Annotated in this window: 49 protein-coding genes and 1 pseudogene (1 of these 50 only partly in view); 28 read left to right on the top strand and 22 right to left on the bottom strand. The window is 56.6% G+C overall.

The window, feature by feature from the left end:
- From ttdB to CKW19_RS12645, 3 genes are all read left to right on the top strand, one after another.
- A protein-coding gene (gene ttdB, locus CKW19_RS12655; protein ID WP_048392943.1) for a L(+)-tartrate dehydratase subunit beta crosses the window boundary here: on the top strand, positions 1 to 263 show its end. It extends 346 nt beyond the left edge of the window; only the last 263 of its 609 coding nucleotides appear in the window; its start codon lies beyond the left edge, outside the window; the stop codon is at positions 261 to 263.
- Positions 264 to 332: 69 nt separating this feature from the next.
- The gene (locus CKW19_RS12650; protein ID WP_095058162.1) at positions 333 to 1244 is read left to right on the top strand and encodes a LysR family transcriptional regulator; all 912 of its coding nucleotides are present in this window, start codon (positions 333 to 335) and stop codon (positions 1242 to 1244) included.
- Between the two features lie 116 nt (positions 1245 to 1360).
- Positions 1361 to 2266: a LysR family transcriptional regulator gene (locus tag CKW19_RS12645; RefSeq protein ID WP_095058161.1), complete on the top strand. Its 906-nt coding sequence runs from the start codon at positions 1361 to 1363 to the stop codon at positions 2264 to 2266.
- 169 nt (positions 2267 to 2435) lie between these two features.
- On the opposite strand, the gene CKW19_RS12640 is transcribed toward CKW19_RS12645, so the two are convergent.
- The 8 genes from CKW19_RS12640 to CKW19_RS12605 form a co-directional block, all read right to left on the bottom strand.
- On the bottom strand, positions 2436 to 3464 hold the full coding sequence (locus CKW19_RS12640) for an alpha/beta hydrolase (protein ID WP_095058160.1): 1029 nt from the start codon (positions 3462 to 3464) through the stop codon (positions 2436 to 2438).
- Between the two features lie 498 nt (positions 3465 to 3962).
- Complete coding sequence (locus CKW19_RS12635; RefSeq protein WP_177408807.1) at positions 3963 to 4451, bottom strand: cupin domain-containing protein; 489 nt, start codon at positions 4449 to 4451, stop codon at positions 3963 to 3965.
- Positions 4452 to 4506: 55 nt separating this feature from the next.
- The gene (locus tag CKW19_RS12630) at positions 4507 to 4791 is read right to left on the bottom strand and encodes a LysR family transcriptional regulator (RefSeq protein WP_048392933.1); all 285 of its coding nucleotides are present in this window, start codon (positions 4789 to 4791) and stop codon (positions 4507 to 4509) included.
- The gene (locus tag CKW19_RS12625; protein WP_095058159.1) at positions 4781 to 5098 is read right to left on the bottom strand and encodes an antibiotic biosynthesis monooxygenase family protein; all 318 of its coding nucleotides are present in this window, start codon (positions 5096 to 5098) and stop codon (positions 4781 to 4783) included. The genes CKW19_RS12630 and CKW19_RS12625 overlap by 11 nt, the downstream gene beginning before the upstream one ends.
- A 461-nt stretch (positions 5099 to 5559) precedes the next feature.
- Entirely contained in the window at positions 5560 to 6720 is a 1161-nt protein-coding gene (locus CKW19_RS12620) for an MFS transporter (RefSeq protein WP_095058158.1), read from the bottom strand.
- A 206-nt stretch (positions 6721 to 6926) separates the two neighbouring features.
- Positions 6927 to 8399, bottom strand: a complete 1473-nt coding sequence (locus CKW19_RS12615) for an NAD-dependent succinate-semialdehyde dehydrogenase (protein ID WP_095058157.1) — start codon at positions 8397 to 8399, stop codon at positions 6927 to 6929.
- A gap of 88 nt (positions 8400 to 8487) precedes the next feature.
- Positions 8488 to 8667, bottom strand: a complete 180-nt coding sequence (locus CKW19_RS12610; protein ID WP_343226763.1) for a rubredoxin — start codon at positions 8665 to 8667, stop codon at positions 8488 to 8490.
- Between the two features lie 175 nt (positions 8668 to 8842).
- Positions 8843 to 10954, bottom strand: coding sequence for a 3-hydroxyacyl-CoA dehydrogenase NAD-binding domain-containing protein (locus CKW19_RS12605; RefSeq protein WP_095058156.1), 2112 nt, complete (start codon positions 10952 to 10954; stop codon positions 8843 to 8845).
- Positions 10955 to 11236: 282 nt separating this feature from the next.
- Here CKW19_RS12605 and CKW19_RS12600 point away from each other — a divergent pair, with 282 nt between their 5' ends.
- From CKW19_RS12600 to CKW19_RS12590, 3 genes are read left to right on the top strand one after another with little or no spacing between them, the layout of a single operon-like run.
- Positions 11237 to 12406: a thiolase domain-containing protein gene (locus CKW19_RS12600; RefSeq protein ID WP_013692824.1), complete on the top strand. Its 1170-nt coding sequence runs from the start codon at positions 11237 to 11239 to the stop codon at positions 12404 to 12406.
- Positions 12407 to 12410: 4 nt separating this feature from the next.
- Positions 12411 to 12824, top strand: coding sequence for a Zn-ribbon domain-containing OB-fold protein (locus CKW19_RS12595; RefSeq protein WP_013692823.1), 414 nt, complete (start codon positions 12411 to 12413; stop codon positions 12822 to 12824).
- On the top strand, positions 12825 to 13997 hold the full coding sequence (locus CKW19_RS12590; RefSeq protein WP_095058155.1) for a beta-propeller fold lactonase family protein: 1173 nt from the start codon (positions 12825 to 12827) through the stop codon (positions 13995 to 13997). It begins immediately after the preceding gene.
- A gap of 52 nt (positions 13998 to 14049) precedes the next feature.
- On the opposite strand, the gene CKW19_RS12585 is transcribed toward CKW19_RS12590, so the two are convergent.
- Positions 14050 to 14889 carry an SDR family NAD(P)-dependent oxidoreductase gene (locus CKW19_RS12585; RefSeq protein WP_095058154.1) on the bottom strand — a complete coding sequence of 280 codons (840 nt, stop codon included), beginning with the start codon at positions 14887 to 14889 and terminating at the stop codon, positions 14050 to 14052.
- 361 nt (positions 14890 to 15250) lie between these two features.
- Here CKW19_RS12585 and CKW19_RS12580 point away from each other — a divergent pair, with 361 nt between their 5' ends.
- The 6 genes and pseudogenes from CKW19_RS12580 to CKW19_RS29515 all read left to right on the top strand — a co-directional run bounded on the left by CKW19_RS12580 (position 15251) and on the right by CKW19_RS29515 (position 22510).
- Positions 15251 to 16366, top strand: a complete 1116-nt coding sequence (locus CKW19_RS12580; RefSeq protein ID WP_095058153.1) for a CapA family protein — start codon at positions 15251 to 15253, stop codon at positions 16364 to 16366.
- A 3-nt stretch (positions 16367 to 16369) separates the two neighbouring features.
- Positions 16370 to 17146, top strand: coding sequence for an SDR family oxidoreductase (locus CKW19_RS12575; RefSeq protein WP_095058152.1), 777 nt, complete (start codon positions 16370 to 16372; stop codon positions 17144 to 17146).
- Positions 17147 to 17256: 110 nt separating this feature from the next.
- Complete coding sequence (locus CKW19_RS12570; RefSeq protein ID WP_095058151.1) at positions 17257 to 18591, top strand: NAD(P)-dependent oxidoreductase; 1335 nt, start codon at positions 17257 to 17259, stop codon at positions 18589 to 18591.
- A gap of 423 nt (positions 18592 to 19014) precedes the next feature.
- Positions 19015 to 20385, top strand: coding sequence for an MFS transporter (locus tag CKW19_RS12565; protein ID WP_095058150.1), 1371 nt, complete (start codon positions 19015 to 19017; stop codon positions 20383 to 20385).
- 160 nt (positions 20386 to 20545) lie between these two features.
- Positions 20546 to 21655 (top strand): annotated as a pseudogene (locus CKW19_RS29520) (cache domain-containing protein); the annotation flags it as partial.
- An 87-nt stretch (positions 21656 to 21742) separates the two neighbouring features.
- Positions 21743 to 22510, top strand: a complete 768-nt coding sequence (locus CKW19_RS29515; protein ID WP_371856347.1) for a methyl-accepting chemotaxis protein — start codon at positions 21743 to 21745, stop codon at positions 22508 to 22510.
- Positions 22511 to 22631: 121 nt separating this feature from the next.
- Here CKW19_RS29515 and CKW19_RS12555 read toward each other — a convergent pair whose 3' ends face one another.
- The 6 genes from CKW19_RS12555 to CKW19_RS12530 all read right to left on the bottom strand — a co-directional run bounded on the left by CKW19_RS12555 (position 22632) and on the right by CKW19_RS12530 (position 29436).
- Positions 22632 to 23384, bottom strand: a complete 753-nt coding sequence (locus CKW19_RS12555; RefSeq protein ID WP_013692815.1) for an IclR family transcriptional regulator — start codon at positions 23382 to 23384, stop codon at positions 22632 to 22634.
- Positions 23385 to 23577: 193 nt separating this feature from the next.
- Positions 23578 to 24510 (bottom strand): LysR family transcriptional regulator, encoded by a 933-nt coding sequence (locus CKW19_RS12550; protein WP_013692814.1) that lies wholly within the window; start codon positions 24508 to 24510, stop codon positions 23578 to 23580.
- 55 nt (positions 24511 to 24565) lie between these two features.
- Complete coding sequence (locus CKW19_RS12545) at positions 24566 to 25360, bottom strand: enoyl-CoA hydratase/isomerase family protein (protein WP_013692813.1); 795 nt, start codon at positions 25358 to 25360, stop codon at positions 24566 to 24568.
- A 63-nt stretch (positions 25361 to 25423) separates the two neighbouring features.
- Entirely contained in the window at positions 25424 to 26161 is a 738-nt protein-coding gene (locus tag CKW19_RS12540; RefSeq protein WP_256580331.1) for an enoyl-CoA hydratase/isomerase family protein, read from the bottom strand.
- A 51-nt stretch (positions 26162 to 26212) separates the two neighbouring features.
- Positions 26213 to 27253, bottom strand: coding sequence for a CDP-6-deoxy-delta-3,4-glucoseen reductase (locus tag CKW19_RS12535; protein WP_095058149.1), 1041 nt, complete (start codon positions 27251 to 27253; stop codon positions 26213 to 26215).
- Between the two features lie 68 nt (positions 27254 to 27321).
- A complete protein-coding gene (locus tag CKW19_RS12530) occupies positions 27322 to 29436 on the bottom strand; it encodes an acetate--CoA ligase family protein (RefSeq protein ID WP_095058148.1) in 2115 nt (704 codons plus the stop codon).
- Between the two features lie 555 nt (positions 29437 to 29991).
- Here CKW19_RS12530 and CKW19_RS12525 point away from each other — a divergent pair.
- From CKW19_RS12525 to CKW19_RS12470, 12 genes are all read left to right on the top strand, one after another.
- Positions 29992 to 30549: a hypothetical protein gene (locus CKW19_RS12525; protein WP_095058147.1), complete on the top strand. Its 558-nt coding sequence runs from the start codon at positions 29992 to 29994 to the stop codon at positions 30547 to 30549.
- Between the two features lie 144 nt (positions 30550 to 30693).
- A complete protein-coding gene (locus CKW19_RS12520; RefSeq protein ID WP_218232076.1) occupies positions 30694 to 31938 on the top strand; it encodes an SMP-30/gluconolactonase/LRE family protein in 1245 nt (414 codons plus the stop codon).
- Positions 31939 to 31996: 58 nt separating this feature from the next.
- On the top strand, positions 31997 to 34432 hold the full coding sequence (locus CKW19_RS12515; protein ID WP_053078263.1) for a pyrroloquinoline quinone-dependent dehydrogenase: 2436 nt from the start codon (positions 31997 to 31999) through the stop codon (positions 34430 to 34432).
- A gap of 323 nt (positions 34433 to 34755) precedes the next feature.
- A complete protein-coding gene (tcuA, locus tag CKW19_RS12510; protein WP_095058146.1) occupies positions 34756 to 36210 on the top strand; it encodes an FAD-dependent tricarballylate dehydrogenase TcuA in 1455 nt (484 codons plus the stop codon).
- Positions 36197 to 37354, top strand: a complete 1158-nt coding sequence (tcuB, locus tag CKW19_RS12505; RefSeq protein WP_013692805.1) for a tricarballylate utilization 4Fe-4S protein TcuB — start codon at positions 36197 to 36199, stop codon at positions 37352 to 37354. Before tcuA ends, tcuB begins: the two co-directional genes overlap by 14 nt.
- 326 nt (positions 37355 to 37680) lie before the next feature.
- The gene (locus CKW19_RS12500; RefSeq protein WP_095058145.1) at positions 37681 to 39009 is read left to right on the top strand and encodes a carbohydrate porin; all 1329 of its coding nucleotides are present in this window, start codon (positions 37681 to 37683) and stop codon (positions 39007 to 39009) included.
- 324 nt (positions 39010 to 39333) lie between these two features.
- On the top strand, positions 39334 to 39408 hold the full coding sequence (gene pqqA, locus CKW19_RS12495) for a pyrroloquinoline quinone precursor peptide PqqA (protein ID WP_020295432.1): 75 nt from the start codon (positions 39334 to 39336) through the stop codon (positions 39406 to 39408).
- Positions 39409 to 39480: 72 nt separating this feature from the next.
- The gene (pqqB, locus tag CKW19_RS12490; protein ID WP_095058144.1) at positions 39481 to 40392 is read left to right on the top strand and encodes a pyrroloquinoline quinone biosynthesis protein PqqB; all 912 of its coding nucleotides are present in this window, start codon (positions 39481 to 39483) and stop codon (positions 40390 to 40392) included.
- Between the two features lie 11 nt (positions 40393 to 40403).
- Positions 40404 to 41156 carry a pyrroloquinoline-quinone synthase PqqC gene (gene pqqC / locus CKW19_RS12485; protein WP_095058143.1) on the top strand — a complete coding sequence of 251 codons (753 nt, stop codon included), beginning with the start codon at positions 40404 to 40406 and terminating at the stop codon, positions 41154 to 41156.
- On the top strand, positions 41153 to 41428 hold the full coding sequence (gene pqqD, locus CKW19_RS12480) for a pyrroloquinoline quinone biosynthesis peptide chaperone PqqD (protein WP_018607357.1): 276 nt from the start codon (positions 41153 to 41155) through the stop codon (positions 41426 to 41428). Before pqqC ends, pqqD begins: the two co-directional genes overlap by 4 nt.
- The gene (gene pqqE / locus CKW19_RS12475; RefSeq protein WP_095058142.1) at positions 41400 to 42569 is read left to right on the top strand and encodes a pyrroloquinoline quinone biosynthesis protein PqqE; all 1170 of its coding nucleotides are present in this window, start codon (positions 41400 to 41402) and stop codon (positions 42567 to 42569) included. Before pqqD ends, pqqE begins: the two co-directional genes overlap by 29 nt.
- A gap of 412 nt (positions 42570 to 42981) precedes the next feature.
- Positions 42982 to 43377 carry a hypothetical protein gene (locus tag CKW19_RS12470; protein WP_095058141.1) on the top strand — a complete coding sequence of 132 codons (396 nt, stop codon included), beginning with the start codon at positions 42982 to 42984 and terminating at the stop codon, positions 43375 to 43377.
- Positions 43378 to 43500: 123 nt separating this feature from the next.
- Here the strand turns inward: CKW19_RS12470 and adeC are convergent, their stop codons facing one another.
- The 7 genes from adeC to CKW19_RS12435 all read right to left on the bottom strand — a co-directional run bounded on the left by adeC (position 43501) and on the right by CKW19_RS12435 (position 53299).
- Complete coding sequence (gene adeC / locus CKW19_RS12465) at positions 43501 to 44925, bottom strand: AdeC/AdeK/OprM family multidrug efflux complex outer membrane factor (RefSeq protein WP_095058140.1); 1425 nt, start codon at positions 44923 to 44925, stop codon at positions 43501 to 43503.
- A complete protein-coding gene (locus tag CKW19_RS12460; RefSeq protein WP_095058139.1) occupies positions 44922 to 48077 on the bottom strand; it encodes an efflux RND transporter permease subunit in 3156 nt (1051 codons plus the stop codon). Before CKW19_RS12460 ends, adeC begins: the two co-directional genes overlap by 4 nt.
- A 3-nt stretch (positions 48078 to 48080) precedes the next feature.
- A complete protein-coding gene (locus CKW19_RS12455; protein WP_095058182.1) occupies positions 48081 to 49229 on the bottom strand; it encodes an efflux RND transporter periplasmic adaptor subunit in 1149 nt (382 codons plus the stop codon).
- A 430-nt stretch (positions 49230 to 49659) separates the two neighbouring features.
- Complete coding sequence (locus CKW19_RS12450) at positions 49660 to 50838, bottom strand: XdhC family protein (RefSeq protein ID WP_095058138.1); 1179 nt, start codon at positions 50836 to 50838, stop codon at positions 49660 to 49662.
- 51 nt (positions 50839 to 50889) lie between these two features.
- The gene (locus CKW19_RS12445) at positions 50890 to 51795 is read right to left on the bottom strand and encodes a LysR family transcriptional regulator (RefSeq protein ID WP_095058137.1); all 906 of its coding nucleotides are present in this window, start codon (positions 51793 to 51795) and stop codon (positions 50890 to 50892) included.
- A gap of 102 nt (positions 51796 to 51897) precedes the next feature.
- Positions 51898 to 52251 (bottom strand): cyclophilin-like fold protein, encoded by a 354-nt coding sequence (locus tag CKW19_RS12440; protein ID WP_095058136.1) that lies wholly within the window; start codon positions 52249 to 52251, stop codon positions 51898 to 51900.
- A gap of 160 nt (positions 52252 to 52411) precedes the next feature.
- The gene (locus CKW19_RS12435) at positions 52412 to 53299 is read right to left on the bottom strand and encodes a LysR family transcriptional regulator (protein WP_048392883.1); all 888 of its coding nucleotides are present in this window, start codon (positions 53297 to 53299) and stop codon (positions 52412 to 52414) included.
- 188 nt (positions 53300 to 53487) lie between these two features.
- On the opposite strand from CKW19_RS12435, the gene CKW19_RS12430 reads away from it, so the two are divergent.
- The 4 genes from CKW19_RS12430 to CKW19_RS12415 are packed head-to-tail and all read left to right on the top strand — an operon-like array spanning position 53488 to position 57597.
- Entirely contained in the window at positions 53488 to 54378 is an 891-nt protein-coding gene (locus CKW19_RS12430) for an SDR family NAD(P)-dependent oxidoreductase (protein ID WP_095058135.1), read from the top strand.
- Positions 54379 to 54400: 22 nt separating this feature from the next.
- A complete protein-coding gene (locus CKW19_RS12425; protein ID WP_177408806.1) occupies positions 54401 to 55564 on the top strand; it encodes an MBL fold metallo-hydrolase in 1164 nt (387 codons plus the stop codon).
- A 3-nt stretch (positions 55565 to 55567) separates the two neighbouring features.
- Positions 55568 to 56884 carry an NTP/NDP exchange transporter gene (locus tag CKW19_RS12420; RefSeq protein WP_095058133.1) on the top strand — a complete coding sequence of 439 codons (1317 nt, stop codon included), beginning with the start codon at positions 55568 to 55570 and terminating at the stop codon, positions 56882 to 56884.
- Complete coding sequence (locus CKW19_RS12415; RefSeq protein WP_095058132.1) at positions 56881 to 57597, top strand: NADPH-dependent F420 reductase; 717 nt, start codon at positions 56881 to 56883, stop codon at positions 57595 to 57597. The genes CKW19_RS12420 and CKW19_RS12415 overlap by 4 nt, the downstream gene beginning before the upstream one ends.
- Positions 57598 to 57671 lie beyond the last annotated feature (74 nt).

Raw genomic sequence — 57671 nt, 5'->3', positions numbered from 1 at the left:
AGAACAAGGCCGTACATGCCGTATTCCCTGGCGGTTGTGCGGTCCTTGCGGCCACCAAGGTGGAGGAGATCGAACGCGCTGAATGGCAGGATCTTGGAATGCCGGAAACCCTTTGGGTTAACCGGGTCCGGGAGTTCGGTCCGCTGATCATCTCCATCGACACCAAAGGCAATAACCTTTTCGAACAAAACAAAGCGCGATTTAACGAACGCAAAGGTGCAATCATCGATAAAATCAACGCTCAGGTTCGCTTCATCAAGTGACCTGGTAGATCGGCCGCGACCTGGCAACGTGGCGGCCGTTCTTTATCAGAAAACACTTTGGAATCAAGCATGAACAATGCTCAAGACTTGGCTTTTTTTCACTTGCTAGCCAAACAAGGCAGCCTTGTCGCAACCGCCAGAGAGCTTGGCGTTACCCCTCCCGCAATTAGTAAAAGACTTTCCGCGCTGGAGAAAAGGTTAGGGGTGAGGCTGGTTAATCGAACTACCCGCTCGATGAGCCTTACCGCAGAAGGTGAACTGTATTACACCCACATCGCCCGCATCCTGACCCAGATCGACGAGGTAGAACAGCTCGTCAGCAGCCGTCGCGCTACGCCCAAGGGCCTGATACGGGTGAATGCATCGCTCGGTTTCGGCCGTCGCCACATCGGACCCGCCTTGGCCGCCTTCTACGCCCTGTACCCGGAAGTGGAGATTCAGCTAGAGATCAGCGACCATCCTTTGGACCTAGCTACCCACGGCTTCGATTTGGGCATTCGCTTCGGTACGTTGCCAGACGCTGCCTTCCACGCGCGTAAAATCGCCTCCAACCGCCGCCTGCTTTGCGCCTCCCCTATCTATCTCGAAAAGTACGGAACGCCGCAAAAACTGACGGACCTGCAACACCACAACTGCATCTTTATTCGTCAGAATGAATCGCCCTACGGCGTATGGAAATTCGCTAACGGCGAACGCACGGAAAATATAAAGGTACACGGCGCCCTGTGCTGCAATGACGGCGAGGTTGCCTTGAACTGGGCCCTGGAAGGTTATGGGTTATTGCTCAGAGCGGAATGGGATATAGCTCGTTATGTGCGTAGCGGACGACTGCGCCTCGTACTGGAAAACCATATGCCCACCCACGCGGACGTCTATGCAGTCTATCCACAGCAACTGCAACTCTCGGCACGAGTCCGGCACCTGATCGACTTCTTGATTGAACGCTTCAAACAGATCGACCACATCGACGATCGGGAATAGCCCTGCCGCCTCGCCACGACCATCTCAGCGCATAGCAAGGCCTGCGCGCTGTAAGCTCTGCGAACAATGCACCAGAATGTTATTGTTCATGCGCACTCACGAAGATCATTCAAGCCATGCAAGACGACATCCTTAAGCAATCCTTTGGTGGATTGATGGCCTTTATTGCCGTCGCCCGCGAAAAGAGTTTTACTCGAGCAGCGGCGCATCTTGGCCTGTCTCAATCGGCGGTCAGCCATGCCGTCAGCTCACTGGAGCGAAATCTGGGCACGCGCTTGCTTGCGCGCAACTCCCGCTCAGTCTCGCCAACGGAAGCCGGTGAAAGGCTACTGGCAACGGTCGGTCCCCGTTTCGAAGAGATAGACGCTGAATTACTGGCATTGTCAGAACTGGGCGAGAGCCCAACCGGGACCGTACGCATCACCGCATCGGATCACGCCATCCGATCGATCATCTCGCCAAAGCTAAAGAAATTCCTACCGAAATACCCTGGGATAAAAGTCGAGCTGTTCGCAGACAATGGACTCATCGACATCGCTGCGGATCGTTTCGATGCCGGCGTTCGATTGGGTGAAGCGGTGGCCCAAGACATGATCGCCGTACGCATCGGTCCCGACATGCGATTTACCGCAGTAGCGACCAGGCGCTACTTCGCCAGTCGACCAAAACCAGAGACACCCGAAGACCTGATGCAGCACAATTGCATCAATCTGCGTCTTCCCACCCATGGTGGATTGTGGCCTTGGGAGTTCGGGGAGGATGGTCGACAGCTTAACATTCGGGTTGACGGTCAGCTGATTTACAACAGCATTTATGATTGCCTTGACGCAGCCATTGCCGGTTTGGGTATCGCCTATGTACCTGAAGACATCGCCGAGCCCTACGTCAAGGCCGGCCACCTGATTCCGGTACTGAAGGACTGGTGCCCCCTGTGGACAGGACTTCATCTCTATTACCCAAGCCGTAGGCAACCCTCAGGGGCTATGACGTTATTGATCGCCGCCTTGCGACACGAGTCATGACGGATAAAAAAAAGGCCCTGCACAGCGTGCAGGGCCTGAAAGAGCCATGAAGACTCAAGGGATGAACGTTCCACCAAGGGCAAGTCGAGCGATGCGCACTACGACCTACGTTCAGACTTGAAGCCACAACATCCTATGCAAACCGGGCAGTTGCGGCTTCAAAGATGGGTTACTTCAGGTTGGTCCGGAAGAAAGAAGTCAGCTTGTCGAACGGAATGAGATTTACCCGATCATACAAGTCCACGTGGCCTGCGCCTGGCACGATGACCAATTCCTTAGGCTCACCCGCCAGCTTGAAAGCCTCTTGGCTGAATTCCAGCGAGTGTGCTTCAGAACCTGCGATGAACAGCATAGGACGAGGCGAAATCGACGCAATATCGTTGAACGGATAGAAGTTCATGAACTTCACGTTGCTGGTCAGCGTTGGATGCGTCGTCACGTCAGGCGAAGACCCGGCCGGGGTGTACTCACCGCGAGGCGTGCGATAGAAATCGAAGAATTCGCGCTGGATGGGATGGGTGTTCGCGTCCAGTTTATGCACGGTGCCGCCGGTGTACTTGGTTTCGCCACCGGTGAATTCCACATAACGCTGCTCAGCCGCCTCTGCGATGATCTGCTTGCGCTGCTCAAGTGTTTGCGAGTGCTTGAGCGCGTCGCGGTTGGCTGCGCCCATGTCATACATACTGACCGTGGCAATCGCCCTCATCCGAGGATCGATTTTTGCCGCACTGATGACAAAGCTGCCGCTGCCACAGATACCGAGAACGCCGATGCGGTTACGATCGATATACGACTGGGTTCCCAGGTAATCGACCGCTGCGCTGAACGCTTCGGAGTAAATATCCGGCGCCACGGCGTTACGCGGTTGTCCCTCGCTTTCGCCCCAGAATGATTGGTCTATCGCAAGGGTCACAAAGCCTTGTTCAGCGAGTTTCTGAGCGTAAAGGTTTGAGCTTTGCTCTTTGACCGCACCCATCGGGTGGCCAATGATAATCGCAGGGCTTTTGTTGGCCTTATTCAAATTCTTCGGCACATACAGATTCCCAACGACTTTCATGCGGTACTGATTATTGAAGGATACCTTCTGCTCAGTCACCTTATCACTCTTGAAAAAGTTGTTCGCGCCGTTGGACATATCGGCTGCCATCGCAGTAAACGAACTAGCCAGCAGGGCCAGCGTTAAAAATAATTTCTTCATGGTGTTGTTCCTAATTAAGAACCGATGTGTGGACATCCAGAACGACTGCGGCCTGACCCAGGCTCGATGAACGCCAGTAGAGTCCAATCCAGTTGGCCAGCTACGCTGAACGAGGCATTGGGCTTTTATGCTGGGCACTTCCCTTCATGGCATTACGTCTAAGCCCACAAAGGATCAATTCGTCGACGTCAATGTATTCGAGGCGCTGCCCGAAAAACACCACATCCAATTGAATGGCCCCATGCATAAAAGTAATTAATAGAGGTCGAATCGCCTGAGACCGAGGACTGGTGCACTGACGATTTTATTAGCGGCAGCTCAGGGACCGCCCACGGAGTCCGGGAGGCTCATCGACCTACCCTTCAATAAATAACAAAAAAGATACCGGCGACCCACTGCGCCAAGCATCAATGTAACAGAATAATGCAAACCTAGTTGTCGACTTTTCCATCCCAGTTTCAAACTAGACTGCGTGGAACCGCAGATGCCTGGAGGGCTTCATTGCAAGTGCCCGTACTGCTCATTAGTAACCGGTTCCAGCCACTCGACATTTTTCCCGTCCTGTACCTCTTGAATTGCCAAATGCGTCATGCCGGTGGAATTCGTGGCCCCGTGCCAATGCTTGACACCCGGAGGGGTCCAAATCACATCGCCAGGCTTGATGACGATTTTCTCACCCCCTTCTTGCTGGATCCATCCAACGCCGGAGGTGACGATCAGATTCTGGCCCGCAGGATGAGTGTGCCAAGCTGATCGGGCCCCTGGTTGAAAGGTTACAGCACCTGCCGTAACCCTCGATGGCGGTCGCGCTGCAAATAATGGATCAACCCTGACGGTGCCGACGAAATTGCTGGACGAGCCCAGGACAGAAGGTTGCTCCCCGTTTCTGGCAATTTGCATCGTATTCTCAGGCTCATCGGCAGCGTGCAACCAACTTGAAATCATTACGGTTGCGCTCAGCACTGACACGGCAAACGTTATTCTCATCGATAAGCTCCTGATTGAAATGGGTACTCAAAAAAAGAAGGGACGGTACTGCCGATCATCCTCCAGAGGGGCGTATAACGTCCTGGATCCTCATCAATGCCGGCGCCAACCCCCGCACGATTTCGGTGGCCTTGGCCGTGGGCACTAGCTCCTTCGAACGTCGGATAAACAAGGGGTCTTTAAAGTGGACGCGCAGCTTCGCCAGCGTATTGCTCACCGCTGGCTGCTTTACGTTCAGTCGTTCGGCTGCCCGCGTCACGCCTCGCTCGCGATAGACCACCAAGAGGATGAACAAGGCATTGAGATCGATCGCCGTAAATAGCGCTTCATCAAGCTTCATCGTGCGGTCCCCTTCCGATTTGGGGCGTGAAACTGGCAAACGTCAGGTTGGAACAGGACGTTACCAAATGATTGACCAACGCCGTCATCGACTCACTCTCAAAGTGCTCAGTCATCATCGATGCCGCGCTCCAGTAGCCACTGAAGACCCACAAACCAGGATCGCTGGAGCTACGAATCACGCTATAGCCCAGGCATCCGTGTACTTTTTCAAAAGTCTCCGCGTACGCCTTTAAACGCTGTTCAAAGTGTTGGTCAACCTCTTCGATCACTCGAATCTCCAAGGTATTAACTGCGGCGATATTCATATCCGGCCCTGCTTTGCTTGGGTAATAAAATTAAATTACGACTGCGTGCAATGCCTGTGGTGCGCGCGTTCAAGTCCCGCATCCAACGAAAGCATTTCCGCTGCAGCAGCGAGACAAACCTAGCCCCGGCATCGGCCGCTGGCTATACGGCACCTTGTTGATACGCTCATGAACTTTTCTCAACAGTGCTCGTGCTTGAACTGCGCCACCACGAGTCCCGTTGAACAACGGTGGCTAAGCCATGAGCGGCACGTCCTGCAAAGACAGATATCGCCGAATCAAGAAGGCACCTATGAAAACAACGAGTTAAGAGCTATCGCGATAAACAGAATGGCATCACTTGAACATCGTCGGGTCGGGATCCGGTGAATACCGACTGAGCATTTGGCAGCCATGAAACGCGGTCGTGAGGATTGCATCTACGCCGCGCGCTCTTCCAGGGAGATATATCCCGCAATAATTTACTGCCGTGGAAAGGCGTGACACCTCCCTCCCATGACCACCACGAGGGAAGCGCTAACGATGAGCAGCGCAAACCCCGAGAGACTTACTATCCCGAAGTAGCTTAGGAGCAAACCACCTACGGCACCTCCGCCAAAAATCCCCAAGTTGTAGATGGTCGTCAATATCGCCGTTGCCAGCTCCGCATTATCTTCTGCCACCCGCCCCGTCGCTGATTGGAAAACAGTAGGCATGCCGCCGAACGAAGCCCCCCACACAAATATCGCAGCCGAAGCGATCATTTGATACGGAGCCGCTATCAGCACAACCATCGTCACAGCTGTGCACGTCAACGCGGTGGTCGCTATAAGCCGCAGCCTCGTATCGACGAAACGTCCGGCGATCAGTACGCCCAGGATGGCACCCGTACCGAACAGAAACAGACCCTGAGCGGTCCCGCCTGACAGCCTGGTTTTTTCCGCGAGCGGCGCCATGTAGGTGTACAGCGTGTAGTGAGCCAGGATCGCGCAAAAAGCCGACAGCAAGATCACTCTCAACCCTGGGGTGCGAATGACGTCATGAATCGAAGTGCCTTCCTTGCGCCCCTCTCCCGGCATGGGCGGCACGACCAGCAAAACCCAAACGATGACAAGCAGCGCGAGCAGCGAAAGCAATCCATAGCTGAAACGCCATCCAAGCAATGAACCCAGCATGCTACCCAAGGGCAAACCGGCGACCATGGCCACGGTACTCCCCGCCAGGGTAATCGCGACAGCCCGTCCCATGTCTTTGCGATCGACCAAGCGGATGGCATAACCACAGATGACCGGCCAGACAACTCCTGCGGCCAGGCCAGCCACCACCCGTGACGCGACCGTCAGCGCATAAGACGTCGAGATGGCGGTAATACCGTTAGCCACTGCAAAGCTCAGCACGAGCATGATGTACAACGATTTGCGAGGCAGACTTCGAGTGAGCGCCACAATGGGGATTGCGGCTGCAGCGGAGGCCAATGCATAGATGGAAACCAATAAACCGATACCAGCGGGGGGCTGTTCAAGGCTCTCCGACATCGCAGGCAGAACCGCTGCCGGCATCGTCTCGGTCAGAATGGTGAGAAACGCTGTAGTGGACAGGGCAAGTAGCCCGATCATAGGCAGGCGACCACTATGGGCACTCATGGCCAGACTCCTTAGTCGGATGCGTTCTTGCGAAGGCGCATTGATGCCTTGCGTATCAAAAAAACTCCGACGTTAGCAGGAAGCTGCTTCAGGAAATGCCTGCCTCAGTGAATGCTCCTATGAATCCAAGTGGTCACTGGATTGGCCTTGATCATCAAATAAAGCCAAAGCCCCCAACGCCCGTCACGGAAACTGGGGGCACTGAGTCAGACGCGAGCAGTTTTCTGTAGCACGGTCTTGCTGACCATGTAGGAGTCCAGGCTCCACGGCCCCCCCTCTCTTCCAATACCACTGTCCTTCACACCGCCAAACGGCGTGTCAGGATCCGGCGCACCGAAATGGTTAATCGACAGGACTCCAACATCCAGCTCACGACTCAATCGTTCAGCCTGTTCCAGTGAATTGGTGAACGCAAAAGCAGCCAAACCCACGGATAGACTGTTGGAAATCTCGATGGCCTCCTCAAGGGTCGAGAAACGAACCGCGACAGCGACCGGACCAAAAGGCTCATCGGTCATGATGGCGCAATCCAGTGGAGTGTCGACCAGCAGAGTCGGCGCAAAATAATAACCACGCTCACCTACACGATGCCCACCCACGGCAACCTTGCCGCCACGCGCCAATGCGTCATCGACAAAATGCTGCATCGCGGCGAGGCGCCGGACACTGGTGACCGGCCCCATGTCAGACTTCGTATCCATGCCGTTGGCCACACGTACCTGATCGGCGGTTGCCACAAACGCAGCGACGAACTCGTCGTAGATGCTCTCGTGTACCAGGAAACGACCTGGCGCAGCACACCACTGAGCGTTGATCCGAATTTTGCTCTTGAGTGCCATCTTGCCGATTTCCGCGGCATTGACCCCTTCGCAAACGATGACCGGGGCATGGCCGCCGAGCTCCATCAGCACCGGCTTCATGGCCGCACCCGCCAGCTGGCTCAAATGCTTGCCGACTGCCACCGACCCCGTCAGGGTCACCATGCGGGTCACTGGCGACTCGATCAGGGTCGAGGACACTAGCGCCGGGTTGCCAAACACCAGATTCAATACGCCCTTGGGCAAACCGGCTCGCTCGAAGCACTGAACCATGGCTACTGCCGCGCCAGGGGTTTCTTCTGGGGCTTTCAAAATGATGGAGCACCCGGCGCACAGTGCACCGCTGATCTTTCGCGACGGCGCGCTCAGCGGCACATTCCATGGCGTGAACGCCGCAACTGGACCGATTGGCTGACGAAGAATCGATTTCTGCATTTGGGCTTCGCCCGGAACGATGGTCCCGTAGGCTCGCAGGGCCTGTGCCATGTCCCAATCGAAGAAGCTCGCCGAACGCTCCACCTCCGCACGCGCATCTGCAATTAATTTGCCGTTCTCTCGGGTGATGATCTGCGCGATTTCTTCGGAACGTGCACGCACGCCTGCGATGGCACGACTGATGATGATATTACGCTCAGCCGCTGGTGTGTCCCGCCAGATTCTGAACCCCCGCTCAGCGGCGGCCAACACGCGTTCCAGGTCAGCGGTCGTGGCCCCAGGAACGCTGGTGAGCGATGCTTCGGTGCTGGGGTCCAACACTTCAAAGCAAGAGGGGCGGTCGAAAATCCATTCACCGTCGATGAAGAGGCCGACGCGCGGATGATCAGCATCGGCGATGACATTATTATTGGTTTCAATGGACATCTGAATTCCCTCTACATTTGGCGCCAAGGGGCTCGGTTGATATCGCCCTCAATCACCAAAAAAAACACTGCGCCGGAAAGGCTATTAATCAAATCTCGACCATCTCGAAGTCCAGCTTCGTCGCCGAACACTCAGGGCAAATCCAATCCTGGGGAACATCTTCCCACCGAGTTCCGGCAGGTATGCCCTCTTCCGGAATACCTTCGGCTTCGTCATACATGAAGCCGCATAAAATGCATTGCCAAATTTTGAATTCGCCCTCGGACAAGGCTTGTGTGGACGTGTCACTGCTCATGATTTTTCTTCCGTTTCGTTTCTACTTGTTGGCCCCTTTGCCGACCATGGGAAGCGTTTCGTAACCCTTGGGGGACAGCAACCAGGGCGTTGCTTTCATTAAAAGAACAACCGTTACCGGCCGCACACGGCCATCGTTGCCGTGCTTTTCATATGACTGATTTCAGCTCTCTCAGGGACAGCCCTTCATTGGCCGCTTTCGACAGCAGCGGACTAGGAGTCCAACGCCTGCCGTATTGCTCATGCCATTGCTGCACTTGCAGATGGATTTCCTTGGCCCCGATCGTGTCAGCCCAGTACAGCAGCCCTCCTCGATGGCGAGGAAATCCAAAGCCGTACAACCACATGACATCAATGTCACTGGCTCGATATGCCTTGCCTTCATCCAGGATCTTGCAGGCCTCGTTGATCGAGGCGAATAACAGACGCTGGAGGATTTCACTGTCGGTAAAGGTACGCTGAGGCGTGCCAAGCTCATGGGCGACGGTCGCGATGATCCGCATCACTTCTTCATCGTGACGAGGTGTGCGGCCACCTTCTTCATAGCGATACCATCCGACCCCATTTTTCTGGCCCTTGCGGCCCAGCTCGACCATCCGATCCGGGACATGGAGCTTCCTGTATTGAGGGTCAGCTGCCGCGCGACGCTTGCGCGTGTCATAGCTGACATCGAGACCGGACAGATCGCTCACTGCGAACGGTCCCATCGGATAGCCAAATTCAACCATGACCCTGTCGATCTGCTCAGGACGTGCCCCCTCCTCAAGCAGTAGCATCATTTCCGTGACCAGCGGCGCGCGACTGCGATTTGCCGCGAAGCCATCGCACGTCCCGGAGACCGCACAGACTTTTTTAAGATCGCGGCCCATCTTCATGGCCCGCACAACTGTCTCGATCGAGGTTTGATCACCCTTCACGATTTCGCACAGTTTCATCGCGTTCGCGGGAGCGAAGAAATGAGCGCCGGCGACGTACTGCGGTCGACCTGTCATGTTGGCCATGACGTTGATATCAATCGCGGAAGAGTTCGTCAGCAACAGCGCGCCAGGCTTCATCACGGCATCGAGTTTGGTGAATACGTCCTTCTTCAAATCTATCCGTTCAAACACTGCTTCAACCACGACATCGCAGTCGCCGATTTCTTCGTAGTGGGAGACAGGCCGGACAAACTGAAGGCACGCATCCATCTCTTCCACGGTCATGCGTCCGCGCTTGACCTTTACGGCGTAGATGTCACGTATGCGCTGCAGGCCCCTGTCCAGTGCTTCGGCACTCGCTTCCAGGAGCTTCACCACAATGCCTGCGTCAGCGAAGCAAATGGCAATACCCGCGCCCATTGTTCCCGCGCCGATCACCGCAGCGGACGTCACACCAGCAGGCCTGAAACCCGGTGGCGCATCCGGAACCTTGGCAGCCTCACGCTCAGCAAAAAATGCATAGCGAAGTGCTTTGGCAACATCAGAACCCTCCAGCTCAGAAAACAAGCGGCTCTCAACCTCTAGAGCCTCATCAAACGACAGGCTGAAAGCTGCTTCGATACAGTCGATCGCGTACTGTGGCGCTTTGTTGTGAGGAGACTTTTTGGCTGCTTCGCGGCGTGCCGCTTGCAGCACATCCATGGTTGTCGCATCCATCGGTTCGAGCACCAAATCGCGTACGCGCTGCGGTTGAGCCTGCGCCACGGCCTTTGCATAGCTTACGGCGGCATCACGAAGCTCTTGGCTTTGTGTTCCTGGAACAATCTGGGAGATAAGCCCGATCTTCAATGCTTCGGCGGCATGGACATGGCGGCTTGAGACGAGCAAACCGGTGGCTACGGCAGCCCCGACCAGCCTCGGCAAGCGCTGCGTACCGCCGCCTCCCGGTATCAACCCGAGAGCGACCTCGGGCAATCCGAGCTTGGCTGCGGGCAATGCAATCCGGTAATGGCAAGCGAGGGCGTGCTCGAGACCGCCTCCCAGCGCATACCCATGAATAGCCGCGACAGTCGGCTTGGCGCTGGCGTCAAGTGCCGCGGCGCTCATGCGGGTAGTGATTGTTCTCGCCTTGCCGAACTGTCGAATATCAGCACCCGCGATGAAATTCTGACCGCCCCCCATCAACACGATCGCCGCGACAGCCGGGTCGGCGTTCGCATGGGCAACGGCGTCAATGATGCTCCCTCTCATCTCGGGAGTCAGGGCGTTGACGGGCGGATTGTTGACTGTGATTACGGCCACAACGCCTTCGACTTCGTAACTGACCATCAGGCTTTCGCTCATCTCATCTTCCTGTCTCAAAAAAATAAGGCCTGCCCCTACCCCGCGACCGCTCGCATCCAATGAGCATCCTGGTTTGGCCCGGAAATTTGAGTGCAGTGCCATCCTGCGCTCCAAACAACGTTGAATCGATGGTAGCATGAGTTTTGATAATCAGCACAGATTTCACTGATCGGAACTTTACGCCATACTACTTTTGTCTTTGACGCTGGGCCGATCCCCCTGAACGAAGGTACCGGAAAGCACATTCGAGCTTCATCTTCATGCACTGAGGAAACCCTAGAGATGACAATAAAAGGCAGGGCATACATCGTCGGAGCGTATGAGCACCCCCTACGCAAGGCCCCCCACCATTCGGTGGCGCAGCTACATGCGGAGGCGGCTAAAGGGGCAATTGAAGACGCGGGATTAAGCAAAGATGACATCGACGGATATTTCTGCGCGGGCGATGCACCCGGCGGGAATGTATGGTCGATGGCCAACTACCTGAATCTGGACAAACTGAGGCATGTCGATTCGACCGATATGGGAGGATGCTCTTATCTCGCCCATATCGCTCACGCAGCAGAATCAATAGCAGCGGGCAGATGCAACGTGGCGCTGATTACACTGGCCGGCCGCCCCAACTCTGAAGGTATCTCTGGGATACAGGCGCGCGTACGAGGCGTCAATCTACCGGACGCGCCATTCGAGATGCCCTATAACCCAGTCACGTTGAACCTCTATGCCATGTGTGCGATGCGCCACATGCATGAGTACGGCACAACCAGCGAGCAACTGGCCTGGGTCAAGGTCGCTGCCTCTCATCATGCGCAACACAACCCTCTGGCGATGTTGCGCAAAGTGGTCTCGGTCGAAGATGTATTGGCATCGCCGATGATTTCTGACCCCCTGCGGCGTCTCGACTCCTGCGTCGTGAGCGACGGCGGCGGCGCAGTTATCGTTGCCCGCCCGGAGATTGCCAAGGCCCTCAACAGACCACGGGTACGGATACTTGGCTGCGGTGAATCCACTAAACACCAGATGGGCGGACGCCTCGACTTGAGCTATACCGGCGCCGCGTGGACCGGCCCTCGAGCTTTCGAAGAGGCAGGTGTGACGCCGGCCGACATCCAGTACGCCTCCATCTATGACAGCTTCACCATCACCGTCATCCTGCAACTTGAAGACCTGGGATTCTGCAAAAAAGGCGAAGGCGGAAAATTCGTGTCGGACGGCAACCTTATTTCGGGCATCGGCAAGTTGCCGTTCAACACCGATGGCGGCGGCCTGTGCAATAACCATCCCGCCAATCGCGGCGGGATCACAAAAATAATCGAAGCCGTACGACAGCTTCGAGGCGAGGCTCATCCAAAGGTGCAAGTTCCCAACTGTTCGCTAGCCCTCGCCACCGGCATCGGCGGCGCGATAGGTCATCGGCACGGTGCAGCCACCGTCATCATGGAAAGGGAGTAAAAACATGTCGACCCCCTACACAGAACGCCCCATCAGCGACCCTATCCTGAACCCCGGTGATGAACCCTATTTCGACGCTGCGGCCGAGGGGCGCCTGCTCTTGAAGAGCTGCAATGCCTGCCATCAACCGCATCATTATCCTCGTGCGTTGTGCCCGTTTTGCTGGAGCACCGATGTCGAATGGATCACCGCAAGCGGGACCGGGACGATCTACACCTTCAGCATCACACGACGTGGCGCATCAGCACCGTACTGCATTGCCTATGTGCGCCTCGACGAGGGACTGATGATGCTTACGAACATTGTCGATGTTGATCTGGACAGTGTTCGCATCGGGCAGCGGGTCAGGGTCGCGTTTAAAGAATCAGAAAGCGGCATGTCCGTTCCCATGTTCACCATTGACCATTCGGAGGCTTGAATGAGCAGCCGCGCCGTACTCTACAGCGCCGTAGATGATGTCATCACGCGCTATATGATTGACGTAGACAGCGCAACGCTCCACAGGATGGAAAGCGTCACTGTGGCCTCAAAGGTGCAATACGCATGGCCTCATCCATCCGACGGCTTCCTGTATGTCTCAACAAGCGACGGTGGCCCGAGGGTGGAGTCCCATCACAATCACGTCAGCGCTTACTCGTTGGGACCTGACGGGCAACTCAACACTCACGGCTTACCTGCGCGACTTCCCTACCGAGCGGTACATTTGTGTATCGACCCCCTGGGACGATTTATCGTCAATGCCCACAATTTCAAGCGTGGCTCATTGACTGTGCACCGCATCAACGCAGACTGCACAATAGGCAGCAGCCAGGCTCAGGATCCGAACACCGACTTTGGGGTCTATCCGCACCAGGTCATGTTTTATCCATCCGCCAAACACGTCCTGGTAGTTGACCGCGGCAATAACGCAACGACAGACAAGCTGGAAGATCCCGGGGCACTCCGTTCATTTCGGCTAACTGAAGAACATCTCCAAATGAGCGATGTGGTTGCGCCGAATCATGGCCATGACTTCGGCCCGCGGCATGTCGACTTTCATCCGACGCATCCATGGCTTTACGCAGCCGACGAGCGAACCAACCGTCTCTACATGTTCCGACATGACGGTGACCGGATCGAGGCCGAGCCAGCCTTCACGCGGGGAACGCTGCGAACCCCTGAGCACGTGCACCCACGACAACTCGCCGGTGCAATCCATGTCCATCCAAGCGGGAAGTTTGTTTACCTGGTAAATCGCGCAGATGCGACGCACTCCCACCAGGGGCACCCAGTGTTCTCCGGAGGTGAAAACAACATAGCCGTCTACGCTATCAACCCTGAAACAGGCGAGCCCACACTTGTTCAGCATGTGGACACTCGTTCCTTTCACGTCCGAACATTTGCCTGTGATCCCAGTGGCCGCTTGCTCGTCACGGCGAGTATCAAGGCCTTGGCCGCATACGATGATGAAAAAGGGCTGACTGTAACGCCCGCGACACTGTCGATATTCCGGATAGGTGATGACGGGCATCTCAAGTACGCTCGAAGCGTTGATGTCGAGACGTCAGGAAATCAACTTCAGTACTGGATGGGTATTGTCGGGCTACGTTGATTGAGCGGTAATGCGCCGATGGTCCCCCACTGCCAGCAGTGGGGGACTACGATTAAATACGATTGAGCAACCGGCCGCCGTCCACCGCCAACGAGATACCCGTGATGAAATTGGCTTCATCGGACGCAAGAAACAGGGCCGCGTTCGCAACATCCCAAGCGGTTCCCTGGCGGCCGAGCGGCACCTTGGCGTTGCGCTCCGCGCTGACCTGCTCACGCGTCTGGTTCCACGCTTGAATACGCGCCTCGACCGCCATCGGCGTCGAGATCAAGCCTGGCAGGATGCAGTTCGCCCTGATCCCATAAGGGGCATTTTGAAGCGCCAACTGCTCGGTGAAAGCAATGACACCCGCTTTTGTAGCCTTGTACGTTACGTAGGGATACTTACCCAATGCCGCCGCGGATGACACATTGACGATAACCCCGCCCCCTTGTTCACGCATGATTGCTACTGCGTGCTTACAAGCAAAGACGGTACCGCGAAGATTGATACGGCAAATGTTATCGAACTGATCTTCGGTGATATCCATCAAGTCGCCGTCACCACCGGCGAGGCTGACCCCCACATTGTTGTGCAGGACATCCAGGGACCCCCAACGTTTTTTTGCCATCTGCATGGCAAGGGCCAACTCGTGTTCCCGGGTCACATCCGCAGAAAATGCTGCAGCGGAACCACCCTCCTGAATGATCATCGCCGCAGTTTCCTCAGCGGACTCGATTTGCCGATCAACGGCCAGGACGTGCGCCCCTTCACGCGCAAATCGAATGGCCGCCGCTCGACCGTTACCCATGCCTTCGCCCGGGCTTTGTCCAGCACCCATAACAACAGCAACTTTCCCGGCAAGCCGCCCTGCCGGTGTGTGCCCCTGCGTTTGATCCAGTGAGCTTGCCATTTCCGCCCTCTCTTATTTTCATGTAAGCGATTGAACTAACTGATAATTTCAAATAGTAGACTGGCACCAACGTCGTTTTCCTGAACAGGTGTCGACCCTCGACCTGCCATAGAGACGGTCAGGTAGGTAACGCCTGCGCCCGGACGGATGTCAAAATCGATACTATCACATGTTCTTATTATCGATACCTGTTCCAATCATCAGAACCACAAAAATCCAGACTGACTCTTTATCCAACGACATGATGCCTGTACAAATCGTGGTCATGCCGTTTTCGCGGTGCTATTATTAGTTCTATCTAGCAGCATCTGTTTCATTGATCGAAACCATAAATTTCCCACAAAAATAATAGGAGGGAAAAATGACATCGAACGCCACCATACTGATCGGCGGGGACTGCGGCCCCACGCATGGAGCGAAAGACGGCTTCCCGGTGGAGGGGTACACAGAACTCGCCCTGCCGACTCTTGCCTCGGCCGATATGCGTTTCATCAACTGCATGCGCACCTACTCGGATCGCACCGTGCGCGCAGACCATGCCCCTCAAGTCGGTCAGCCCGTTGAAATGGCTGCTATTTTCACCAATGGCAGGTTCGACGCGGTGACTCTGGCAAACAATCACAGCTACGACAGCGGCCCGGATGCCCTCGTGGATACCCGGGACTTTTTTGTCTCGCGCGGCATCCAGGTGACAGGCGCAGGTCGGGATCTGGAAGAAGCACGACGTCCAGCCATCATTGAACACGACGGCATCAAGGTCGGTTACTTGGGCTATACCTCGCTCGGTCCTGCCGGCAGCGAGGCAGGACTGCAAAAACCTGGCGTGACCAGTATCAAGGTCGATACCTCCTATGAAACACGAGGTCCCCACCAGCCCGTTCGCATTCGCACGGAACCTGACTCCAGCGACCTGGCGAACCTGGTCGAGGACATCAAGAAGCTGAAAGGTGAGGTAGACGTCGTTATCCTGGCTTTTCACTCCGGCGTCATCCGGCTGCCTCGCGTGATCTCCGACTACCAGGTGACCGTAGCCCATGCTGCCATTGATGCAGGTGCAGATATGGTGGTGTGCCACGCACCGCATATTCCCAAAGCGATCGAGATGTATAAGGGCAAAGCCGTCTTCTACAGTCTCGGCGTGTTCGCAATGACCAAGTCGTTTCCCGCGCCTTCATGGAGCGAGCCCGCCTGGTCTCACGGTGCGGTTCGCAATCACGCGGACCTCGATCCCGAATATCCTTTTATGCCCTACGGCAAGGCCTGTACGTTGAGCTTGCTCGCCAAAGCAGTGGCGACCAAAGACGGCATACAAAAGGTTTCGTTCCTTCCGATGGTCATGGACGCACGGTATCGGCCTGAAGTGCTGAATCACGACGATCCTCGATTCCAGGAAGTGCTTTCCTACCTGGAGTGGGCCTCCGAAGACATGCCACATCGATTCAGCGTCGAAGGCAATGAAATCATCGTGTCGGAGTAAATCATGGACTTGAAGATCAACGGAAAAGTGGCAGTCATCACCGCCGCCAGCGCAGGTTTAGGCAAGAACATTGCCCACGCATTGGCAGCCGAGGGCGTTCATGTGGTGCTGTTTGCACGTTCAGCGGACAAACTGGCCGCCATCGCCCAGGAAATAACGGCAAAGCATGGCGTGCGTGCAGTCGCCATTGCCGGCGACATGCGCGTCGCCGCTGATGTAAAGCGCCTCGCCGACACGGTGAACGCTACATTCAACGGCACCGACATCCTCGTCCTGAACACGGGACGAGCCCCCAATCCGCTGCGGGCGACGCTCGACGAAACGGAAGAGGAACGGTGGCAAGAGGCCTATCAAAATCAACTCTGGGGGACCATCCAGGTCGCCAAGGAAATGGTTCCTCAGATGCTCAAGAAGCAATGGGGTCGCGTCATCGCCATTACCTCGGCATCGGTGAAGCAACCCATGCCGCACCATAGCCTTTCAACCGTTTTTCGCGCAGGCGTCACCGCGTACATGAAACATCTCGCCAACGAGGTGGGCTCTTGCGGCATCACTGTCAATTGTGTAGCGCCAGCATTGATCGACACATCGCACCGCACCGGCACCGCCGCGTACACCCCGGAGCAGGCAGAAGCACGCCGCAAGCTTACGCCGCTCGGCCGCATGGGGGAACAAGACGAGGTCTGTGGCGTGGTCGCGTTTCTCGCATCCACACAGGCGGGTTTCATCACTGGATCGAGCATCAGCGTTGATGGCGGCATGATCGGTTCATTGCTTTAGCAATCAGGCAATACGCTCTCATCACACCCCAAGAACAATAAAAGTATCTGCACCATTCCCCCTATACGTCGCATGCGTCGGTTGAATGGTCACAAGAGAGGCGACAGACAATGAAAATCGGATACATCGGGCTCGGTGCCCTCGGCAGTCAACTCGCTCGTCGATTCCTGTCTCACTCGTTATGCGTGTGGGATATCAACACGGCCGCCGTCGACACGTTCAAGAAACTGGGCGCCGACGTCGCGCCCACGGCGGCCGACCTGGCTCGCCGGTGTGACGTCATCTTCCTGTGCCTGCCACGCAGCTCGGACGTCAGGTCTGCGCTGTTCGGTCCAAACGGCCTCGCGGCCGGATTGGTGCCGGGGACACTGATCATTGATCAGACAAGTGGCATTCCGGGTGAGACCAGACGTATGGCCGAAGAACTGGCCGAACGCGGTATCGACATGATGGATGCTGCGGTGTCTGCAAGTCCGCTGGTCGTTGCCGAAGGCAAAGCCACGCTGATGGTTGCGGGCTCGGATACGGTTTACGAGCGCGCCCTCCCCGTTTTACAAGTTATTACCCAAACGATTTATCGTTGTGGCGACAGGGTCGGCGACGGCCAAGCCATGAAAATGGTCAACAACGCCATGAATGCTGGCTGCCGACTAGGGACCCTTGAGGTCGTGGCCATGGGCAAAAAAGCCGGCCTTTCACTGCCCCTGATGGCGGACGTGTTGAACCGCAACAAAGCGCGAAATCAAACCACAGACAGGATGCTGCCCGCGCTCGCCCAGGGAAAACCCTCCACCAATTTCGCCCTCGCTTTGATGCTCAAAGACGTCGATCAAGCCGTCGCGCTGGGAATGTCCAGGGATGTCCCGATGCCGCTAACCGCTCTGGTCAGGGCATTGTTGCAAATCGGAACCAACACCTTGGGGCCAAACGCGCAGCTCGAAGACATGGTCGGGCTCATCGAAAGCATGGCGGCGACAAAATTGTACGACGCCGATGCCGTGACGCCGAACACGGATGGTGCCCCTCAAGCGTGCCCTGAAGATCACGCCATCGAGCTGGTCACAGGTGCGATCGCATCGCTATGCAGCGCGATTACTTATGAATGCACGGCGGCAGGCCTGCGATATGGGCTGGCATTGGAAGACATGGCACTGGTCCTGGAAAAGACATCGGGATGGAGTGAATCCTCTCGCTCTATTTATACCCAATTGTTATCCAGTCACGCCCTGGATAACACGGCACTCTCGAGCGAAAAAACCATCCTCAAAGCGGCCTGTTTGCGCGGCAACGATCTTGGCGCTCCCATGTTGATCGCCAATGCTGCACGAAGTCTCTTCGAGCAAGCGGATCATCAGATCAGCGATCCAGTCCCGATAAAAGACTTGAGCACGTTCTACAGTTCTATTTCCGCGGTTCAGTTCAAGCCCTCCTCCAACTGTAATTGATTGGCGGCTCACAAATAGTGCGTGTTGAATCGATCGAAGCCTATATGAAAACCAAAATCTGTCCTGATACGGCGGTAAGCCAGTGGCCCCTTCTGCGGGAAAAAAGCCCACGCTCGGCTACCTGCCTGGCCCGGCAAACCTCGCCAACCTATTAACAAATAGTGAACGCGTATTGCTTTTAAACCCCAGCAACACGCGTCTTTCTAACATAACCTCCGTTAGCGGATTGCGTCATCGCAGAAACGCTTTTCACAAACGTTACGCTCGCTGACTACCACGATTCATCCGGCGAAAACGCAACATTGATCCACGCCTCGAACATCTCTAAGGCCTGATGGCGAAGCAACACTGTTTCATCCTGCAGTCTTGATGCATCAGCTTTGCATCAACTAATAAAAACCATCCTGTCACAGGAGAAGACGCATGACGAAGACGAAAACGACCAGCTCTCGGCGATCGCTAGCCGCTGGCGCTATCGGGAACTTCGGTGAGATCTACGATTTCGCTGTATTCGGGTTCTCAATACCCATTTTATCCGTCCATTTTTTTCCCGGCTCAGATCGAACTGCCGCGCTTCTGAGCACGTTCGCAGTCTATGCAGTGGCCTTCGTAGCCCGCCCCCTGGGTGGCTTGATGTTTGGCTATCTGGCGGACCGCCTTGGCCGTATCAGGGTCATGGCGATGACCGTTTGGCTCATGGCACTAGGCACCGCGATCATCGGGCTGCTTCCGACCTATGCAACCATCGGGATCGCCGCACCGTTACTGCTGTTGCTCTGTCGAATCGCACAAGGCTTGGCACTGGGTGGCGAAACGACCGGCTCGACCAGCTACATCGTCGAGTCGGCACCGGAGAATCGCAGAGGATACTGGCTTGGCTTCACGCTGATTTTCTCTCACCTGCCCAACGCCGTCGTGGCCGGTTTGGTCGTCGCACTCCAGCTTGGAGCGGGGGATCAAGCGTATTCAGACTGGGCGTGGCGCGTCCCTTTCCTTCTTGGAGGCATTATCGGAGTGGTCGGGTTCTGGCTGCGCCGCAACATCGATGAGCCTGAAGAGTACAAGCAAGCCCGCCAGGCCAGTAAAGCCAGCAAAATCAAGAAGAATCCGCTGATAGCGGCCATTCGCTGCGGTGGATTGAGGGGTATGTTGCACGTGTTCATGGTCCAACCGGTTTTTTCGGTAGGGGCTTACCTATTGCTCGGCTTTATGTACACCTTTCTAATTGAGGTCGGAAAGCTGGATTCCACCTCGGCTTTGATCTCAAACGCCATCGCCGTCATCGTACTTTCAGCCCTACTTCCGTTAGGAGGTTTATTGAGTGATCGGTTTGGCCGCAAGCGAGTACTGACATTTGGTGCGGCATGGATAGCGCTCTCGGCATATCCGGCCATGTACTTGGCTGCCTCGGGTTCTTTCGCTAGCGCCGTGGCCGGGCAAACACTCCTCGCTGCCGGATTGGGGATTTATGGGGCAGCCAGCTTTGTGGCCGCAGCGGAATTTTTCCCGACATCGTTCCGTGCAACCGGACACGCCATTTCCTATCAGACAAGTGTCGCGATGTTCGGCGGAACGTGCCCATTGATCGCTGCGTACCTGTCCCAGGCGTTTGGCTCCCCGCTGGCGCCGGCCTTTTACGTCACGTTGATTGCCGTGCTCTGTCTGATCACAACTCAGTTTGTTCCTGAGACTCGTGGAATAAACCTGCGCACCTCAGTGGGCAACAAGGCAAGCAACAAGGCGAGTGAACTACCGCAGCCCCAGAAGACAATGCGGCAAGAGCTCTCTACATAACCCTTTTTGCAATCAACTGATCGGTGAGCGGCTCAAGATGTGTGCGGACTGAAAACAGTCCGCTTCATCGGCGGAGCCGCCGAACATATCGCACCCGAGCAGAATCGGGTGTAAAGGCGACTACCGCGTGAAATTGGCCGTTTGCCCGTCCTCCCTGTTTATGGGCTTCACAATGAAAATAAAAAACAAGCTTGTGCTGACGTTCGTATTGGTCGCCTTTATACCCGTGAGCCTGGTCGCAGTGGTTTCCGTGACCAACACGCGAACGCTAGCGGCTGATCAGTTTATGGATGGCAGTACGCGGGAAATACGCCAGATCGATGGCAACATTCGCCAGTTTTTCGAGGCCAGCCTGCAAAATGTCGATCAAATGGCAACCGATCCAGTTTATGTATCGGTTGGCGCGCTGAAGAACTATCAGACCGGTGATGCCGCCAGCCGGCCATTGCCTCCTGCGGCCCAGCAACTGATCGAAAGGTTTGCTCATTACGGTGCAGCCCACCCGTCCGCGGCGATTCTCTCCATCGGCCTGGAGGACGGCTCCTATGCCAAATGGCCAGATGATCCTCAGTTGGCCAACTACGATCCACGTTCACGCCCCTGGTATAAAGCGGCGATGGCGAGCCCTGGCAAAACCGTACGAACACCCGCTTTTTACCCGGCTTATGATTACGGTAAGGAAGATGCAGCACTGGTGGGGACAGCCAGGGCAATGATCACGAGCGATGGCATCGTCAAAGGTGTGTTAGCCGTGAACGTGTCTTTGAAAAACCTCACCGAGCTGGTCAAAAGCATCAAGCTTGGCGAAAGCGGCTACGTGATGTTGATCGAGGACGGCGTCGTACTGGTAGACCCCCGCGACACAACGCATAGCTTCAAGCCGCTCAAGGACCTGGGCGAGGCCTATGCAAAGTTGGCCGCCACCCCGCAGGGATCAACCGAGGTTGAACTCAATGGGATCCCTTACATGGCCAACGTCTGGACGTCGCCTGATCTTGGCTGGCGCTATATCGGCTTGATCGAGCGCAGTGAAGTCATGAGCGCGGCCACTCGCATGACCTACCTCACCGCCCTCATCGTGGGAGGATTGACAGTCATTTTTGCCCTGGTCGCCGTGGCATTTTCCAAGTCCATCGTCAAACCCATCAGCCAGGTCAGCACCGGACTGCAATCGATCGCACAGGGCGAGGGAGATCTGCGTCGCGAACTAGAGTTTCAGGGTAACGACGAAACCGCTGAGCTGGCAGGCTGGTTCAATAAGTTTCTCACCGCCATACGTCAGTTGATCCAACACATCGGCGCCGCATCGAGCAATCTGCAAAATGCCTCGAGGGTTAACAGCGAGGTTGCCAACAACATGAACGAGGCCGCCGGGAGACAGCGCGAAGCGGTGGAATTGGTGTCGACCGCGTTCAACGAGATGGTCGCAACCGCCAATGAGGTGGCCCGCTCATGCAGCGGCGCAGCAGAGTCCGCCGAGAACGGACATCGCCGTGTGGCGGAGGGCAAGCAGCAGATCGAGATCACCACGGACAACGTGAATCGCCTGGGACGCCGTCTGACCGAGTCGTCGCAGTCCATGACAGAGCTCGAAGCCGGCAGCCGCAGCATCAACCAGATCCTTGGCACCATTCGCGCCATTGCCGAGCAAACCAATCTGCTGGCCCTGAATGCAGCCATCGAAGCCGCCAGGGCGGGTGATCAAGGTCGAGGATTTGCAGTGGTGGCAGATGAAGTCAGAGCACTGGCCAAACGCACATCCGATTCGACCGGCGAAATCGAGCAACTGCTCGGCGCCCTAGGCAGCAAGACCCAGGAGGTGATGGGCAAAATGGGAAGTTGCCTTGAGCTTTCGCGAGCCAGTGTGTCGTCCATCGAAAGCACCCGGGACAGCTTTGAAGGCATCCAATTGTCGGTCAATGAAATAAGGGATCAAAACCTGCAGATATCCGCCGCCGCTGAAGAGCAGCATAGCGTGGCCGAAGAGATCAATCGGCATATCCAGCAGATTTATGACGAGGCTCGGCTGGTGGAGAGCTTGGCCAACTCTGCACAGGATGACTCCGGCAAGTTGTCGAGTCTGTCAGATGAGCTGAACGGTCTGGTGGGGCGCTTCAAATCGTGAAACGTCGTCGTTCGCCTGGAAGTCCCAACTGGTCCATTCGCATGGAAGTGACCAGCGGAGCGTTTCTTTCTCGCGATGAGCCGCTGTCAAGAAGTCCAGGCTTGAGGCCAGGCGCACATCATCAGTCGGATGTAGGCGCGGGCAAGGCCACCTCTCCACCGAATTGTCGCGATATGACTTCAGCACCTTTGACCGCCAACTCGATAAACTCCTTTTCATTCATGTTCATTCGGACAGTCGGTGCCCCCACCGACAAGCAATAGTGCACTTCTTGATTGACGTCCTTGATGGGTACCGAGATCGCCGAGATGCCTAACAGCCGTTCCCCATGGGAAACGGCATAACCCTGCTCCCGGATCATGGCGAACTCTTCAAGCACCGCGCCATTGGTGCGCTTCGTCGCTTTGGCAACATTTTTGACTAACGGGGTGAGCTGGGCTTTGGGCATATAGGCCATCAAGACCTTTGAAGCAGATCCTACCAACAAGGGAATCTGTTCACCCGCCTGGACCACCGCGCGCAACGGTGCCGAGCTGGTAGTGACCGAGTCGAGACAGACTCGATTGCGATCACTCACCGCATGGATGGAGACTGTTTCTTCAGTCTGCTCAGCGAGTTCTTGCAATACGGGTCGAGCGATCTCACGAATACCCAGGGTACTTTTTACCAGGCCAGCCAAGCGCGTGAACCGGAAGGACAAGCAATATTGCTGCTCGAGACGTACCAGGTAGCCAGCCTTTTCAAGACTCTGGACAATACGAAACGTCGTCGACTTCGGTAGCTCGATACGGTCTGCAATGTCTTGAAGCGTAAGGCTGCTGCGGTCTGAACTAAAGCTTTCGAAAACTGCCAAGATACGTTGCACAGAGCGCATCATTCTTGAAAAACCCCATCAAAATCGTTGATCGTAACGATCCTCCTCGACACGAAATGCTTCATTCGCCAACAAACGAGAATCAGTCTCAAAATAACATACTAGCATGACGCTATTTCACTCGCCAACTTCAGTTCCACCCACCGAACTCGAGAACGGAGGCACATCGAGACGGCTGGCGACCGCGCCTTGTTCAGTCGGGCACCGTTACCAGTTGCGTGCCCAGCCAACGTTTATCCGAAACCAACGTGCGAACGACGTCAGCCAAAACAACACGTGCTGCCAAACCCGCCGGCGACAACTCATCGTCCGACAAACTGGCGACTTGATTCAAGCGGGTAAAATTGAACTCGGAAATGGGTACCGTATCGAAACGGTCTTTATCATGCCTTGCAAGTGCCGCGCTAGGTTGCACCGTCATCCCCAAGCCCGCCCCCACCGCGTCCATGAGTATCGCAAGCCCGTCGATTTCCGCGATGACGTTCATCGTGCAGCCTTCTCTTTCAAAAGCATTGTTTATCAGCGCCCTGAGGCCATGCGTACTGCCGGGCAATATAAGGGGGACGTTGGAAAGCTCACTGATTGACAGCGATTCACTCTTGCGGACCAGGGAAAAGTCAGCTGCGGAAATAGCGAAAAGACGTTCATTTACCAGCGGTTGAGTGCTGAATCTGCGCCCATGATCAGCGCCAAACAATATCGCAAGATCGATCTGTCTAGCACTCAGCATCCGCTCCAGGTTGCCCGATAACGCCTCGACAATACGAAGGGAAATATCCGGGTATCGCTCTCGCATCGCCTCCATGAACGGCAGTGCAACGACGCCTGAGGTGGATGGAGCCAATCCCACCGTGACATGCCCGGCGAACCGTCCAGTCCTGGCCGCGTGGGCCGCATCCTCTGCGTTGCGCAACACCAGTTGTGCTCGATGCCAGAATGCCAATCCGGCGCTGGTGGGCTGCACGCCGCTCTTCTTTCTTAGCAGCAACCGAACGGACAGTTCATTCTCCAGTCGACTGATTTGTTGACTGAGGGCCGAGGTGACAACATCGAGTTCAAGCGCTGCTCGCCCCATGCTTCCACACTCAACTACCCGGACAAAGTAGCGCAGTTGACGCAGTTCCATCGGACACCTCCACTATCACAACGATGCCTGGACCGGTCGGTCCAGGCACGACACGCTATTTGCCGATAAAACGCGGTTTCCTTTTTTCCTTGTAAGCTTTGATGGCCTCCTTGTAATCATCCGTGGATTGCACCACGGCCATCTGCGCAGCCACCGACTCCAAGCTCGTCCGTAAATCGGTCCGCAGCGATTGGTATAGCAGCTTCTTTATGCTGCGTTGCTGGATGGGAGGGCCATCCGCCAGGCGTGTAGCAAAATCCAGCGTTTGCTGCATGAGCTCGTCATCACTGAATACTCGGTTGACGATGCCCAATGCCAACGCCTCTTCAGCACTGACGAAATCGCCCGTCCATAATAATTCCAGGGCTTTCGCGGTACCGACTATGCGCGGCAGCAAATAGCAACCGCCATTTCCAGGGATCAGGCCAACACGAATATAAGCCTCAGCAAATCGAGCCGACTCTGATGCGAAACGCATATCGCACTGCAACGAAAGATCCATGCCCGCCCCCACCGCCGCGCCGTTTACCGCCGCAATGAGTGGCTTTTCAAAGCTCTCGATCGCTAATGCCACCTGGTGGGTGACTTTTTGCAATCTGATTTTACGCTCGAGCGGCGTTGGATCCCCCTCTGCGCTTTCGGCGGCCCGACGGCCCAGGTCGCCTCCGGAGCAGAATGCATCACCGGCACCGGTGATGACGAAACAACCGATGTCATCATTTTCATCGGCAGCCAGCAATGCAGTGCGAAGTGAATCCAGCATGCTCTCGCTCAAGGCGTTCTTTTTTTCGGGCCGGTTTAGCTTGGCTACCATGACCCGGCCAACGGTACTGACTTCTAGATCAGACATCATATTCCCTCAGTTCGATATGGACACGCCGCCCGTGCAAAACCCCACTCGTTGCCCGCTGCGCTATTGCTCGGCCTGAGCCAGTGCACGGTGTCGTGCATGCTCGTCCCGAGCCAGCAACAATGCAGCTCTCAGCGAACGATTGAGCCACCGCTTGTTTTCGGCAAACGTGCGCGGGTTCTTTGCCCCCAACGCCTGCCCCAGCGCCGAAGCTTTCAAATGGAGTTCGTCTCGCAGGGCTACCTCGCGGACCAGCCCTCTCGCCAATGCTTCGGTAGCCTTCATCGCCCTGCCGCTCTGAATCAGATCAAGCGCCAAAGCGCGTCCGCCGATGACCTCTAAAATGTTCGCACCCGAGAAGGTGGCGATACCCAAATCAATTTCGGGCAACGACAGTTTCGCGGTATCGACGGCGACACAGGCATCCGCCAAGAGCGCAAGCATCGCGCCACCTCCCGTCGCGGTACCATTGAGCACTGTGACAACTGGCTTGGGGCAGTCCATCACGGCGTCCTGCAGCGCCGCCAACGCTAACGACCTTCGTTCACGCTGGCGTGCCGTATCACCGTCCGCCGGTTGTTCACGAATATCGACCCCTGCGCAGAACACGCGCTCGCCAGAGCCGGTCAGCATCACCGCGTTTATCTGCGGGTCATCAGTGGCTGCCTGCAGTGCAGCCGTCACACGCTCCATCATATCCACCGTCATGGCATTCGCCTTGGCGGCACGATTCAGAGTGATCCACAGGAGCGACTCATGTCGCTCAACCGTCAACTCGCTGGCTAGTTCATCCACGGACATCTTCCTCCACGTGCTTGTTTTTATTTTCAATCGAGACACACGACACGAGTTCTACTGGACAGCCTTTTGTCCCGACACAAACATGTCCGCGAAGAACTCTTCCTCGGGGAGGTTGCGTAACGCCACAAAATCCTGTCTTGCCGATTGCACGACGATGGGCGCTCCACAGGCATAGACCTGATGCTGGGAAAGATCCTCGTAATCTTCCATGACTGCACGGTGAACAAAGCCGACCCGACCTTCCCATAGGTCGTCGGGGTGCGCTTCTGACAGGACAGGTATGAACGTGACGTTGTGACTTTTCGTCCAAGCCTCGGCAACGGAACTCAAATACAGATCCGAGGCCCTTCGCCCGCCCCAATAGAGCGTTATTTCACGACTCGATGCTTTTTCAAGTTCGCGCTCAATCATGGCTTTGATCGGTGCGAACCCTGTGCCGCTGGCAACGAAGACCATTGGTTTGCTGCTGTCTTCACGCACAAAAAAAGTACCTAGCGGGCCTTCAAGGCGCACCAGGTCGTTTTCTTTCATGACATTGAAAACGTGTTGGCTAAACGGGCCACCGTAATTCCTGAGATGCAATTCCAACACGTTGTCGTCGGGCACGTTTGCCAGCGACAAACTGCGACGAATACCGCCTGGCATCACGACGTTGATGTATTGCCCAGGCAAAAACCTGAAAGACTCCTTGGCAGGGAGGCGTAGGCGAATTCTCATCACATCCTCGGCCAGGCGCTCAAGACGATCGACACGGGAAACAAGCCGTCGAATAGGGATGTCTTGTGTTGCTTCCACCACCTCGCAGGCGATCGTCAATGCGGTTAAAGCCTTTGCCTGGCACAGGAGCGCGTATCCCTGCTGCCGGTCCTCGTTGGAAAGTATCGCCATGCTGGACTCCGCATGATCGACCACCCCGTCGAGTACTTTGGCCCGACAGGTTCCGCAGATGCCATTTTGACAACTGTAGGGCAGTTGACACCCGCTTTTGAGGGCGGCAGCAAGTATCGTATCGTCTTGCTGCACCTCGAACGTGCGGTCGATAGGCTTCACATTGACCCGATGCGTCAATGTGGCGGACAGACTGTCATTCATAGCGATTCACCCCTTTACAGAATGTTTTGTACATTGCTCTTTCTCGCGACAAGCTTGGGGGCGGTTCATTAACCGCGCACAATCAAGGCGTCCGCGGCAATCACACCGTGGGGCAATACAAACATTGGATTGATGTCGATTTCGGCTATATCGCTGCGCTGCTCCCAGGCAAACTGCGATAACGCCACCAACGCGCGGGCAACAGCATCGACGTCAAGGGGAGGCGCGCCCCGAACCCCGTTCATGATCACGCTGCATTGCAATTCATCGAGCATTTCCATAGCGGTTGGCAGGCCGAAAGGGGCGATTCGACACGCGGAATCCTTCAGTACTTCCGCATAAATCCCACCTGCGCCGACTACCACCACCGGGCCAAATGAAGGATCCTTGACCACCCCGGCAATCAGTTCGAAGCCACCTGTCACCATCTCGGAAACGAGGACACCTTCAATGTGGGCGGCAGGCACATGCCGTTGCGCGTTGGCTAACACCTGCTCGATCGCTGACTCCAGCTCCTGGGCAGTCCGAATGCCGACCTTTACGCCGCCTATTTCGGTTTTGTGCGCAATGTCCGCAGAGACAATCTTGACGACTAGTGGCGCTTTGACTTTGTCGAACAGCGCAGCGTCAAAACCCTTCACGATCAGGTCGGTTGTGACGGGGATCCCGATGGAACGCAGCATTTCCTTGGACTCGACCTCGGACAACGATGACCGACTGCCAACGGCGGTGCTAAGCGGTACAGAAGCTCGCTCTACTTTGAGCCCCTCATCCTCTTGCATCTGCAAAATGCGCGATTGAGTCCGCTTGAATCGCATCAGCATTGCGATAGCTTTGGCGGCTCGCGACGGCGAAGGCAACACCGGAATTCCCGCATCAGCGAATACACGCAGCGCCTCTGCAATCTGAACGCTGGGGGCTGAGGAAAAAACCAGGATCGGCTTCGACGCCGACGCGGCAATTCGGGCCAATACCTGGGCTGCCGCCAGGCTGCCAGAGGCGCCTGTGGTTGCCAGGTTAATGCAAAGCGATCCTACGGCGGGGTCTTCAAGCGTCGCGCTTACAGCGGCTTCCAACTTCTGCCCATTGGCCGCTGAAAAATACCCTGCGGTAAGGTCGATTGGATTATGGACGGCCCCGATGTTAGGTACGACCGCCAGCAGCTTTTGCTGGGTATCGTTACCAAGTTCACACAAGGTCAGACCTTCAGGCTCACCCGCATCTGCGAATACGATCGCAGACCCGCCCGATACCCCCATCACCGCGACCCCCCCATTGTCCGGGTATTTTTTGCTTTCCAATGCCTTGAGGAAATCCACCGCTTCATGGATCTCTCTGATCTCGACGATCCCCGTTTGCTTGAACAGGGCACGATAGAAATCATAGACACCCGTCATGCTGGCGGTATGCGATGCGGCCGCTAGTGCGCCCTGCTCGGTGACGCCCCCCTTCCACAGCAGGATCGGCTTGCCGCGCGCCGTAGCCTTGCGGCCGATTTCCAACAGCGCACGACCGTCATTGGTTCCCTCGATATAGGCGACGATGGTGTGTGTCTCGTCATCATCAAGCAGCGCCTCAATGAGCTGTACCGTGTTGACATCGCTTTCGTTGCCCGTCGCGATGACATGCCGGAAACCAATACCGGCTTCGGCACATGCAAGGGCGATGCTGTAGCCGAATCCCCCACTCTGCGTCACCAGCGATACCGACCCTTTCTCGAGTTTCGGTTCACGCGTAATGCTGCCGAATGCGGCGTAGACACGAGAATGGATGTTGGCAAAACCGAGGCAGTTGGGCCCGATAATACGCATGCCCGCCGCCCGGGCAATCGCGAGCATTTTCTCCTCACGGAGAATCCCTTCCGGACCGCTCTCTCGAAAGCCACCGCTCAGAACCACCGCAAAAGGAACCTTCTTCTGCGCACTCGATTCCAGCACGGCTAAAACGCCCTGCGCAGGAACGCCAACCACCACGAGGTCGACGTCGCCTTCGATATCGGCAACGGACCCATAGCACTTCAAACCTTCAAAGGTTTCGTATTTGGGATTCACCGGATAGATCGCGCCGGTGTATCCATTGCTCATCAGAGCTCTTACGGCCTGAGAGCCGGGACGTCCCGCATCCTCCGACACGCCTACAACCGCAATCGAACGTGGTTCAAGCAAGTTTTTGTAATTATTCATATCGGTACTGAAGCCCTTGATCGCTATCGAAAATCGGGAGACGAGGTAAAGAGATGCAGTCGTTTCTCTGCTCTCCCCAAAAGCAGAGCTGCCACGGTGCACTGTCGTCCGCAGCCAGCCGAAAGTCAATTATTTTTGGAATAGGTTTCAATGAATGAAACCACAAACACCATCTTACAAAAGCTTGCACCGGCGCTAACCCAGCACGCAGCCGCTACGCAAAAGTTCCACTCATTGAAACTTGTGCTAATTATCAAAACACATGCTAGTATGATTTTGCGTCGACCGAGGGCACGCTACGGCCTCGTATGGACGGTTGATTTGTCCTGCATACATGCAGATTCAATAGGAGCATTGGTGATGATTTACACGCGCAGTGGGGCAGACGCCCTTGCAAATCGGAGCGTTATCGTTTCGCCCGGTACCGGAAACCAGCATTGGGGAACGACCTTCTTTGGCCCGCGGAGCTCTCAAGAGCGGGCCCCAGGCCCCCAGGCGACAATGTCTGAACTCAGAGCACACGAAGCAGTAGTGCCTCATTTCCACGGGGTGTCGATGTTTCAGTTGTTCATCGCTGGCAGTGGCACACTGGGTAATCGCGGGCAGGTACTTGAACCGCTCACCGTCCAGTTCAAAGATCATCACACGGCTTACGGACCGATCGTGGCGGGTCCGCAAGGGCTGTCCTTCGTTGCCATGCGGATGTACACCGGAAACTCCCAACCGGTCTATTTGAGTGAACCTGGCTACCGGGAGCAACTGCGTCCAAGCAAACGCCGGCACCTGACGTCCGAGCCCATCAAGTTCTCCATTGCCCCTGTGATGCAGGCCCGCGAAGAAGCGAGTTGGGAACTGCTTTTTGAAGATGAGGCAGATGGGCTGCGCGCTCAGGTATTGCGATTGGGCGCTGGTATGAAAGTGGACGGTCCACCCCCTGGTATTGCATCCGGTTATTACGTTTTCGTCGGAAACGGCAGCGTGCTGCATGGCGAAGAAGAGCTTCCTCTCTGGTCCATGATCGTCGTGGAATCAACTGAGGAAAAGTTCGAGATCCAAGCAGGTGGCGAAGGTGCCGAGGTCCTCGTGCTCCAGTACCCACGGGAAGAGATTTGAAGTAGGGGTTCCCTCCGGCGGACTGACATTCGCTGGTCGTGTGCCCAACGTTAGCGCGCAAGAAACACAGCTTCACCCTATCAAACAATAAACAAGTCTACGCCCCTGAGGGGGAGTAAAAGGCTTTGCACAATGGAGTTCGTTATGAGCATTGGCGTAACGTTCAATTTCAAAGGGCTGGTCGCGCCGATATCCGGCGCGCCCCCCAGCCGGCTATTCGCTACGACCGCTTTACCCACGCTGACACAACTCGACATGCCTGCGGTGCACACAGCGATCAACACGACAAGCATTCATGTCGGTAGGAAACGTTCGGATAGAAGAAGCAGCGCTCGTGTCCCTGGAGTGCTCAGAAAGCTCCAGCTAAGCAGCCTGCTGGCCTGTCTGGCTATCGGCGCCGCCGGCATCGCTACAGGCGCATACGCTGGACAACTCCCCGCCTCTTCAGCATTGGCCTACGACAAGCAGACACAAAGCCCTGTACCCATTCCAGTATCGGAACGAGGCCTTCCAACGGTTACTGCTCAAACCTGGTTCAAAGCATCCAACGAAGGTCGGATACTGGAAGGCGCGATATTTGACCGCGAGGGCAACCTGCTTTTCTGTGATGTTTCGGGTAAACGCGTACTTCGCCTCTCGCCGACCAAACAGCTTTCAATCGTAGCCACGATAGAGAACCTCTCCCCTGGCGGACTGGCATTTCATCCCGACGGACGTCTGTTCATCGCGGCTCTCGATCTGAACCGCAACCTCGGCGCGATTTTCGCGGTCAAACCCGATGGCACGGGAATGCAAACCATCATCGCGCAAGACGCCGGATTCATGCCCAATGACTTGGCGTTCAACAAACAGGGTGGTTTCTACTTCAGTGATTTCAAAGGTATCTCGACCGAGCCAAAGGGCGGGATCTATTACGTTTCTCCCGATCTTTCGCCTCCTGTTGTCGTCTTGCCGCATCTCTCGATGGCCAACGGCGTTACGCTAAGTCCAGACGGAAAAACGCTGTGGGCAACCGAATTTGGCCGCAACCTTCTACATCGCATCGACCTGGCCAACGCTACTACCATCGCCACCATCAGTTCGTCCATCCCCTACCGTTTCACGGGGCCCTCCCCCGATTCGATGCGGGTCGACGCCGATGGCAATGTCTATGTGGCGATCTATGGGCAAGGTCGTGTAATGGTCTTTAACCAGATCGGTATCCCGATTGGCCAGGTGCTGCTGCCGGGGCGCGAACAAGGGCACAACCTGCTATCGACTAGCCTCGCCATTGATCCCAATACGAACACCTTGTACTCCGTCACCAGTGATGGAGATAAGGGGCAAGGAGCGACAATATTCAGCGCCAAGGTGTTCACCCATGGCTTGCCTCCGGCGTCATTCAAATGAGCCGCCTCAATGCTTGTTCCCAACACGTGTGTCCTATTGATCACATGGAGAAACCCTTATGACCCCTATTGGCGCAGAGCCTGACTCTTTGAATGCCAAGCGCGATACGACGAAAGCTTCACGATGGGTGTGTCGTATCTTTGCCATTGTATTACTGATACTCGGCCTGGCCCTTTCCATTGGCGGTGTCATCTTGGTTGCGGACGCAGGTTCTGCGTACTACCTGATCACCGGACTGGCCTTCATCACAAGCGCTGTATTTCTCTGGCGCGGCGATGCGCGAGGGATTTGGGTCTATGCCGCAATGCTGGTCTGGACCACGGCCTGGAGCTTGTGGGAAGTGGGTTTTAACGGCTGGCAGCTGGCGCCCCGACTGATTGGTCCGTTCGTTCTCGGCGCAGTACTTCTGCTACCGCATTTCACCCGACTCACGCCTGCGCCGAACACCCGGAAGCTTCCACGCGGCTGGCCATCGTTTGCCGGCGGCCTGGCCGCTGCAATCGCCTTGGGGAGCGTCAGTCACGCTTTCGGACCTGACGCACCGGACTTTCCGATGTTGAGACGCGGCTTGCAATCGCAGGCGCCAGCGAAACTGCCTGAGCCAATGGCCAACAACGAACGTACCGACTGGCAAGCCTACGGCAATGACCAGGGTGGGACCCGCTTCAGCCCGCTTGCCGACATAGACACAACCAACGTCTCGAAGCTGGTCAAAGTCTGGGAAGCCGACATGGCGCCGGTGAACGGCGATCTCAACGCGATCGAAGGCACCCCCATCATGATGGGTAGTTCCCTGTACGCGTGTGATGGCAATAACGGCATCCATGCATTCGATGCGGAAACCGGCAAAGAATTGTGGCGCCGCGACATTTCCAACGGCGTACCGCAGTCGGGTAAACCTTGTCGGGGTGTGGCGTACTACAAAGTGCCTGACGCCAATGGGTTTTGCTCGGAACGCATCTACGCCCCCAGCCACAACCCCACGCTGGTGGCACTGGATGCGAAAACCGGTGAATACTGCCCAGGGTTTGGTAACAACGGCGCGGTCGATCTGACAAAGGGCGTCGCACCTTACCCACATGGCTTGTTCTACGTCAGCTCGGCACCGCAAGTTATCCGCGGCAAGATTGTCGTCGGTGGCGGCATCCCCGACGGGCAATATTGGGGTGGTCCGTCGGGCGTCATCAGGGCTTTCGACGCGGTGACAGGCGAACTCGCCTGGGCTTTTGATGCCGGCGCGCCGAATCGCCTCGGGCTGCCACCTGAAGGACAGTATTACACGCCTTCCACGCCCAACAGCTGGGCCCCCATCAGCGCGGATGAGAAGCTCGGCCTGATTTATTTGCCCGTGGGCAACGCGACACCTGATGCTTACGGTGGCCAGCGCCGTCCCTATGACGAGGACATCTCCAGTGCGGTGATCGCTCTCGACGCGGAGACGGGTCGGCTGCGCTGGAAATTCCAGGCCACGCACCACGACATCTGGGATTATGACGTCGCCTCTCAGCCCACCCTGTTGAACTGGCCTACCGCAAAGGGCATGCGGCCAGCACTGATCCAACCGACCAAGCGCGGCGAGATTTTCGTGCTCGACCGCGAGACTGGCGAGCCGATCAAGGCGGTGGAAGAACAGCCTGTGCCTCAGCGTGATATTGCCAAAGGCGAATGGCTGTCCCCTACCCAACCTGCTTCTGTCGAGCTCCCTGCTTTCAGGGGGCCTCAACTGCGCGAAAAAGACATGTGGGGGGCGACGCCGATCGACCAGATGGTTTGCCGGATCATGTTCAAACAATCGCGCTACGAGGGCCAGTTCACGCCCATCACGCTCGACAAGAATGTCTTGATCGATCCCGGTTCAATGGGTGGTGTGAACTGGAATGGCATCTCGCTGGACGTTGATCGCGGGCTGATGATCGTCAACTGGACTCAGGTCCCTGACCGAATCGAGTTGGTAACACGCGAAGAAGCAACGCAACGCAATTTCAAGATTGCACCTGGTCTGGACGCAGGGGGACAAGCCGAGCAGCCTATGCTTGACACGCCATACGGTGCTTATCGGGTCAACTTCCTTTCGCAGCTTGGCATTCCTTGCAATGCGCCGCCTTGGGGCCTGATTGGCGCTGTTGATCTTGTCAGCGGCAAGCTCATCTGGTCCAAGCCATTTGGCTCACCGCGTGACATTGGCCCATTCGGTCTGCCGACCCTGGTCTCCATCCCGATCGGTACACCGACCGCCGGTGGCGCCGTGACGACCCGTGGCGGCCTGGTATTTATCGGTGGCGCAGCAGAGCATACGTTCCGTGCCCTGGATGCCGCCACCGGTCGGGAGCTGTGGAGCAGCCGCCTGGCCACCAGCGCAAATGCTACGCCCATGACCTATCGCAGTCCGGTCAGCGGAAGGCAATTTGTGGTGGTCGCCGAGGGTGGGCGCCCGCATTATCGTACGAAGCCTGGTTCGAAGCTGGTTGCTTTTGCAATTCCAGACGGCAAGTAATGACGGCTGACAATAGCTGATCAACTAAGGAGCCGGTCCATCGTGACCTGTCTCCAAAGTCTTGGACTGGGTAAATCTGCCTGTCTCTGAAATGGGTCTATATCCATTTCATTATCAAAGCGCCCGGTGCATTTGCATCGGGCGTTTTGTATTTCAGGGAGCGTGGTAACGCCCGCCACATATCCCCCTGCACAGAAACATCACCCTTCACTAAAACTGAAGCCCTCACCTCTAAATCCGCCTTTCGCGGCGATGAGCCCATCCCTATGGTTAATCCACTGGCCGGCAGTCACTTCGACCTGCCAGTGAATCGAGGAGATACGATGGTCGACGTTCTGGTGATAGGTGGCGGCAACGCTGCGTTATGTGCCGCATTGATGGCACGAGAGGCAGGCGCCAGCGTGATGCTGCTGGAAGGCTCGCCGAAAGTCTGGCGCGGCGGAAATTCGCAGCACACGCGCAACCTGCGCTGCATGCACGATGCGCCTCAGGATGTGCTGGTCGATGCCTATCCCGAAGAAGAATATTGGCAGGATCTGCTTAAAGTCACCGGTGGCCTTACCAACGAGAAACTGGCGCGCATCGCCATTCGTGCCTCGTCATCTTGCCGTGATTGGATGCGTTCACATGGCGTGCACTTTCAGCCGCCCTTGTCGGGTGCTCTTCATGTGGCTCGCACCAACGCGTTTTTCATGGGCGGCGGAAAGGCACTGGTCAATGCCTACTTTCGCAGCGCCGAACGCCTGGGCGTGAAGATCCGTTATGACGCTCAGGTCACTGACATAGAACTGGAAAACGGTGCTTTCGTCGCAGCTCACCTGGCCGAACGCGAGGTAGATGGACAACGATTGCCAGCGGAGCGTATCGAAGCACGCGCCTGCGTCTTGGCTGCTGGCGGGTTTGAATCCAACCGCGAATGGCTACGGGAGGCTTGGGGGCAAAACGAGCGCGGTGAATGGCCATCGGACAACTTCCTGATTCGCGGCACCCGCTTCAATACTGGTGTGTTGTTGCGACGGATGCTCGATCTTGGCGCCGATGCAGTCGGCGACCCGACTCAGGCGCATATGGTGGCCATCGACGCACGGGCTCCGCTTTACGACGGCGGTATCTGTACCCGCATCGACTGCGTATCCCTGGGCGTGGTTGTCAACCGCGATGGCGAACGGTTTTACGATGAGGGTGAGGATTTCTGGCCCAAACGTTATGCGATCTGGGGCCGTCTCGTTGCAGGACAACCCAACCAGCAGGCCTACTCGATTATCGACCAACAGGCACTTGGCCGCTTCATGCCGCCGGTGTTCCCTGGAACCACAGCACGAACGTTGCCAGAACTTGCTCGCCTGTTGAACTTGCCGCAAACGCAGTTCGTTAAAACCATCGAAGACTACAACAACGCTTGCCATGTCGGCACGTTCGACCACACCACGCTCGATGACTGCCATACCGAAGGGCTTACTCCCGCCAAGACTCACTGGGCAAGGCCGCTCACCAAACCACCCTACTACGCCTACCCCCTCAAGCCAGGTGTCACCTTTACCTATCTCGGCTTGGCGACCGACGAAACGGCCGCCGTGCACTTTGATGGCAAGGCCAGCCCGAACCTGTTTGTCGCCGGAGAAATGATGGCTGGCAACGTACTGGGCAAGGGTTATACCGCGGGTATTGGCATGGCCATCGGTACCGCCTTCGGACGAATCGCCGGCGTACAGGCCGCGCTTTGTGCGGGGTTTGGTCTTTCTCCTGTGAACTCGGAGCCTCAACATGCAGCTGTTTGATCCCCAGGTATCCAGCCAACTGATCCCGGTCCTCAACCTGCAGGAAACCGAAGTCGAACGGCAGATGACCATTTGCAATGCCTGCCGCTATTGCGAAGGTTTCTGTGCCGTATTCCCCGCAATGACCCGGCATCTTGAATTCGGTCAGGCCGACATTCATTACTTGGCGAACCTTTGCCACAACTGCGGCGCGTGCCTGTCGGCCTGCCAATACGCTGCCCCGCACGAATTTGCAGTCAACGTACCCAAAGCCATGGCCAAGGTACGGCTGGAAACCTACACCAATTACGCCTGGCCGCAGCCACTGGGTAAATTGTACCAACGCAACGGCCTTACCTTGGGGCTGGCTTCAGGCGCTGGGTTGGCGCTGTTCCTGTCGCTTACCTTGATGATCATGGGCAACCTGTTCGTTGCCATGCCAGGCGGTAACTTCTACGGGATTTTCCCACACAACACGTTGGCACTGATGTTCAGCGCGGTGTTCGGTTTTGCCGTGTTGGCCCTGGGCATCGGCGTGCGTCGATTCTGGCGCGAAATCTCACCCGCCGAGGCACCTCTGCCGTTGAAAGCCAGTGCAGCACTGGAGGCCGGCGCCAACGTCGCACAACTCAAGTACCTGGACGGCGGACATGGGGAAGGCTGCAACAACGCCGACGACGCATTCACCCTATGGCGCCGCCGCTTTCACCACCTCACCTTCTATGGGTTCATGCTGTGCTTCGCAGCCACAGGCGTTGCCACTCTCTATCATTTTTTGCTGGATTGGTCGGCCCCCTACCCGGTTTTAAGCCTGCCAGTGCTACTCGGCATTTTCGGTGGCGTAGGTCTGCTGATCGGCCCAGCAGGTTTGCTCTGGATGAATCTGCGGCGTAACCCGCAACAAGGGGACGAGAATCAGAAACCGATGGATCGTGGCTTCATCGCGCTTCTGTTCCTGGTCAGCGCTAGCGGTCTTGCATTGCTTGCCGGGCGCGAAACCAGCGCGTTGGGCTTGTTGCTTGCGATCCACCTAGGTCTGGTCATGGCGTTCTTTCTGACCATGCCCTATAGCAAATTCGCCCACGGCATATTCCGCAGCGCTGCGTTGCTGAAATACACCATTGAAAAACGCCAACCCAACCCGATCAGTGCGGCCGGCGAATGACCGGTGTTTTCAAGAACGCACCGACGGCATCCTCGGCGCCGTTAAGTTGAAAGTAATCTTCATGAGAATCACAAGGAGAGCGTTACCGATGCTCAAATAAATTACCGAGCTGTTTCGCAAGAACAGACGAGGCATGAGTTAGGTCCCGTCTTCTCATCAACTTACCGTGTGTCACGTCAAGCTCGACGCCTTTACAAACCCAGACTCCAGTCGCTCTTCGCTGGGATCAACCCGTTGCAGACATTCTTTAATGCTCTTCCGGGCGGAAGATCAACCTGAAGATGTGTTCGATTATCTGACTAATAAAAACAAAAGCAGAGATTATCATGACCACTCATTTGAACTGCAACACGCTTAATACTTCCGTCGCATTGCTGCTGCTTTGCGGAGCGGCCAACAGTCATGCACAAGAAGCCTTCAGTCCCGAGTCCCCTTGGATGTTGGGAGACTGGGGCGGCCTACGCACAGAATTGCTGGAAAAAGGTTATACCTTTAACGTGCTCTACACGGGCGACGCCGCGACGAATCTGGCCGGTGGCTACGACTCGCACACCACGGCGCGGTATACCGACCAACTTGCGCTGATGAGCAATTTTGACCTTGAGAAAATACTCGGTTGGGAAGACGCTGATTTTCAATTCACGATATCGGATCGTAACGGGCGCAATCTCACCAATGATGTCATCACCGATCCTCGGGTAGGCGGCATCAGTCAGGTTCAAGAGGTATACGGGCGCGGCCAGACCTGGCGGCTTACGCAACTCTGGTATCGTCAGAAGTTCTTTGACGGCGGGCTGGATATCAAACTGGGCCGCATGAACTTTGGCGAGGACTTCGGCAGCTTTCCCTGCAAATTCCAGAACTTGGCATTCTGCGGCGCGCAGCCGGGTAACTGGGCCGGCGATATCATTTATAACTGGCCAATCACTCAATGGGCGGGCCGCGTAAAGGTCGCGTTGAGCGATAACACTTATGCGCAGATCGGTGCGTACGAGCAGAACCCTTCCTACCTGGAAATAGGTAACGGCTTCAAACTCAGCGGCAGCGGTAATGAGGGTACCTTGGTACCTGTCGAGCTGGTCCATACCACGTCGCTGGGAGCCGGACGGCTGCCAGGGGAATATCGCGTAGGGGCATATTACAGCAGCCGTGACGCAAACGACGTCAACACAGAAGAAAACGGCATAGCAAAATCCCGCGATAGTAAATACGGCGCATGGATTGCCGGGCAACAACAAGTCTGGAAAGATCCGGACTTCGCCGCTCGCGGGCTGACGGTGTTTGCCTATGCCACCGTGCATGACAAAGCCACCAATATGATCGATCGTTATGCGCAAGTAGGCGCTTACTACACGGCCCCCTTCAAATCTCGCCCGAATGACGAAATCGGCGTCGCCATCGCCAGTCTCCATGTGAATAACCGCTTCACAGATCATCAGCAGCAACTGAATGACCGGGCGGGTGTCAGCGATTATGACGACCCTCGCTATACACCAACGCAAAGCTCAGAAACCAACATGGAAATTTACTATGGCTTTGGCGTGACCAAGTGGCTGACCGTGCGCCCCAACCTGCAATTTGTAGGCAATCCTGGCGGAGTCAGCGAGGTCAGGGATGCGTGGGTGGCCGGTTTGAAATTCGAGACCAGCCTGTAAGGGGGTTCTCCCAGTGCACTTTATTTTCGTACAAACATGGGAGAGCACGACAATGACATTTTGTGCCCTGCAGAATCGAGTTCAATCGTTCGCGAAGTGCTTCGCTGCCCTGGTTGCTAAATTGTCGAGTCACTCGTTCTCGTACTTGGAGCAGTTTCCTGAAGCCGTCCTATTATCCGACCGTACGGCAGCAAAAGACGAGGTATGACAACCGAAACACGGCGTCGTGGGTTGGGCGCGCCTTGGAACGCTGCAAAAATGATCCCAACCAAACTCAGAAATATGTACCTGACAAACGTCTCATCACTTGATAGGAGTACTTTCATGTCTTGGTCCAAACCTGCTTACACCGACCTGCGTATCGGTTTTGAAGTCACCATGTACTTCGCAAACCGTTAAGTTTGTACCTGATGGACAGCGCCTCGGCCTGCCGAGGCGTTTTATTTTCGGTTCCAGAATGATGGAGCAACCATGTTCGTCCAGATTCTAGGTTCTGCCGCCGGTGGCGGTTTCCCCCAGTGGAACTGCAACTGCGCCAACTGCGCAGGTTTTCGCGACGGCAGCCTGCGGGCCCAGGCGCGCACCCAGTCGTCCATCGCCCTGTCCGATGACGGTGTGAACTGGGTGCTGTGCAACGCCTCTCCGGACATTCGCGCCCAGCTCCAGGCGTTTGCCCCGATGCAGCCGGGCCGGGCCCTGCGCGACACCGGCATTGGCGCGATCATCCTGATGGACAGCCAGATCGACCATACCACCGGTCTGCTCAGCCTGCGTGAAGGTTGCCCGCATCAAGTCTGGTGCACCGACATGGTCCATGAAGACCTGAGCACGGGCTTTCCGCTGTTCAACATGCTGACCCACTGGAACGGCGGGTTGAGTTGGAATCGCATTGAACTCGACCAGAGCTTCACCATCGCCGCCTGCCCGAACCTGCGCTTCACCCCACTGCCCCTGCGCAGCGCCGCACCACCCTATTCACCGCATCGCTTCGACCCGCACCCGGGCGACAACATCGGGTTGATCGTCGAAGACCTGCGCACGGGTGGCAAGCTGTTCTATGCCCCGGGGCTGGGCAAGGTCGACGAGTCGTTGTTGGAGATCATGGCCGGCAGCGATTGTCTGCTGGTGGACGGTACGATGTGGGACGACGATGAAATGCAGCGCCGTGGCGTCGGCACCCGAACTGGCCGGGAAATGGGCCACCTGGCCCAGAATGGTCCGGGCGGCATGCTCGAAGTGCTGGAGCATTTGCCGAAGCAGCGCAAGGTGCTGATCCACATTAACAACACCAACCCGATCCTCGATGAAGACTCCTCCGAGCGGGCCGAGTTGGTGCGACGCAATGTCGAAGTCGCTTACGACGGCATGAGCATCGAACTGTAGGAGCGCCCGAAATGACTGATACACCATTGACCACCGCAGAATTTGAAGCAGCCTTGCGCGCCAAGGGCGCCTTCTACCACATCCATCACCCGTATCACGTGGCGATGTATGAAGGCCGCGCGACTCGCGAGCAGATCCAGGGCTGGGTCGCGAACCGTTTTTACTATCAGGTGAATATCCCGCTCAAGGATGCCGCGATCCTGGCCAACTGCCCGGACCGGGAGATCCGCCGCGAGTGGATCCAGCGCTTGCTCGACCATGACGGCGCGCCTGGCGAAGACGGCGGTATCGAAGCCTGGCTGCGGCTGGGCCAGGCAGTGGGCCTGGACCCCGATCAACTGCGCTCCCAGGAGCTGGTGCTGCCCGGGGTGCGTTTCGCCGTGGATGCCTATGTCAACTTCGCCCGCCGGGCCAGTTGGCAGGAGGCCGCCAGCAGCTCGCTGACCGAACTGTTTGCCCCGCAGATCCACCAGTCGCGCCTGGACAGTTGGCCCCAGCACTACCCATGGATCGACCCGACCGGCTATGAGTACTTCCGCACCCGCCTCGGTCAGGCCCGGCGTGATGTAGAACATGGCCTGGCGATCACTTTGCAGCACTACACCACCCGCGCAGGGCAGGAACGCATGCTGGAGATTCTCCAGTTCAAACTGGACATCCTCTGGAGCATGCTCGACGCCATGAGCATGGCCTATGAATTGAACCGCCCGCCCTACCACAGCGTGACCGGGCAACGGGTGTGGCACAAAGGGATCACCTTATGAGTTTCGACCGCAGCAAAACCCCACGCTGGCGCCCCGGCTATCGCTTCCAGTACGAACCGGCCCAGAAAGGCCACGTGCTGCTCTATCCTGAAGGCATGATCAAGCTGAATGACAGCGCTGCGCTGATCGGTGGCCTGATCGATGGTGAACGGGATGTCGCGGCCATCATCGACGAGTTGGCGAAGCAGTTTCCCGGCGTGCCGGAACTCGGTGACGACATCGAGCAATTCATGGAGGTCGCTCGTGCACAGCACTGGATCGAACTTGCCTGAGCCCTCTGGCCTGCCGCCCAAGCCTGAAGTCGGCCTGCCGCTGTGGCTGCTGGCGGAGCTGACCTATCGCTGCCCGCTGCAATGCCCGTACTGCTCCAACCCGCTGGACTTCGCCGAGCAGGGCCAGGAGTTGAGCACCGAGCAGTGGTTCAAGGTCTTTCGCGAAGCCCGCGAGATGGGCGCCGCGCAGTTGGGTTTTTCCGGCGGCGAGCCGCTGGTGCGCCAGGACCTGGCCGAGTTGATCGGCGAGGCGCGCAAGCTGGGTTTCTATACCAACCTGATCACCTCCGGCATCGGCTTGACCGAGCAGAAAATCAGCGACTTCAAGAAGGCCGGCCTCGACCATATCCAGATCAGTTTCCAGGCCAGCGACGAGCAGGTGAACAACCTCCTGGCCGGTTCGAAGAAAGCCTTCGCGCAAAAACTGGAAATGGCCCGGGCGGTAAAGGCCCACGGTTATCCGATGGTGCTGAACTTCGTGACCCATCGGCACAACATCGACAAGATCGATCGCATCATCGAGCTGTGCATCGCCCTGGAAGCCGACTTCGTCGAGCTCGCCACGTGCCAGTTCTACGGCTGGGCGCAGCTCAACCGCGTCGGCCTGCTGCCCACCCGGGAGCAACTGGTACGCGCCGAGCGTGTCACCAACGAATACCGCGCCAAGCTGGAAGCGCAAGGCAATCCGTGCAAGTTGATCTTTGTCACGCCGGACTACTACGAAGAACGCCCCAAGGGCTGCATGAACGGCTGGGGCAGCATTTTCCTCACCGTCACGCCGGACGGCACGGCATTGCCCTGTCACGGTGCCCGCCAGCTGCCGGTGCAGTTTCCCAATGTGCGCGACCACAGCATGCAGCACATCTGGTACGACTCGTTCGGCTTCAACCGCTTCCGCGGTTATGACTGGATGCCCGAACCGTGCCGCTCCTGCGATGAAAAAGAAAAAGACTTCGGCGGCTGCCGCTGCCAGGCGTTCATGCTCACGGGCGACGCCAGCAACGCCGACCCGGTGTGCAGCAAGTCCGAACATCACGGGGTGATTCTCAAGGCGCGTGAAGACGCCGAGCACGCTACGCAAACCATCGAACAATTGGCCTTTCGCAATGACCGAAACTCGCGCCTCATCGTTAAGGGCTGATCGTCTCAGCGACAGAAATGACTGACTGATCGACGATCGATTCGAACGGTAACGTCCGACGCGCAGAAAATACCACGTGCGACACCTGAGGGATTCAAGTTCTCGGCGTCGCTGATGGCACATCATTGGTGAATAAAGCTCAGCACTGCATCAATAGCTCACAGGCTAATCAATTAAAAAATAGCCTGTAGAATATCCCCATACCGACAACAAAATCATTCCAGATATCGAGTAGGCATCTTAGTCCTTGCCGTCCTCGATCATCTTGCGTCATCTGCAGAAACAATAACGGGCCCACGTTCCCAAGCCAATGCGTTATTAGGCTGAAACAGCTTATTTAAAACCTTACCTATTTAACGGTTCAGAACAAGCTTATAGCTATTCTCGGACCCCCAAAGAATTCAGGACATTTATGAACCTTGCAAAACTAACAGCTTCCATCATTTTAATCACCGGCCTGGCTGGCTGTGCGACTGAACTTCCGACGCTTAAGGATGGCGAATCCATTGTCAACCTTCACGAGCAGATCGGTGATGAAATGCTGGCCAGACGCCTGGATACACAACGCGCAGAGAACCTGACTTATTTCAAAGTATCGCCAGGGGCGCATACGATGGAACTTGGGGTGGTTACCAAGGGCTACCAGGAAAGCCAACACCGCTGTGTTGCCACCCTGTCCTATGACAATTTTTTACCGAATGAACGTTACACCCTGATGGAAAGTAGTGCGGGAAAAGAGGTAAAAATTGAACTTATGGACAGTAAAGGTAATACCTTGGCTAAAACTGACAAGATGCCCTGCTTGTAATTAACCGCCGTGTAAATGACAGCGCGGCGTCACCACTCAGCACGTAATATCATGATAGTGTCATTCACTGCTAATACAAAAACGCCCGGCCTATCGCCGGGCGTTTTTGTATAGTCGTCGTTCTCAGAGTTTTTGCACGCCCCGCTCGTCCCATCCGCCACCCAGTGCACGATACAAGTTCACTTCAGCCTGCAACTGCGCAAGGCGATCGTTGATCAGCCTTTGTTGGTTGCTAAACAGCGAGCGCTGCGCGTCCAAAAAGGTCAGGTTGCTGTCCACGCCGATTCGATAACGACGCTCGGCAAGCCGATAGTAATCCTGGCTGGCGTTGACGAGGTCATTCTGTGCCTGCAACTGGTCGACGTAAGTTTTACGTGCAGTCAACCCATCGGAGACCTCCTGGAAAGCGGCCTGGATAGCTTTCTCGTAGTTGGCCACACCAATGTCTTTCTGAATCTCCGAGTAATTCAGGCTAGCGCGTAACGCGCCTGCGTTGAAAATCGGCAAGCTGATGGTAGGGGTAAACGCCCAACTGCCTGAGCCGCTCTTGAACAACCCATCCAGATTCGCGCTCGAGGTGCCGGCATTTGCCGTAAGGCTGATGCTAGGAAAAAAAGCCGCCCGCGCCGCGCCGATGTTAGCGTTAGCGGCCAAGAGCGTATGCTCGGCGGCGAGGATATCGGGGCGACGGGTGAGTAAATCACTGGGCAGACCAGCCGGTACGTTGGCCAGCAGGTCGCCATCCAAGGACTGTGGCTCCGGCAAATCGGCGGGCAGTCCTGTACCGAGAAGAAGCACCAAAGCATTCTCGTCTTCGGCTACTCGGCGCTGGTAGTTTGCCAGGCTCGCCCGCGCACCTTGCACCGAGGTACGCGCCTGTGCGAGATCAAGCGCCGAAGCCACACCCACCTGATTACTGCGGGTGGTCAGACGTAAGCTCTCCTCGTAGGCGTCCAGCGTGTTCTCGGTGAGCTTGAGCAATTCACGGTCGGCTTGCCAGGTGAGATAGGCATTGGCCACGCTCGAAACGATGCTGATCTGGGTCGAGCGTCGGGCCTGGGCGGTAGACAGATAAGTTTCCAGTGCCTGCTGGCTTAGACTGGCGATGCGACCAAACAGATCCAACTCGTACGAACTGATTCCCAGGTTGACGTCATATTGGCTGGAAATACTGGCCTGACCGGACTGCGCCTGAGCGCTCGGCAGTCGCTGCCGTGTTCCGCTGGCGTTGGCGCCAATCGCCGGAAACAGGTCAGCTCTCTGGATTCGGTACTGCGCCCGGAAAGCCTCAACGTTCAGTGCCGCGACCTTCAGGTCACGATTATTGACCAAGGCGGTCTGGATCAATCGCTGCAATGCCGGATCGTGGAAAAACTCGCGCCACCCCTGCTCCACAGCGGCCTGGTCGGCAGCGTTGGTTGCCTGATAGGCAGGACCCTGCGGATATTGCGCCGCAACTGGAGCCTGCGGTCGCTGATACTCAGGGATCAGTGAGCAACCACTCAGAACAGCGGCGCTGATCGCGAGACCGATTAAAGAGCGAGTCATTGGCCTGCCTCCTCACGCATAGCAGTTTCGTCCTGCTTCTTGCGGCTGCCTTTAAACAAGGTTGAAACGGAAACGAAGAACAGGGGAACCCAAAAAATCGCCAGAACGGTGGCCGTTATCATGCCGCCGATCACCCCCGTGCCGATGGCGTGTTGACTGCCAGAGCCGGCTCCGCTGGAAATGGTCAGAGGTAGCACGCCGAGAATGAATGCCAAGGACGTCATCACGATCGGACGCAGACGCATACGACAAGCCTCGACCGTCGCTTCCAGCAACGGTGTACCTTTTTCATTCAATTCCTTGGCAAACTCGACGATCAGGATCGCATTCTTCGCCGCCAACCCCACCGTCACCAACAGACCCACTTGGAAGAACACGTCGTTGGACAGCCCCCGCAATGCCGTGGCCATTAGCGCGCCGATTACCCCAAGAGGCACGACCAAGATGACCGCAATCGGAATCGACCAGCTTTCATAGAGTGCCGCCAGACATAGAAACACGACGAGAATCGACAGCGCATACAGAGCAGGCGCTTGTGACCCTGAAAGACGCTCTTCATAGGACAACCCGGTAAAAGAGATGCCTACGCCGGGCGGCAGTTGCGCTGCAATTCGCTCGACTTCCGCCATCGCCTGGCCAGAGCTGTAACCCGGGGCGGGAGTCCCAAGAATTTGCTCGGCAGGGACGCCGTTGTAGCGTGACAGTTTTGGTGAGCCGAAGATCCACTCGGCACTCGCAAATGCCGAGAACGGGACCATCTGACCTTGGTTATTACGCACGAACCATTTACTCAGATCCTCTGCGGTGCTGCGCGAGTCAGGTTGACCCTGTACGTAAACCCGTTTAACTCGACCGCGGTCAACGAAATCGTTCACATAACTACTGCCGTATGCCACTGACAGCGTGGTGTTGATATCGGCCAGAGAAATGCCCATCGCCCGCGCGCGCTCGTCGTCGATGGTCAGGTGGTACTGTGGCTCGTCGGCCAAGCCGTTTGGGCGAACGCCAGCGAGGACCGGGCTCTGGGCAGCCAGCTCAAGAAACTTGCCGCGTGCCTCCATGAGTTTTTGATGGCCCACGCTATCTTGGTCCTGCAGGTAGAAATCGAAGCCGGTGGCGTTACCCAACTCCAGTACCGATGGCGGAACCACCGCATATACCAGGGCGTCGCGGTACTTCAGGAACTCTTGCTGGGCACGCTGGGCAATTTTGAACACAGTATTGTCACTGTCTCGTTCATCCCATGGCTTCAGGTTGACGAACGCAATCCCTGAATTCTGCCCGCGGCCCGCAAAGTTGAAGCCGTTAACGGTGAAAACTGTAGCAACGGCTTTACCTTCTCCGTGCTCTTTGTCCAGCAAGTACTGACTCATGCGATCAAGCACTTTTTGCGTGGTCTCAGCCGAGCTGTTGGCCGGCGTCTGCACTTGCGTAAAAATCAAACCCTGGTCTTCATCAGGCAAGAACGAGGTCGGTATCCGGGCGAACATCCAAATCGTGCCGGCGACGATTACCAGGTAAACCATAAAGCCCGGCACCCTATGCCGAATGATCTGGCCTACGCCCTGCTCATATCCGTTGACGCAGGCATCGAACCGTCTGTTGAACCATCCAAAGAAACCGCGCTTGGGCTGACCGTGTTTTGTCGGATCGATTGGCTTGAGCAGCGTCGCGCAAAGCGCCGGGGTGAATACCAAAGCAACAAATACCGAAAGCGCCATGGCCGATACGATAGTGATCGAGAACTGCCGGTAGATCACGCCAGTGGAGCCACCAAAGAAAGCCATGGGCAACAGCACCGCCGAGAGCACCAAGGCAATACCCACCAGCGCTCCCTGGATCTGCCCCATCGATTTACGCGTGGCCTCCCTGGGTGACAGGTGTTCCTCCGCCATCACCCGTTCGACGTTTTCAACCACCACAATCGCATCGTCGACGAGTAATCCGATCGCCAGGATCATCCCGAACATGGTCAAGGTATTGATAGAGAAGCCGGCCGCTGCGAGGACGCCGAACGTACCCAACAACACAACGGGCACTGTCAAAGTCGTAATGATGGTGGCACGCATATTTTGCAAAAACAGCAGCATGACCAGAAAGACCAAAACCACCGCCTCGCCCAGCGTATGCATCACACCGCTGATGGATTCGGTGACCACCGGCGTCGTGTCATACGGGTACACCGCTTCAATCCCGGCCGGGAAGAATGGTTTCAGTCGGTCGACCGTGGCGCGAATCGCCTTGGCGGTATCAAGGGCGTTGGCGCCTGTGGCCAAGCGGATGGCGATACCCGAGGCAGGCTTGCCATTGGCTTGGGCGTTGATGCTGTAGTTTTCACCGCCCAAACTGATATCGGCCACATCACTCAGGCGCACCTGGGAGCCGTCGCTATTGACCTTAAGCAAAATGTCACCAAATTGCTCGGAGGTCTGCAGTCGAGTCTTGCCAATGATAGTTGCGGTAAACACCGTACCTTTGCGCGCCGGAAGACCACCAATCGTGCCCGAAGCCACCTGCACGTTCTGCGCCTCAATCGCCTCGGTCACGTCGACTGGCGTCAACTGGAACTGGTTCAGTTTGGCCGGGTCCAGCCAGACTCGCATGGCGTATTGCGTACCCCAGATCTGAAAATCACCAACACCTGAAGTCCTCGAAATCGGGTCCTGGATGTTTGAGACGATGTAGTTGGATAGATCCTCCTTGGTGTGTTTTCCATCGGTGGAAACCAGGCCAATGAACATCATGAAATTCTGTTGGAATTTTGTGACGCGAAGCCCTTGCTGCTGCACTTCACGCGGCAACAGCGGCGTGGCCAGGTTCAGCTTGTTCTGCACCTGAACCTGGGCAATATCCGGGTTGGTGCCCTGGTTGAAGGTCACGATGATTCGCATGCTGCCATCGGCATTACTCTCCGAAGAGATGTAGCGCAGATTGTCGATGCCGTTCATCTGCTGCTCGATCACTTGCACGACCGTATCTTGCACTGTCTGCGCGGAAGCACCGGGGTAAGAAACCTGAATCGCGACAGCGGGTGGTGCAATGTCAGGGTATTGATTGATCGGCAAATTGAGGATCGACAATGCCCCAACGAGCATGATGATCAGTGCAAGCACCCACGCGAAGATCGGTCTATCAATAAAATACTTCGACATGGTCTACTCCGCCTTAGCGCTGGTGTTTAGCGCCACAGGGGCTCTGTTCGCCTCATCTGTCATCGCTTCCTGAGCGACCACGGAGCTCCCCGGCTTAATGAACTGAAGCCCTTCGACGATGATTTTGTCTCCGGCGCTCAAGCCGCTTTCCACCAGCACATTCGCACCGACGGTGCGGCCAACCTTGAGCTGGCGTTGCTCGACTTTGTTATCGGCGGTAACGACCATGGCGGTCGGGGTGCCCTTGAGATCCCGGGTCACACCAATCTGTGGAGCAAGAATGGCCTGCTCGGCGACCCCCTCCTGCAACCGCGCATGCACAAAAATCCCGGGCAGCAGCAAGTGATCGGGGTTGGGGAACACGGCGCGCAGGGTGACCGAGCCGGTTGCTTCGTCGACCGAGACTTCTGAAAACTCCAGCGAACCCTGCAGCGGGTACTGGCTACCGTCCTGAAGTGTCAGGCTAACTTTCGCAGCCTTATCAGCAGTTTTCTGCAACTGCCCGCTTTCAAGAGCCCGACGCAGTTTGAGCACCTCGCCATAAGGCTGAGTGACATCGACATAAATGGGGTCGAGTTGCTGGATAATCGCAAGGGCGGCTGCTTGGCCATTAGAAACTAGCGCACCTTCGGTCACAGCCGAACGTCCAATTCGCCCGCTGATAGGCGCGAACATTTTGGTATATCTCAGATTGATCTGGGCGCCCTTGACTTGTGCCTCTGCCTGCATCTGCTGAGATCGAGCAGTGTCATACTCCTGCTTGCTCACCGCCTGCTCATCGATCAGTTGCCGATACCGGGTGGTCAGCGAGCGAGATTGCTCCAAACTGGCCTGCGCACTGGCGAGCGTCACCTCGTAAGTTGATGGATCGATCTGATAAAGCTGCTGACCAGCCTTGATATCTGCGCCTTCCTTGAACAAGCGTTTCAGGACGATGCCATCCACCTGCGGCCGAACCTCGGCAAGGCGATAAGCACTGGTACGCCCAGGCAGATCGTTGAACAAGGTCACAGCCTGGGTTTTCAGGGTCACCACACTGACTTGGGGGGCTTGCACCGGCGCAGTAGCAGCCTGCTCGTTGTTGCATCCACTGAGCATCGTGGCAAAAGCAATGGCGGTTACCAAAGCAGGATAGATAGGCTTGAATGGCATAAAGTCCTCGAACACAGCGCTGAAAAATGCGCGCATGAGTTTGCAAACTGCCGCAGCACAGGCTGAAACAGCTGCTGGTGGCAATGGGAGAAAGAGTTCGGCAAGTACGCGCAAGAAGCGCGGTGCGAAGATCAAGCTTATTGACCGGGTTAATAAACCCGATGAGCCAATGCGCTGCGCATTGGATTGTTATGTAGGCATGCTAACAATCGAGGGGCCTGAGGATTAGCCCGACTTTACTGAAATCACCAATGAGTGATATTCAGCAATAAAATGGTTTCAGAATTTTGCAGATTACTCACAACGCTCTATATCCAGCGATTAACGAAGGACAGCATTTCGATTAGTGAGTTTTGATCAGCTTTGGCCTCTAATGCGTGCAGCGCATCGGCGAGGCTCATATCCTGCAGGAGCTTCCAACTCAAGTCTTCTACGACTCTGCCATGGATAATTCACGGGAACATCTGGGTTCAAGCTGACAAGTTTCGTGGATCGTTGACGTCCGCAACTTCAGACTTCCACCCGCTCGCCCATTCAGGACGGCCTGCATCTCCCCAAGCACCGCCATCGCCACACTTTCCGGGGTGTCCCCACCCAAATCCAAACCCATTGGATAGTGCAATCGGTCCAACGCAGGCAGGCTGTTTGTCTGTCGCGTTATTTCATCAAGCAGACGCTCGGTCCGATCACGCGGCCCGAGCTGACCGATGTAACGGGGATTACCTTGTAACGCGCCTTTCAACCAATGCGCATCCTGGCTCAGGCTATGGGACATTACCGCCACACACGCCCCCTCCACGAACTTTCGAAATTCGAAAGGCCCGCCTATATCGGCGCTCAACACCCGATCCGCTTCGGGAAAACGTTCCGGACGGGCGAAATGTGGGCGACTATCAACAACGGTGACATGCCACCCCAGGATTTTTGCGATCCGTACCAACGGCTGCGCATCATGGCCCGCCCCAAAGATCATCAGACGCGGTGGTGGCGCGACGTATTCCAGAAAAACCTCTACCTCCGCATAGCCTTCGGTATAGCGTTGCCGCGTAGATTTTTGCTGGTCCAATGTGAGACGCAGATCAGCGGTAATTCGCTCGTTCAGTGCAGGATGGTAGAGCCCTCCGAGGGGCGCCGCGCCAGATTCCAGGAACACACGGTCTCCAACATCTGCACGGCTATTGCGTGAGCCCGCTATTACCGTTGCGATTGCTACGGGTCTCTGGTTGCTTCTTACTTTGCGTAAAGCATCAAGCACAGCGCATTGCTTTGTAGCTGGTACTCGCTCAAACAACACATACACCTTGCCGTTGCAGCCCAGCCCAAAACCAAGGGACTCTTCACCGCCCTCTTCGTCTGTGGCCTCGGTCGTGCTGTAGCTACGAATCACCGGGCCCGACTCACTCAGCCACCAGGCCTTTCGCACCACATCAGCCTCCAGACAGCCACCACTGATAGTGCCCTCCGGACGTCCATATTGTGAAACGAGCATGCGCGCCCCCGGACGGCGATACGCCGACCCCTCGACCTTCACAACGGTGGCGAGTACAGACTCTCGACCCTCGTTCTGTTCGGCGTGGATGGCATCGAGCAATGCGTTCAAACTGGACATATCAGATCTCTCTCCCAAAGCGAATCCGGCGAAGTCGCTGTCGATCGCCAACTATCCAAGCGGGCGCAACTCTCTGATCAAGTCGATCAGCAAACGTAGCGTGATCGGCACCTGCCGGTAGCTTGAGTAATAGATATGGAAGCCTGGACCGACACTGACCCAATCCTCCAAAACCACTTGTAAAGTTCCTTCCGCTACAAGCGGCGCGACAATGGGTTCAGCACAATAAGTCAGCCCAGCGCCCTGGGTGACCATGGCGAGCATCATCCGCGTCTCATCCAGCACGACATTACCGGACACTGGGATCTCTAATTTTTCACCCTCTTTCTCAAACTCCCAGTTGTACATCCGGCCGTTGCCTAGCCGAAACCTTAAACAACTGTGCTGTTTCAAATCCTCGGGGTGCAGCGGCATGCCACATCGGTCGAGGTAATCGGGGGTTCCTACCACGACCCATCGAACAGGGGGGGAAAGACTTTGGGCAATCATGCCTTCAGGTACGGTAGCGCCATACCTGATCCCAGCGTCGAAGCCTCCTTCAACAATGTCCACCATACTGTTGGTGGTTGAGACTTCCACTTCGATATCGGGATAACGATGAGCAAATGTCGATAAAACGGGTGCCAACAAAAGGAGCGCCGCGTCACTGAAAACATTCAGCCGTATACGACCAGTGGGCTCATCACGGAACTTATTCAACAACTCAATGGCCTGGTCGATTTTGTCGACAGGTTCGCTTATCAATGCCAGCAGCTCCTCACCGGCTGCCGTCAGGGTGACGCTGCGGGTCGTGCGATTGAGCAAACGAACCCCCAATCTCGCCTCCAGCCCCTTGATCGCATGACTCAGCGCAGATGCACTTATCCCTACTTCAACACCCGCACGACTGAAGCTGGAATGGCGGGCGACAGCTAAAAAGTAGATAAAATCGCCAAAGTTGGCACGAGTCAGCTGCATGAGTTCTCTGCCATTGGTGTGAAACGTATGAACGAAAGGACCTCACCCGCCCCCTACGCCACAGACAGTTTTTGCCGGCGTGGTTCTGACTGTTTTGGGGTATCACTCATCGACCAAGGTGATCGTCACTTCAAGGGACCCAGGGCGCGCGAGTACTTCCAGGCCGGAATCAATCTTGCCGAGTTTGATAAGGCCGCTCGAATACTTGAAGCCTTTATGAAAAATGGCGAGATTTCCCCAAGGCGCATAGAAGGCAATGTCACCCACCGAAGGCGTGAAGCCAGCTGGCGCGCCCTGTGTCGATAATGGCTTGGGCAGGACGCTGATCTTCTCGGTCGAGGCGTAGTCGTCCAGTGTCAGTTTCATCGGCAGCTGTTTAACGAAATCTATGGAGGAATCGTTGTTGTCGAGCGTTGCCGTAACCGGACCGCCTGAAACATCGATGCGTATTTTCATAGTTGCTCCACTTTGCTCCGATGGGCTGCGGGGCACGCCCTACCCCCGACCCGAATTGATCTGACAGCCAAATTGCTTTCCCGCCAGAAGGTATCAGCTGACAGAAAAACTGAAATACCTTGCAGCGATTGAAGTCATGAATGAGATTTATCAATCGTCCTTACACACGCAGTGCATTCATAACCAGCGTGAAGGCCCGCGATGGCTGTCTGCGACTTGGGTAATACAAATGGTACCCCGGGAAGGGAGCACACCAATCTTCCAGCACACGAACCAGGCGGCCATTTTCCAGATGCGGTGCGAACTCTTCTTCAGGAAGATAGGCGATGCCCAGGCCGGCCAAGGCTGCATCCACCATGCTGGGAGAGGTGTTGAAAACGAGCTGGCCATCCACTCGTACGTTTAACGGTTGGCCACGACGCTCAAACTCCCAAACGTATAGCCCCCCTGCTGTTTGCATACGCTGATTGATACAACTGTGCTTTAGCAGGTCCCGTGGATTTTTGGGCGTTGGATGCCTTTCGAAATACATCGGGGAGGCCGCAGCGGCCATGCGCAGTTGAGGACCGATGGGTACCGCAACCATATCCTTGTCGATGGTATCGCCCATACGCACGCCTGCATCGAAACGGTCGGCGACGATGTCTCGAAAACCATAATTGATATCGAACTCTATCTTGATATCCGGATAATCGAGCAAAAGCGGCGTGAGCTTGGGAAGCAAATGTGCTCGAAGAATGTGCTCACCACAGGTGATGCGCACGGTGCCGGCGGGTTTATCGCGCATCTCGGTCAGTTCGTCGAGTTCTGCCTCGATTTCGTCAAAGCGATGACCAATGGCTTTTAGTAAACGCTCGCCCGCTGCCGTAGGCGATACGCTACGGGTGGTTCGTGTAAGCAAGCGAATCTCCAGCCTGGCCTCTAACCCGCTCATTGCCTGGCTGAGGGCAGATTGAGTCACGCCCAGTACGGAAGCTGCCCGCGTGAAGCTGCCTTCACGGGCAATCGTTACGAACGATAAGAGATCATTGAGGTTACGTCTGACCATCGCCCAAGTCTCTCATAAATCATTAATTAGCAGGCCTTATAGCCCCTTTAAGGACTGATTAGCTAGTGGCGCCGAAGGGGGCCGGTTACATTAACAACCTCTTTTTAACCAACCCTTCGTTATATTCAGCGCGAGCGATCGCCATGGCGCTTGGGACGAGAGGCGCGAAGCGACCCGAGGGGACGTGCATGGATCGTAGAGACTTTCTCATCAGAGGCGCCGGACTGGGTTCGGCGTTGATCTCAGGCTCACTTCTGGAAGCAACGGCATCCTGGGCAGAGGCCCCAACCAATTCCCGAAGGGAGGCTCCCGCGTCCAACGCACAACGGGACAACAATGCAAGCGGCAAAGCCCGCGTATTCATTACCGGCTCGGCCGATGGACTGGGCCATGCCACCGCCAAGACCCTGCTTGCCCAAGGCCACGAGGTTGTCGTGCATGTGCGCTCCCCTGCCCGGTTGTCTGCCGTGCAAGAACTGGTGGACCAGGGCGCCATCGCGACAGTCGGCGACTTGGGCGATCTTGAACAGGTTCGCGACCTTGCCCGTCAGGTCAATGCCATCGGCGCGATGGATGCCATTGTTCACAACGCTGGCATCCTCAGCGGGGCGCAACTGCTGGTCGTCAACGTCGTCGCCCCCTATATGCTCACGGCCCTGATTCAGCGCCCCAAGCGTCTGATCTACCTGAGCAGCAGCATGCATAGGGGGGGACAAGCCAGCCTGACGGGATTGGACTGGTCGGGCAGCACCCCCACAGGCAGCTATTCGGACAGCAAACTCTTTGTAACCGCACTCGCAGCAGCCGTTGCGCGGTTGTACCCCGACGTCCTCAGTAATGCGGTCGATCCGGGCTGGGTCCCAACGAAGATGGGAGGTCCCAACGCACCTGACGACCTGCGCCTGGGACACCTGACCCAGGAATGGCTTGCCACCAGCAATGACCCTGAGGCACTCACCAGCGGCGGCTATTGGCACCATCAGCGACGCGAACAGCCGCATTCCGCGGTCCAAGACTCCCGATTCCAAGACTTGCTGCTGGCTGAACTCACGCGCGCCAGCGGCACGAACCTGTCGTGACCACCTCCACGGTAACTACTGCATGAAATTATTCTGGGGTCGTCTTCTCATGGCCGTTGTCGGTATCGCTCTGCTAGGCATCGTTGGCGCCTTCGCCTATTTACAGCAGCCGGTCTTCGGCGACCTGCCCAGCGGCGAGCGGCTGACGCGCATCGAACATTCGCCCAATCATGCCGACGGAGTGTTCCGCAACCAGATCGACACGCCCATAAAGACCACGGACCAATCCGAGATATCGATGTGGATGCAGACCCTTTTCGGGCAAGAGGGGCAGCCTCGACCGCCAAGCCCGATTCCCGCCGTCAAGACCGACCTCAAAGCACTCGACCCTACACAGGATATAGTCGTTTGGCTGGGCCATTCCTCCTACTTCGTGCAACTGGGCGGACAACGCATCCTGATCGATCCGGTGTTCAGCACTTACGCCGCGCCGATCCCCGGAGTGAACAAGGCATTCGAGGGCACCAGCCTCTACACGGCCGATGACATACCCGAGATCGACGCTTTGTTGATCAGCCACGATCATTACGATCACTTGGACTATCCAACCGTTCAGGCGCTTCAGCCCAAAGTCAGAAAGGTTATCGTGGGGTTGGGTGTAGGCGCTCATTTCGAGCGCTGGGGCTACGACATGGGAGTCGTACGTGAAGCCGACTGGAACGAAGTCATCGCGCTGACACCGAACGTCAGAGTCCACGTCACCACAGCTCGACACTACTCTGGACGCACCTTTACCCGCGATCAGTCGCTGTGGGTCGGCTTTGCACTTGTGTCTCCTGAGCAGCGGTTGTTTTTCAGTGGCGACTCGGGTTATGGCCCGCACTTTGCCGAGATCGGCCAGCGGCTGGGTCCGTTCGACTATGTCGCCATTGATGCCGGTCAGTACGATCCGCGCTGGGCGAACGTCCACATGAATCCGGAACAGGCCGCGCAGGCAGCCAAGGACCTGCGCGCCCGAGTGCTGATGCAGACGCATGTGGGCCGCTTCTCCATCGCCCCTCACGATTGGGATGATCCGTTCAAGCGCATGCAAGTCGCCAGTCAGGGGCAAACCTTCGCGCTGTGGACGCCCGAAATCGGCCGCACGGTCTACCTTGACGGCCGTGCGCAGTCGTTCACGGCATGGTGGGAAGACGACGCAGCGAAGACTCCGCCTCAGCTCGCGGCTGGAGCCAGGGAGGAGTAAGTCGTGCAATCTCCCTTATCGCTGTTGCAGCGCCAGGCCAAGGTGCGCCCCGAAGAAGCACCCGCAGTCCTGTGGTCGATGCTCTACGTCATCGCGCTATTTCTGGCGTATTACCTGTTGCGACCGATCCGCGACGAACTCGGTGTGGCCGGCGGGGTCCAGAACTTGCCCTGGCTATTCACTGGTACGTTGTTGGCGATGCTGGTAGCCAGCCCGCTGTTCGCGCTGGCCGTGCGCAAACTGCCACGCAAGCAGTTCATCGTCGTGGCCTATCGCTTCTTCGCTGCCAACCTGATGTTGTTTGCACTGCTGCTGCATCTCGCCGATCCACAGTGGCAGGTGTGGCTGGGACGTGCCTTTTTCATCTGGGTCTCGGTGTTTAACCTGTTCGTCGTCTCGGTGTTCTGGTCCTTCATGGTGGATATCTTCGACAGCGAGCAGGGCAAACGGCTGTTCGGGCTACTCGCGGCAGGAGCAACGATTGGCGGCCTCTTGGGCTCGGCTATCACTTCCAGCCTGATCCAACAGTTGGACCGCTCCTGGCTGATGGTGATTGCCATCCTGTTTCTGGAAGTGGCGGTACTTGCATCACGCCGTTTATCTCGCCTTGCTCCGATGTTCAGTCACACCACGCTCAAGGAAAACCCGGACCAGCCCTTGGGTGGCGGCATCTTTACCGGCATGGTCCACACGTTGCGTTCGCCCTACTTGGTCGGGTTGGCACTATTCATTCTGCTGTACTCGGTCACGTCGACTTTCTTGTATTTTCAGCAGGCCAGCATCGCCGAGTCCTCGTTCCCTGATCGTGCGGCCCGCACGGCGTTCTTTGCCAATATCGACCTGATCGTCAATGCGATCACACTGGTATTCCAGCTGTTCATCACCGGCAGGATGATCGCCACCGCGGGCATCGTGGCAACGCTGTGTGTCCTGCCGCTGGTCAGCCTGTTCGGCTTCGCTGCCTTGGCCGCCAGCCCTAGCGTCGCAGTCATCGTGGCCGCGCAGGTCGCCCGCCGGGTAGCGAACTTCGCACTGGCCAGACCCGCCAGGGAAATCCTGTTTACCTCCAGCACACGTGAAGATCGCTACAAAGCCAAGAACTTCATCGACACGGTCGTTTATCGTGGCGGTGACCAAATCGCCAGTTGGGGATACGCAAGCCTGATGGGCCTTGGCCTGACCCTGGCGCAGATTCCCATGATCTCGGTCCCCCTCTCAGCTATCTGGCTGGGCTTGAGTGTCTGGTTGGGACGAACCCACCTGAAGCAGGAACAGCGCGATGCTACGGTCTCACCATCATTGATTGAGGACAGGACATGAAGTCTACCCGCCGCTCCATAGTGAAATCCCTTGCCGTATTGGCCGCTTTGCCGTGGCTCATCCCCGCGAGTCGCGCCTTTGCGGTCGCGCCAACACGCATCGGCGTGATCGGTAGCGGATCGCTGGGCGGCACGGTAGGTCGGCTGTGGGTCGAGGCTGGACATGAGGTCATGTTCTCTTCCCGCCATCCAGAGCAATTGCAAGACATGGTTGAGGCGTTAGGGCCACGCGCTTCGGTCGGCCTGCCGATGGCGGCAGCGGAATTCGGCACCGTGCTTCTGTTGGCTATTCCGTTTGAAGCGCTGCCCCAGGTCGGGCGAGACCTGCACAGTGCCTACCGCGGCAAGATCGTTCTGGACTCCACCAATCCTTGGGGCACAAGCAGCAGCGATGTATACCGCGAAGCGCACAACCTGGGCGTTGCTGAAACCGTCGCGAAGTACATGATCGGCGCGCGACTGGTGCGCGCATTCAGTGCCGTCGATGCCACCGTGGTGGCAACGTCTGCCTCACGAGCGGGCGGGCGCATTGGCATGCCCATCGCCGGAGATGACGCCGAGGCCTTGCGGGTCGCCGCCGACCTGGTACGCGATGCTGGTTGCGACCCAGTCGTCGTGGGCAACCTGGCTGCCTCCGCCTCGTTCCAGCCGGGCAGGCCGGGTTTCCGCGCCCATCTGACCGCACCGGAACTGCGCCGCCTCCTCGGCCTGTAGTGCAGAGTTCTGGTGGCCGCGTAGATAAGCAAGAAACCTTGCTGCTAGCTCCCACCTCAACAATCGGCCGGTGG

This window comes from Pseudomonas sp. Irchel s3f7 (assembly GCF_900187615.1).
In the GTDB taxonomy this organism is placed as follows: domain Bacteria; phylum Pseudomonadota; class Gammaproteobacteria; order Pseudomonadales; family Pseudomonadaceae; genus Aquipseudomonas.
This window is presented reverse-complemented; position numbering and strand designations above follow the sequence as displayed.

Coding starts and splice junctions, on each gene's coding strand:
- CKW19_RS12460 (WP_095058139.1), bottom strand. CDS start 48,077: ATGTCGAAGTATTTTATTGATAGACCGATCTTCGCGTGGGTGCTTGCA.
- CKW19_RS12430 (WP_095058135.1), top strand. CDS start 53,488: ATGGATCGTAGAGACTTTCTCATCAGAGGCGCCGGACTGGGTTCGGCG.
- CKW19_RS12605 (WP_095058156.1), bottom strand. CDS start 10,954: ATGAGCGAAAGCCTGATGGTCAGTTACGAAGTCGAAGGCGTTGTGGCC.
- CKW19_RS12415 (WP_095058132.1), top strand. CDS start 56,881: ATGAAGTCTACCCGCCGCTCCATAGTGAAATCCCTTGCCGTATTGGCC.
- CKW19_RS12425 (WP_177408806.1), top strand. CDS start 54,401: ATGAAATTATTCTGGGGTCGTCTTCTCATGGCCGTTGTCGGTATCGCT.
- pqqB (WP_095058144.1), top strand. CDS start 39,481: ATGTTCGTCCAGATTCTAGGTTCTGCCGCCGGTGGCGGTTTCCCCCAG.
- CKW19_RS12445 (WP_095058137.1), bottom strand. CDS start 51,795: ATGCAGCTGACTCGTGCCAACTTTGGCGATTTTATCTACTTTTTAGCT.
- CKW19_RS12455 (WP_095058182.1), bottom strand. CDS start 49,229: ATGCCATTCAAGCCTATCTATCCTGCTTTGGTAACCGCCATTGCTTTT.
- CKW19_RS12640 (WP_095058160.1), bottom strand. CDS start 3,464: ATGAAGAAATTATTTTTAACGCTGGCCCTGCTGGCTAGTTCGTTTACT.
- CKW19_RS12645 (WP_095058161.1), top strand. CDS start 1,361: ATGCAAGACGACATCCTTAAGCAATCCTTTGGTGGATTGATGGCCTTT.
- CKW19_RS12635 (WP_177408807.1), bottom strand. CDS start 4,451: ATGAGAATAACGTTTGCCGTGTCAGTGCTGAGCGCAACCGTAATGATT.
- CKW19_RS12595 (WP_013692823.1), top strand. CDS start 12,411: ATGTCGACCCCCTACACAGAACGCCCCATCAGCGACCCTATCCTGAAC.
- CKW19_RS12570 (WP_095058151.1), top strand. CDS start 17,257: ATGAAAATCGGATACATCGGGCTCGGTGCCCTCGGCAGTCAACTCGCT.
- CKW19_RS12600 (WP_013692824.1), top strand. CDS start 11,237: ATGACAATAAAAGGCAGGGCATACATCGTCGGAGCGTATGAGCACCCC.
- CKW19_RS12440 (WP_095058136.1), bottom strand. CDS start 52,251: ATGAAAATACGCATCGATGTTTCAGGCGGTCCGGTTACGGCAACGCTC.
- CKW19_RS12590 (WP_095058155.1), top strand. CDS start 12,825: ATGAGCAGCCGCGCCGTACTCTACAGCGCCGTAGATGATGTCATCACG.
- pqqC (WP_095058143.1), top strand. CDS start 40,404: ATGACTGATACACCATTGACCACCGCAGAATTTGAAGCAGCCTTGCGC.
- tcuA (WP_095058146.1), top strand. CDS start 34,756: ATGGTCGACGTTCTGGTGATAGGTGGCGGCAACGCTGCGTTATGTGCC.
- CKW19_RS12520 (WP_218232076.1), top strand. CDS start 30,694: ATGAGCATTGGCGTAACGTTCAATTTCAAAGGGCTGGTCGCGCCGATA.
- CKW19_RS12565 (WP_095058150.1), top strand. CDS start 19,015: ATGACGAAGACGAAAACGACCAGCTCTCGGCGATCGCTAGCCGCTGGC.
- CKW19_RS12580 (WP_095058153.1), top strand. CDS start 15,251: ATGACATCGAACGCCACCATACTGATCGGCGGGGACTGCGGCCCCACG.
- adeC (WP_095058140.1), bottom strand. CDS start 44,925: ATGACTCGCTCTTTAATCGGTCTCGCGATCAGCGCCGCTGTTCTGAGT.
- CKW19_RS12620 (WP_095058158.1), bottom strand. CDS start 6,720: ATGAGTGCCCATAGTGGTCGCCTGCCTATGATCGGGCTACTTGCCCTG.
- CKW19_RS12545 (WP_013692813.1), bottom strand. CDS start 25,360: ATGTCTGATCTAGAAGTCAGTACCGTTGGCCGGGTCATGGTAGCCAAG.
- CKW19_RS12530 (WP_095058148.1), bottom strand. CDS start 29,436: ATGAATAATTACAAAAACTTGCTTGAACCACGTTCGATTGCGGTTGTA.
- CKW19_RS12575 (WP_095058152.1), top strand. CDS start 16,370: ATGGACTTGAAGATCAACGGAAAAGTGGCAGTCATCACCGCCGCCAGC.
- CKW19_RS12450 (WP_095058138.1), bottom strand. CDS start 50,838: ATGTCCAGTTTGAACGCATTGCTCGATGCCATCCACGCCGAACAGAAC.
- pqqD (WP_018607357.1), top strand. CDS start 41,153: ATGAGTTTCGACCGCAGCAAAACCCCACGCTGGCGCCCCGGCTATCGC.
- CKW19_RS12550 (WP_013692814.1), bottom strand. CDS start 24,510: ATGGAACTGCGTCAACTGCGCTACTTTGTCCGGGTAGTTGAGTGTGGA.
- tcuB (WP_013692805.1), top strand. CDS start 36,197: ATGCAGCTGTTTGATCCCCAGGTATCCAGCCAACTGATCCCGGTCCTC.
- CKW19_RS12470 (WP_095058141.1), top strand. CDS start 42,982: ATGAACCTTGCAAAACTAACAGCTTCCATCATTTTAATCACCGGCCTG.
- CKW19_RS12515 (WP_053078263.1), top strand. CDS start 31,997: ATGACCCCTATTGGCGCAGAGCCTGACTCTTTGAATGCCAAGCGCGAT.
- CKW19_RS12615 (WP_095058157.1), bottom strand. CDS start 8,399: ATGTCCATTGAAACCAATAATAATGTCATCGCCGATGCTGATCATCCG.
- CKW19_RS12435 (WP_048392883.1), bottom strand. CDS start 53,299: ATGGTCAGACGTAACCTCAATGATCTCTTATCGTTCGTAACGATTGCC.
- CKW19_RS29515 (WP_371856347.1), top strand. CDS start 21,743: ATGAACGAGGCCGCCGGGAGACAGCGCGAAGCGGTGGAATTGGTGTCG.
- CKW19_RS12625 (WP_095058159.1), bottom strand. CDS start 5,098: ATGAATATCGCCGCAGTTAATACCTTGGAGATTCGAGTGATCGAAGAG.
- CKW19_RS12525 (WP_095058147.1), top strand. CDS start 29,992: ATGTTTCAGTTGTTCATCGCTGGCAGTGGCACACTGGGTAATCGCGGG.
- CKW19_RS12630 (WP_048392933.1), bottom strand. CDS start 4,791: ATGAAGCTTGATGAAGCGCTATTTACGGCGATCGATCTCAATGCCTTG.
- CKW19_RS12555 (WP_013692815.1), bottom strand. CDS start 23,384: ATGCGCTCTGTGCAACGTATCTTGGCAGTTTTCGAAAGCTTTAGTTCA.
- CKW19_RS12585 (WP_095058154.1), bottom strand. CDS start 14,889: ATGGCAAGCTCACTGGATCAAACGCAGGGGCACACACCGGCAGGGCGG.
- CKW19_RS12535 (WP_095058149.1), bottom strand. CDS start 27,253: ATGAATGACAGTCTGTCCGCCACATTGACGCATCGGGTCAATGTGAAG.
- CKW19_RS12650 (WP_095058162.1), top strand. CDS start 333: ATGAACAATGCTCAAGACTTGGCTTTTTTTCACTTGCTAGCCAAACAA.
- CKW19_RS12500 (WP_095058145.1), top strand. CDS start 37,681: ATGACCACTCATTTGAACTGCAACACGCTTAATACTTCCGTCGCATTG.
- CKW19_RS12540 (WP_256580331.1), bottom strand. CDS start 26,161: ATGTCCGTGGATGAACTAGCCAGCGAGTTGACGGTTGAGCGACATGAG.